Raw genomic sequence first — 57,671 nt, forward strand, 5'->3', positions numbered from 1 at the left:
CAACACGAACTCGAGAATCGAAGCATCGAAACTCGGCGACGCGAACGCCAACACCCGAGACGACGGCCCCACACCGAACCGAACCCGCTCCTCGGCAGCCAAGTTCCCCACACCACGATGAGTGACCACCACACCCTTGGGCACACCAGTGGACCCCGAGGTATAGATCAGATACGCCGCATCATCGAGACGCAACACACCCGAACGCTCGGCATCCAACACCGGAGCAGGCGAAGCGAACGCCAGATCCGCCACCACATCGGCATCGTCGAGCACCACCCACGACACCCCACCCACACCCGCAACCGCATCCAGATGCGCACCCAACGTCACACCCACCACAGCACCGGAATCGACCAACATGTGCTCGATCCGATCCACCGGATAATTCGGATCCACCGGCAAGAACGCACCACCGGCCTTCGCCACCGCCCACACCGCCACCACAGACTCCACCGACCGCGACAACGCCAACGCCACGAACGACCCCGGACCCACACCACACGACATCAACACCCGCGCCACACGCGACGATGCCGCATCCAACTCCCCATACGAGAGCACCCGCGAACCCGACACCACCGCAACACCACCGACACCAGCAACACCGACCGCACCAGCCAACAACTCCGGCAACACCACACCCGCAACAGAACGCGGACCACGAACCGGAGCGAGACGCGCACGTTCGGCGGCAGAGAGCAACTCCACGTCACCGACGGCACGCTGTGGGTCACTCGTCAGTGCGTCGACGATGCGCACCAGACGACGACCGATCTGAGCAACACTGCCGGCATCGAACAGTTCTGTGGCGTAATCGATGACGACATGCGGAGATTCGGACTCGTGAACCGTGACGACGAGATCGAAATCTATTCCGTCGCGCGGAAGCGGAGACTCCCCGAAGCGGAGCGCGACCTGGGCGAGGGGGTTGTGCGAGCCGGTTTCGGCCGAGCCGAGTGCTCGGGCTATCTCGGCGAAGGTGGCATCGGCGTGGGCCGACGCATCGACGAACTCTGCCGCGGTGGTGCCGACGAAGTCCGAGAACGACTGACGGCCGTCGGGGCGGGTGCGCAGAACAACCGTCTCGCCGCGGCCGGAGGGCACTGCGATCGAGACGTCATCGGTGGATGCTAGACGCGAAAGAAGAACGGCCACAGCGGATTCGAGCACGACGAACGGGGTGGTCGAGCTGTCGTCGGCGAGTCGGCTCACGGCATCCCACGCTGCGGACCCCAGGGCGACCTCGTGCGACGCGCGAACATGCCCGATGCGCGAAGGCCGGGGGCGGTCGGTCGGCAGCGCGAGCAGGTCCGGCGCATCGGCCAGTCGATCGACCCAGTGGGCTACGTGCGCCGCGGCGCGACGGCGGCGGCGACCTTCGAGGGCGCTGTCCGGATGAACTTGCAGGACGGGCACGTCCGGGCCGGAGGCGATGAATTCGGTGACCATGTCGACGAAACTGGAGTGATGCGTCGTCAGGTCGTTGTCGTCGTAGCGGTTGGGGTTTGCCCGGAAATCGACGAATGTTCTTGCGGGAGTACCACTCTGGTAAACGTTGACGAGGAGGTCCTCGACCGGGCCGGACGTGACGATGTTGAATTCGCCGACGATCGAGCCGAGCTGAATCTGCTGATGGAACAGCATCATGTTGACCATCGGGCCGGCGAGCTGTTTGTCGCTTCCCGTGGCTGCCAACTCGCGCCGGATATCTTCGATGCTGAACCTCTGGTGCCGCAACGCACCCATCAGCTCGAGTTGTACCTGCTGTACGAGTTCACCGACGGTGGCCTTCTCGGAGACGCGCATCGGAATGGGTGCGACGTTGACCAACATTCCGCCGGATCGACGGAGGAGGGCCGTGGTGCGCGCGGACACGGGGATGTTGACCAGGACGTCTTCGCGCCCGGTCATGCGCGAGAGGTAACAGCCGAATGCAGCGATGAACACCGCGGCGGCCGTCCCGCCCTTCGTCGAGTCCGACGCTTCGAGTTCGGTGACGACGTCATCGGGCAGTGCGACACTGCGCAGCTTGCTGGCCGCGATGGTACGACCGGGTGTGTTGGACAGCGTGGCACCGTCGTGGATGCCCGCGGCCCTCGATGTCCAGTACTCCTTGTCCGTCTCGAAACGAGTGGACGTCCGGTACTCCTGATCGAGGTCGTACAGTCGCCGAAGTTCGGCTGCCTTGTTCGGCTCGGGTTCGACATTCTCGACCGCTGCGGTGTAGAGCGCGGCGGTGCGCTGGACCAGTGTCATGGCACCGTAGCCGTCGAGGGCGACGTGGTGGATCTTGCTGTACCAGAGGTTGCGTTCGTCCTCGACCTGAAGAATCCAGCTGTCGACGAGCGGATCGTTCTCCATGTCGACCGGTTTGACGTAGTTCTCGTCTATCCACGCCAGCGCCGACGCCATCGGATCGTCTTCGCCGCGAAGATCCAGGTAGTGCACCGACTGATCTATGCCGTGGTCGACCGTCTGAACCGGCTCCCCGTCGACCTGGGCCAGGCGCAGGTAGGCCGACTGGAACTCGTGCCCGGCGCGGGCCGACGCCTCCTGGAGAACCGCTATGTCGAGTGGTCCGCGCAGATCGACGTATTGGGCGATACAGACAGCGACGTCAGGCGCGAGTTGTTGCGCAAACCACATTCCGCGCTGCGCCGAGGACAGCGGGAAGGAATTGTCGAACCCTGTTCCGGTCGGCGGGACCTGAGAGCCACCGGTGGTCACTGCGCGCATTCACTTGCCTTTCGGCGGGACGGAGGCACCGGCAAAAGCCGACGTCGAACCCGTGGAATCGGAGCCTTCGGCCTGGTGAGAGATCTCCGGCCGCGGCGGCGTCTGCGCGCGATTGAGCAATTCTGGCGTCCGTTCTGGTCTGCGTTCGTATCGGTCCACACACACTCGATGGCGGTTGTGGGGCTGTTTGGATTCGTCGCCTGGAGCTTGTCGGATTGAAACAGGGAAGAACCCCGTTTTCACCGGGCGGGCTGCATCGCGGGAACCTCACGCGAAGTAGAGCCGATCGACGGTGTCCGTGAACTCAGGAACACGGTTCCCCCTCCCTGTCAGGCGCTCGATCCGGACGCGGCATCGATGCCGATTGTTCGCTCCCCTGACATCGTGACCGAGGCGGCATTCGGGGGTACGACGGCGGCCGCATCCTGGACCTCCAACACCTCCAGCGGCTTACAAAGATACAACATCGGCGAAGTTCTTTTGTGCGGTAGTCCTAGTGGGCATCGATTGTTCGGAGAAGCTTGTTACAGGATCGCTTGTGTGCGCCACCCGACCGCCGTTTTTACATCGAACGAATGATAGTGATTCGGACCGTCGATGCGCCGAATACCGACCCGAACAAACTTGACGATTGTTTCATTCGCGAAGCCGTCGACGTCGGACGTCGACGAGCGTCGCGATCAACCCCACTGCCGCGGCCAGAATCAGCGCCAGCTCCGCGCCGAAACCGATGCGTGTTGCGGGTGTGAGCGAGCTCCGCAGTTCGACCGTCGATACCAGTACATCCGGCTCGAACAGCGGGGTTTGTTGCAGGACGTTCCCCTCGGGTCCGACTACGGCACTGACGCCGCTCGTCGCCGCAACCACGACGGTGCGTCCGTGTTCGACGGCTCGCACCCGCGACATCGCCAGCTGTTGATACGTCATTTCGGTATCGCCGAACGTGGCGTTGTTGGTAGGGATCGCGATGAATTGCGCACCCGAACGAACGGACTCGTCGAGGGCTCGATCGAATGCGACTTCGTAGCACGTGGCTATTCCGGCCGCTATTCCTGCAGCGTGTACGACACCGTTTCCATTTCCAGGAACGAAATAACCCGCTCGATCGGCGTATTCCGAAAACAGTCGAAAAAAACTTCGGTACGGCAAGTATTCACCGAAGGGCTGAATGATCTTCTTGTCGTGCCGCTCCCCTGGTCCTTCCGCACCGTTCCACGCGATGACGGAATTGGTGTTCGTGTTGTTCGCGTTGACCAGGACGGTGCCCACGAGGATCGGCGCACCGACGGCAACCGACGCCTGCGTGATGAGCGTCGCAGCGTCGGAGTTGCGCAGCGGGTCGATATCCGATGCGTTCTCCGGCCACACGACGAGATCCGGCGCGGGTTGCCTGCCCGCGTCGACATCGGCGGCCAGCGCCATCGTCTCGCGCACGTGGTTGTCCAGTACCGCGCGTCGCTGCGCGTTGAAGTCCAGCCCCAGGCGAGGAACACTGCCCTGAATGGCAGCGATCGTCGCCGTGCGATCGCCGTCCCCGGTGTCGTTCGTGTGCAGAGTCGGGATCAGCGACACCGCAGTGATCGATGCGATCGCCGTGGTCACGACCGGTCCGACGAGCGATCGGGCGGTGACGCGACGCGTGAGTGTCAGCACCAGCGCGGCCAGTCCGGTACCGGTGAGCGCGACCCCGAAACTGAGCAGCGGTGCGCCTCCGATGCTCGCCAACGGAAGCAACCAGCCCTCGGGTTGTCCGAACGCCAGCCGGCCCCACGGAAACCCTCCGAAAGGAACGCTCGACCGAAGCCACTCGGCGGCGCTCCACATCAGGGCCATCGACAGCGGCCACCACGCGCTCCGCGCAACCAGCACGGCCGTCATACCGAACAGACCGAGGAACACCGATTCGGCTGCGGCCAGCGCGAGCCACGGCACCGGGCCGACGTAGACGCCGATCCACGGGAGCAGAGGAACGAAGAAGGCGAGGCCGGCCACGTAGCCGTATCCGAATCCGCCTTTCAGCGACACCGATCGGCGGCCGCCGAACCCCGTCAGAACCAGTGCCAGTACTGCGATGCCGATGGGTGCCAGAAACCAGAGCGTTCGCGGCGGAAAACTGGCGAAGACGAGCGCGCCGGCAACGGCAGCCAGGACGGTCGACAGCGCAGGTCCGTACAGCCGGGTCAGTCGCGCGGTCGAGGGGTTCTCACTGCTCATGAACGACCCGTCCACGGTGCACCGTCATCGAGCAGCGGGGACCGACGGACGACGCCTCGAGGCTGGGCAGCGGTGCCACGCCCGCACGGGGGTCGGTCGACCACCGTTGAACGCTGTCCTTCGGTGCTCGCACGACGAGCTCGTCCACGTCCCACACCGCAAAGGACGCGGGGGCTCCCGGCACCAGTGTTCCGGCCAAACCGTCGCGCACTCCCCCCGCCCGCCATGCACCGCGCGTCGCAGCCGAGAACGCAGCACGGGGCGACACCGAGCTCCCCGGAGTGCGGTGGTTCGCCGCAGCGCGGACCGTCGCCCACGGATCGAGGGACGTCACCGGCGCATCGGAGCCGAACGCCAGCGAGACTCCCGCAGACGCCAGGCGTGCGAACGGATGGAGTTCGGCAGCGCGCTCGGCACCCAGACGCGCGGCGTAGAGGCCGTCGGCTCCGCCCCACGCCGCGTCGAACGCCGGCTGCATGCTGGCGATGACGCCCCACGACGCCAACAGGTCGGCTTGCTGCGCGGACACCATTGCCACGTGCTCGAGCCGGTGTCCGCAGGACGCGACGGCGGGCGTGCCCAGATCGGCGACCACCCGGCCGAATGCAGTGACGGCGGCCGACACCGCGGCGTCGCCGATGACGTGGAAGCCGGCCTGAATTCCGGCCGTCGTGCAGGCGGCGATGTGTGCAGCTATCGCGTCGACATCTGCGTACGACACCCCGGTTCCGGGACCATCGGCGTACGGCGAGCTCAACCATGCGGTGTGCGACCCGAGGGATCCGTCGACGAAGATATCGCCTGCCAATCCGTGGGCACCGGTCTCTTCGAGCAATTCGCGGGCGCGTTCGGCGGTATCTGCCAGCTCGCCCCAGTAGCCGCGTACTTCGACGCCGTGCTCGGTGTTCATGAGTTCACGGAAATCGACGATGCCCGACACCACCGGTCCTGCACATTCGTGGACCGCGACGATTCCGTGCGCCGCGGCGTCGTCCAGCGCAGCAGCTCTTGCTCGGCGTCGGGTGTCGGCGGTGAGCAGCGAGCGAGCGGTCTGCCGAGCACGATGGTGCGCTTCTGCGGTCAGTGGAGACTGTTCGGAGTAGCCGGAAGTGGCGTCGGCAGCGGACGCGGCGAACCGCAACCGGGTGGATACGGCGGCAGAATGCGAGTCGACTCGGGTGAGGTACACCGCTCGTCCGGGAGCAGCCGCATCGAGTTCGGCGGTGGTGGGAGGACGTTGTTCGGACCAGGTCGACTCGTCCCAACCGTGACCCCAGAGCAGTTCGTCTTCCGAGGATGCCGCATGTTCTCGCACCATGCGCAGGCACTCTTCGATCGACGTGGACCGGCTCAGGTCCAGGCCGATCAGCGACAGTCCGAGGTCGGTCACGTGAACGTGCGTGTCCACGAACGCCGGAGCAACGAAAGAACCGGCCAGATCGGTGATGGGAACGCCGGGGTGCAAGGCTCTTCCGGTGCGATCCTCACCGATCCAGCTGATGATTCCGTCGGTCACGGCCATGGCGGTGGCATCGGGAGCCGAAGGACTGTAGATCCGTCCGCCGCAGAACAATTCGGTGGTCACGAGCGACCAGTCTGCCCCTACCGGTGGGGCTTGGGGAAATCCCCGGCAGCGGGATCGACGCGGCCCGGGTCGATCACCTCACCCTCGAGAACGAGCGACGGTCCGGTGGTTCGTGGTCCGCGATTCTCGCCGGCCGTACGGTCGTCGAGTACCTCACCGTCGATGACCGTGGGGCGCATGCGTCGAGTGGACGCCGCGACTCGGGGCAGCCACCGCGCGGCCGCCCACAGCACGGCAGGCCGGAGCAGCCAGCGAGTCGGTGGGATCAACAGCAACAGACCTACCACCGTGGTCACCAGGCCGGGCACGAACATGGCCACCGACCCTGCAGCGAAGAGTGCGCCGTCGGCCACGGCTCCCTCGGCCGAGCGTTCACCCTGCGATGCGCGTCGCAGGCCGTCCAGTACCCGCCGGCCTTGCGAACGGACCAGCAACGAACCGACCAACGATCCGGCGATGAGCAGCACCACGGTCCACAGCACACCGAGTGCACTGCCCACAGCGACCAGGGCTGCAACCTCGACCACGACGTAGAGCACGAACAGAGCGAGCATGACGGTCCTTTCTTCGCTTGGTCCGTACAACGTCCGGCACAGTCGTTTTTCTCCCGATGCGTCCTGTTTGCCGGGAGATTCTCAGGATCCGGGTCTGACGAGGCCGGATTCGTAGGCGAGTACGACGGCTTGCACTCGGTCACGTACTCCCAGTTTGGTCAGTATTCGGCCGATGTGGGTCTTGATGGTCGCCTCGGACAGGTGCAACACCGTCGCGATCTCGGCATTGGACAGCCCGGTTGCCAGGTGCGCCATGACCTCTCGCTCACGCCCGGTCAGGCCGTCCAGTACCGATGGGTCGACGGCCGGCTCGGTGCGCTCGACGAACCGCGACAACAGCCTCTTCGTGACTTTCGGTGATACGACGGCGTCACCCGCAGCCACGCTCCGAATCGCGGATACCAGATCCTCGGGCGGTGTGTCCTTGAGCAGAAATCCACTGGCTCCTGCCCTGAGCGCACCGAGTACGTGCTCGTCGAGATCGAACGTCGTCATGACCAGAACCCTGGTGTCCGATCCCGATTCGGTGATCGCTCGAGTGGCGGAGACCCCGTCGATCCCGGGCATGCGGACGTCCATCAACACCACGGCGGGCGCCAGCCGTGCCACGGCTTCGATGGCACCGGAGCCGTCGGACGCTTCACCGATCACCTCGATGTCGTCCTGGGCTTCGAGCACCATGTTCAGGCCCATTCGCATCAGTTCCTGGTCGTCCACGACGACAACGGTGATCGGCACCGACACAACCTAACGCCTACTCGATCGGCAGTCTCGCCCGCACGAGCCATGAGCCCTGGGGTGTTCGACCGACCTGCAACGTGCCCTGCAACACCGCGACTCGCTCCCGCATCCCCACCAGTCCGTGTCCTCCGCCACCGGTCGGTGGCGCCGCACTGCCGGTGCCGTTGTCGGAGATCTCGACGGTGACGGTGTCTGCTTCGCGTGCGACCCGCACGACGGCTCGCGGGGCATGGCCGGCGTGCCGAAGAACGTTCGTCAGCGATTCCTGGACGAGTCGGTGGACGCCGAGACTGATCGCCGGACTGATGTCGTCGAGATTGCCCGTCTGTTCCAACTCGACGTTCAGGCCGGCTCGACTCATCATTTCCACGACGCGGGCCAGACCGGCCGTGCCGTACTCGGGCATGTCGTCCGCGTCGGGGGTCGTTCGCAGCAGCGCGACCGTTCTACGCAGTTCGGCCAGCGCCTGCCGGCCCGTCGCCGAGATGTTGGCCACCGCCTGCTCGGCACGTTCGGGGTTGCGCCGGATGGCATACGACGCCCCGTCGGCCTGGACCACCATCACGCTCACCCCGTGGGCGACGACATCGTGCAGCTCGCGCGCGATGCGTGTTCTTTCCATGAGCACGGCCTCCTCGGCGCGGCGATCCCGGTCGTACTCGGCCACGATCAGTCGGGCCTCCATCGCCTCGTCGTATGCGCGTCGGGCACCGAGGAATTCGGCAGCGACCCACGACAGTGCGTACAGCAGAGCGCTGAACAGCAGCGTCGTGAACAACGGCTGGTGGAAGAGCAACAACGAGGACACCGAGTAGGCGGCCACACCGGCGGCGTAGACGGCCCCCTGCGTGCGGCCGACGTAGGCCACCAGGGTGTAGAGCATGATCGGCAACGCCAGTGCGGCCGGATGGCCGTTGGAGGTATCCCCGACCATGGCTCCCCACACGTCGGCGACGAACGTCGACACGAGCGCCACGGCCGCCACGGACCTGGGGAACCGACGCCGCCACGCGACGGGAACGGTCAGGACCACCGAGAAGGCCAGAAACAACGGCCCGTTCAGGCCGTCGGCCGAACTCACGAAAACGAGAATCTCGATGACGAAAAGCCCACCGGCGAGCAGTGCGTCGGCCACGAACGGTTGGCCACGGAGCCACAGGCTGAATCGACGCATGTGATTGAGTTTGCCGTATGACTGTCGCGGACTGGGGATTGTTGATGGCCGCCGCGACAGCAGCAGGATGGGTCGACGCCGTGGTCGGCGGCGGCGGTCTCATTCTGTTGCCGGCGATCTTGCTCGTGGCACCGCAACTGACACAGCAGGCAGCCCTCGCGACCAACAAGGCGACCGCAGTCTTCGGAACAGTCGCCGCCGTCGTCACGTTCGCCCGCAAGGTCTCGCTCGACTGGAAGGTGCTCGTTCCTGCCGGCGCGATCGCGGCGACGACCTCGGCGGCGGGCGCTGCCGCGGTGTCGTTGATCGACCGCGACCTCTTCGTGCCGATCATCATGGTCGTGCTGGTAGGCGTTGCGGTACTGGTGACCTGTCGACCGACCATCGGTCGTACCGCGGCACCGTCGCCCCCGACGCATCGCAAAGTTCTGATCGTGATCGGCCTCGCCGCAGCCGGCATCGGGTTCTACGACGGTATTCTCGGACCCGGCACCGGCACCTTCCTCATCATCGTCTTCGCGACGATGCTGGGCACCGAATTCGTCCGCAGCGCCGCGATGGCAAAGGTGATCAACGTCGGCTCCAATGTCGGTGCGCTGACCTATTTCGCATTCACCGGCAGTGTGTACTGGCAACTCGGTGCTGCGATGGCCGCCTGCAATGTCGTCGGTGCGGTACTCGGTTCGAGGACGGCGGTCGCCAGGGGCGCAGGCTTCGTCAGGATCGTGTTGCTCGTCGTCGTGATCGGCATGGTCCTACGCCTCGGCTGGCAACAATTCGGCTAGCGTCACAGTCGTGACGACACCATCGGACCGGTCGGTCGACGCCGATTTCCTCGCCCTCCCCCTGCGAGAACTTGCCGACGCGGCCCTGAGCGCGGCGCGCACGGCCGGAGCCTCGCATGCGGACTTCCGGGTGCAGCGGCTGACGACCCAGTCGATTTCACTGCGCGACGGCTCGGTGCAATCCGCCGTCGACGCCGGGGAGATCGGGTTGGCGGTGCGGGTGGTCGTCGACGGCACCTGGGGTTTCGCCTCTCACGCCGAGCTGAGTACCGACGCGGCTGCCACCACGGCGCGGCGTGCGGCCGAGGTGGCGACGGCGTTACGCGTGCTCAACCGCGAACGGGTCGAACTCGCGCCCGAACCGGTGTACTCGGACGCGGTCTGGGTCTCGCAGTACGAGATCGACCCGTTCGACGTTCCCACCACCGACAAAGTGGCGCTGCTGGCCGAGTACTCGGCCAGGTTGTCCGCCTCCGACGGCGTCGACCACGTCACGGCGTCGGTGCTGCAGGTCAAGGAACAGTCGTTCTATGCCGATTCGGCGGGCAGCTCGATCACTCAGCAACGGGTACGACTACACCCGCAGTTCGAGGCCACTGCCGTGGACCGAGCGGCCGGTGCGTTCGATTCGATGCGGACATTGGCACCGCCCGTCGGACGCGGCTGGGAATACCTCGGTGAACACAGCACGTGGGACTGGGCGGACGAACTCGCGCGCATCCCGGAGTGGCTGGCCGAGAAGGTCAAGGCCCCGTCGGTGGTGGCAGGTCCGACGGATCTCGTCATCGATCCCACCAACCTGTGGCTCACCATCCACGAATCCATCGGACACGCAACGGAATACGACCGAGCGATCGGGTACGAGGCCGCCTACGCCGGGACGTCCTTCGCCACACCCGATCAGCTCGGAACCTTGCGTTACGGCTCACCCATCATGCACGTCACCGCAGACCGGACCGAGGTGAACGGTCTCGCCAGTATCGGCTACGACGACGACGGCGTGGCCGCGCAGAAGTGGGATCTGGTTCGCGACGGAACACTCGTCGGCTACCAACTCGATCGGGTCTTCGCCCCGAGGCTCGGACTCGAACGGTCCAATGGATGCTCCTACGCCGACTCCGCACATCACGTTCCGATCCAACGCATGGCGAACGTGTCGTTGCAGCCCGATCCCGACACCGACCGGTCGACCGAGGAGGTCATCGCCGCGGTCGAGGACGGTATCTACGTGGTCGGCGACAAATCGTGGTCGATCGATATGCAGCGGTACAACTTCCAGTTCACCGGACAACGCTTCTACCGGATTCGAAACGGTGTGCTCGACGGCCAGGTGCGCGACGTCGCCTATCAAGCGACGACGACGGATTTCTGGGGTTCCATGGAACTGCTCGGAGGTCGCTCCACCTGGAAACTCGGTGGGGCGTTCAACTGCGGCAAGGCCCAACCCGGTCAGGTCGCCGCGGTCAGTCACGGTTGCCCGGTCGCACTGTTCCGCGGGGTCAACGTCCTCAACACCCGATCGGAGGCAGGTCGATGATCGAGCCGCAGCAGGTGATCGAACGTGCGTTGGCGTGTGCGAGCGTCGACGACACCGTCGTCCTCGTCACCGACTCCAGCGACGCGACGCTTCGGTGGGCGGGCAATTCGATGACCACGAACGGCGTCTCCACTTCGAGGCAGTGGGTGGTGGTGTCCATCGTCCGGAACGGGGACGTGGCGCGGGTGGGCTCGGTGTCGTCCACCAGTGTCGATCCGAGCGAGATCGCGGACGTCGTGCGCGCCAGTGAAGCAGCGGCCCGCGCCGCCGAGCCTGCGGACGACGCGATGCCGCTGCTGACCCCCGATTCCGAGCCGGACGGCTGGGATCGACACGCGCAGGCCACGTCCATCGACGTGTTCGGTTCGCTGGCAACGGAACTGAACGTCGGATTCGACGGCCGAGACACGTTATACGGATTCGCCGAGCATCGCGTCGACAACGTGTGGCTCGGAACCTCGACCGGTGTGCGGCGCACGTTCACACAGCCGACCGGGTCGATCGAGATCAACGGAAAGCGGTCCGGTGCGAGTGCCTGGGTGGGGAAAGGTACAGCCGATTTCCGCGACGTGTCGGCGGCATCGATGCTCGACGAATTGTCCACCAGGCTGGGCTGGGCGCAGAACACCGTGGAGCGTCCCGCCGGTCGGTACGACACGGTGTTGCCGCCCTCCGCCGTGGCCGATCTGATGATCTACCTGATGTGGACCATGGAGGGGCGCGGGGCCCAGGAGGGTCGCACCGCACTCTCGCGGGCCGGTGGCACCCGAGTCGGCGAGAAGCTCACCGAGCTGCCCCTGACGCTGCACTCCGACCCTCGCGAGCCCGGTCTCGGGTACGCGCCGTTCGTCGCGGCGGGCTCCTCCAGTGATGCGGTGTCGGTGTTCGACAACGGTCTCGGCATCGACCGGGTCGATTGGATCCGGGACGGCGCGATCGCAGCACTGGCCTATACCCGCGCCGGAGCCCGGAAGTTCGAGGTACCCGTTACCGTCCCCGGGGAGAATCTGATCCTCACCGGCGGCAGCGACACCGGGATCGACGCGATGGTCGCGTCGACCGAGCGCGGGCTGTTACTGACGACACTGTGGTACATCCGAGAGGTCGATCCGACGTCGTTGCTGCTCACGGGTCTCACCCGCGACGGCGTCTACGCCATCGAGGACGGCCGGATCATCGGAGCCGTCAACAACTTCCGCTTCAACGAGAGTCCTCTGGATCTGTTGCGACGTGTCACCGAGGCCGGACGGACGGAGGCAACACTGCCGCGCGAGTGGAAGGACTGGTTCACTCGCACGGCAATGCCGCCGCTGCGCATTCCGGACTTTCACATGTCCTCGGTCAGCGCCGCGCAATAGGGTCTGCGGGGTCTTTCCCGCAGGCCCTGCGTCCGACCGTTACTTGTCGGGTCCGGACAGCTCGAGCGCGATGTTGTCGGGGTCGCGGAACTCCACGATGGACAGTCCGGGCCCTGCGTCCTTGATGCCCTCGTGCGCGATGCCGAGCTCATCGAGCGTCTTGACTGCATCCTCGAGCGCGGCACGGGTATCGACGGTGAAGCTGAGGTGGTCCAGCCCGCAACGATCTTCGGCGAAGGTGTCGTCGCTCGGCGCGACCGGGCGCAGACCGAGCAAACCCCCGCCGAACTTGTAGATCACGCCGCCGAAGAGGAACCACAGGGCTTGTTTGGTCTCCTCGTCCGCGTCGGGATCCCAGGCGTAGGCCACCTCGAAGCCGAACACCGAGTCGTAGAACGATCGGGATCGGTCGATGTCACTGACGGTGAGTCGGACATGGTTGTAATCGGTCACTGCAATAGGCACGTGGTGCTCCGTTCCGGCAGCAGGGGAAGCCGCCTCATGAAGCATTCGGAACTGCGCATACCAACGATGGTGTCGTCGTGCAGACCGGTTACGCGGGAGTGATCGCGAGCCCGACCGAGCCGCTCTTGCCCCTTCGAAGAACGCTGCCCTTCACGGTGAGCCAGCCCAGGATGCCGTACTTCGACACTATCGCCGCGCGCGCTTTCTCGGTGCCGGCTGCATCGAGGATCTCGGCTGTCGCGTCGACCGCGTCGCCCTGGGGTTTGCCGCGCATGTCGCACGGTGCGAGCAGAACCTTCGAGTTACGGCGAATGCGCTTGACCTTCCACGAATCCGACACCGTCCACACCAGCAGACGATCACCGTCGAGCGCACCCCAGAGCGGGGTCGGTACGGCGGTGCCGTCCTTCTTGAACGTCGTCAGCAGTACGTACTTGCCCTTGGCAATGTCCTCGAAGGTGGCAGTCATACCGAGAAGGGTACGTCGCTACTCCCCCTCGAGCTCACCTTCGGTTTCCAGGTACACCTGGCGCAAGCCGTCGAGAACCTGCTTGTCCGGCTCGGCCCACATCTTGCGCTCCGCGGCCTCGAGCAGTCGTTCGGCAATACCGTGCAGTGCCCAGGGATTGGACTGTTGCATGAACTTCTGGTTCTGCTCGTCGAGCACATAGGTCTCGGCCAACTTCTCGTACATCCAGTCCTGCACCACATCGGTGGTGGCGTCGTAACCGAACAGGTAGTCCACGGTCGCCGCCATCTCGAACGCACCCTTGTAGCCGTGCCTGCGCATGGCTTCGAGCCACCGAGGGTTGACGACCCGAGCGCGGAAGACGCGGGCGGTTTCTTCCGAGAGTGTGCGCGTGCGAACCGATTCCGGCCGCGTGCTGTCACCGATGTATGCCTCGGGCGACTTTCCGGTCAGCGCGCGCACCGTCGCGACCATGCCGCCGTGGTACTGGAAGTAGTCGTCGGAATCGGCGATGTCGTGCTCACGTGTATCGGTGTTCTTGGCGGCCACGGCAATACGCTTGTACGCAGTGCGCATGTCGTCCGACGCGGGTACTCCGTCGAGTCCGCGGCCGTAGGCGAAGCCGCCCCAGGTGGTGTACACCTGAGCAAGGTCGTCGTCGCTGCGCCACGTCTTGCTGTCGATCAGCTGAAGCAACCCGGCACCGTACGTTCCTGGCTTCGACCCGAAAATGCGTGTCGTAGAACGTCGTTCGTCACCGTGTTCGGCCAGATCGGCCTGCGCGTGTGCACGGACGTAGTTCTGCTCGGGCTCCTCGTCCAACGCAGCCACCATCCGAACCGCGTCGTCGAGAAGGGCGAGCACGTGCGGGAACGCGTCACGGAAGAATCCACTGATCCGTACCGTCACATCAATGCGAGGGCGGTCGAGCTCGTCGAGGTCGATCACCTCGAGGCGCGTCACCCGGCGCGAGGCCTCGTCCCACACCGGGGAGACTCCGAGCAGAGCGAACACCTCGGCGATGTCGTCGCCCGAGGTCCGCATGGCCGAGGTGCCCCACACCGAGAGACCGACCGACTTCGGCCACTCTCCGTGATCCTGGCGGTAGCGAGCGAGCAGGGATTCTGCCATCGCCTGACCGGTCTCCCACGCCAGTTTCGACGGCACGGCCTTCGGGTCGACCGAGTAGAAATTGCGGCCGGTAGGAAGCACGTTGATCAGGCCGCGCAGCGGTGAACCGCTCGGACCCGCCGCGATGAACCCGCCGTCGAGAGCGTGCAACACCTGCTCGATCTCGCGGGAAGTTCCGCGTAGACGCGGTACCACCTCGGCGGCGGCGAACCTCAGAATCTCTGCGACCACGTCACCGTGTTCGCCCGCGACCCGCTCGGCCTCGGCCGGATTCCACTGCGTCGCTTGCATTGCCGCGACCAATCCGTGCGCGACGGCCTCGATGCTGTCCACGCGCGTGCGTTCCTCGTCGCCGTCCTCGCTGAGCCCGAGAGCTTCGCGTAGACCGGGCACCGTCTGCTCGCCGCCCCACATCTGCCGAGCGCGCAGCATCGCCAGCACCAACTCGACCTCGGCGTCGCCGACGGGCTCCTGGCCCAGGATGTGCAGCCCGTCGCGGATCTGCACGTCCTTGATCTCGCACAGCCATCCGTCGACGTGCAGCAGCATGTCGTCGAACACTTCCTCGTCGGGACGCTCGTCGAGTCCGAGGTCCTTGTGCATCTGTGCCGCGGTCATCAGCGTCCAGATCTGCTGGCGAATGGCCGGCAGCTTGGCCGGATCGAGAGCCGAAATGTTCGCGTGTTCGTCCAGCAGCTGTTCGAGCCGAGAGATGTCTCCGTAGCTCTCCGCTCGCGCCATCGGCGGGATGAGGTGATCGACGAGAGTGGCGTGGGCTCGCCGCTTGGCCTGTGTGCCCTCCCCCGGATCGTTGACCAGGAAGGGGTAGATCAGCGGCAAGTCGCCCAGTGCAGCGTCGGTGCCGCAGGAGGCGGACATGCCGAGGGTCTTGCCGGGGAGCCATTCCAGGTTTCCGTGCTTACCGAGATGAACCATCGCGTCGGCCCCGAAGCCGCCGTCCTCGCGGGCTGCGGAGATCCACCGGTAGGCGGCCAAATAGTGATGGCTCGGCGGCAGATCCGGGTCGTGATAGATCGCAACGGGCTTCTCACCGAATCCGCGCGGCGGCTGAACCATGATGACCACATTGCCGAATTGCATTGCTGCGATGACGATCTCACCGTCGGGATCAGCGGAACGATCGACGTAGAGATCACCCGGTGCCGGTCCCCAATGTTCGATCACACCCTCGCGAAGGTCGTCGGGAAGCTGCTCGAACCAGGTTCGATACCGGGCCGCCGAAATACGAATGGGATTGCCCTCGAGCTGGGCGTCGGTGAGCCAGTTGGGGTCCTGACCGCCACGGGCGATCAGGGCGTGGATCAGTGCGTCGCCGTCTCGGGCCGCCAGACCGGGCACCGAATCCGGGCCCTCGAGCGGTCCGAGGTCGTAGCCTGCCTCACGCATGTCCGACATCAACGCGATCGCGCTGGCGGGAGTGTCGAGGCCGACGGCATTGCCGATGCGGGCATGTTTGGTGGGATACGCCGAGAACATCAGGGCGATTCGTCGGTCGGCGGCCGGGATGTGTCGGAGCCGCGCATGGCGGACGGCGATGCCGGCGACGCGTGCTGCTCGCTCGTGGTCCGGAACGTACGTGGTCAGGCCGTCGTCGTCGATCTCCTTGAACGAGAACGGAACCGTGATGAGGCGGCCGTCGAATTCCGGGACAGCGACCTGCGTGGCCACGTCGAGGGGCGAGAGTCCGTCGTCGTTCTCGGACCACGTCGCGCGGGAACTCGTCAGGCACAGACCCTGCAGGATCGGAACGTCGAGGGCGGCGAGCTCGGCGACATCCCAGGCTTCGTCGTCGCCGCCGGCCGAAGCGCCGGCGGGTTTGGTGCCGCCCGCAGCCAGCACGGTCACGATCAAGGCATCCGCCGACTTCAGCGTCTCCAGCAGGTCGGCTTCCGCCGTACGCAGTGACGCACAGTAGATGGGCAGTGCGTTCGCCCCGGCGTTCTCGACTGCGGCGGCGAGGGCATCGATGTAGGTGGTATTTCCGGCGAGATGCTGAGCGCGGTAGTACAGAATCGCCACCGTCGGGCCGTCGGAGTGCTGGTCGGAGTTCCGCTCGAGGTGGCCCCACGTCGGCAGGTGTCGAGGGGCATCGAAACCGTGACCGGTGAGGAGCACCGTGTCGGACAGAAAGTTGTACAGCTGCCGCAAATTGCCCGAGCCGCCCTCGGCCAGATAGTTGTGCGCTTGGGCGGCGACGTTGGCGGGCACCGTGGAGATCTCCATCAGATCCGCATCCGGGGCCTGTTCGCCGCCCAGCACGACCACGGGCAAACCGGTGGCCAGGACGGCCTCGATTCCCGACTCCCACGAGCGACGCGATCCGAGAATGCGGACGATGATCAGCTCGGCCGATTCGGCCATCGACGGGATGTCTTCCGCCAGCAGGCGGGACGGGTTGCCCCACGTGAAATCGGCCCCACTGGCGCGGGCACTGAGCAGATCGGTGTCCGATGTGGACAGCAACAGAAACACGGGTAACGCCCTCCTCGGGGTTTCGCGCCCCTGGATCGGTGAATCGTCCTAGCTCGTCGGTGAGAGGGTCCGACTTCCGCCCCGTCCCGAAGGCACGATCCTCGAGAACAGGTCCCGAGAACCATTCCCGACGAGCTGTTCTCGACGAACTACAGGGCGGTCACGGTGGCGCGACCGTACCGGGATTTCACCGGTTTCCTCTCGGCCGGAGCCGTGAACATCGAATGCTACCGGTGCCGGGACGAGATCGGGCCACCCGTCGCACTTGTAGCCTGGTGAACATGAATTCGCCCAGTAGGTCCGTGCCCGACGGCTGCCCCGGAGCTCTGTCGACGCACCGCGCGGCGGACGGTCCGTTGGCCAGAATCCGGCTCCCGGGCGGCCTCGTGCTGCCGGAGCAGATGCAGGTCCTGGCCGAGGCCGCGGCCGAGCTCGGCGACGGCTCGCTCGAACTCACGTCGAGGGGCAACATTCAGGTTCGTGCGGTCTCGGACCCGGACGAGCTCGCGAACAGGTTGGCCGCCGCCGGGTTGCTGCCGTCTCCGACGCACGAGCGCGTGCGCAACATTCTCGCCTCGCCGCTGTCGGGCCGGGTCGGCGGACTCAACGACGTCCGCAGTCTCGTCGGCGAGCTCGACGCTGCCGTGTGCGCTCGCCCCGAGCTCGCCGGACTGCCAGGCCGGACATTGTTCGCCCTGGACGACGGCCGTGGGGATCTGTGCGGACTCGAACCCGACTTCGGGGTGTACGCCCAGGCCGACGGGTCGTTCGCAGTGCTGTTGGCAGGACGCGACAGCGGTGTACGCGTCGACCGCGAGCACGTGGTCTCGACTCTGCTCGACTGCGCGGATGCCTTCGTCCGGTTGCGCCACAAGGAATGGCGACTGGCGGAACTGGACGGCGGTGCCGCGCGCATCGTCGACGTGCTCGGGTTGCAGGCCGGACCGGTACTGGCCATGCCTGCGCCGGTCGAGGTGCCACCGATCGGCTGGCTCGATCAGGACGATGGCCACGTTGCGCTCGGCGCAGGTCTGGCCAACGGCGTCCTCGGCGCGCGGTTGGCCGAATTCCTCGCTGCCGTCGATCGTCCGCTGATCGTGACGCCGTGGCGATCGCTGATCGTGGGTGATCTGGACGAGGAACCGGCCGAACAGGTCGTTCGAGTTCTCGCACCCATGGGCCTGATCTTCGACGCCGCGTCACCGTGGATCCGAGTCAGTGCCTGCACCGGATCGCCCGGTTGCGAGAAGTCCCTCGCCGACGTCCGAGCCGACCTCGCGGCCGCGGTCGATGCGCGGATGACGCCACGGGACGAGCGGCAGCATTGGTCCGGTTGCGAGCGTCGATGCGGCCGACCCAAAGGCGAGGTGACCGACGTCATTGCGACGGGAATCGGCTACCAGGTGTCCTGAGCACCTGGAGACCGGCTTCCGGCTGAGGGGTCCCTCTCCCCTATCGTGACACGCATGCACGACTACATCCGTGACGGCGCGGAGATCTACCGCCAGTCTTTCGCAACCATCCGCGCCGAAGCGGATCTGTCTCGGTTCACCCCGGACGTCGCCCAGGTCGTCGTGCGCATGATTCACGCTGTCGGTGAGATCGACCTGACCGAGACGATCGGCTTCACGCCCGACGTGGTGGAGTCCGCCCGAACTGCCCTGCGCGCAGGGGCACCCGTGTTGTGCGACGCCAACATGGTTGCCGCCGGTATCACTCGTCGCCGTCTGCCGGCCGACAACGAGGTGCTGTGCACCCTGTCCGATCCTCGGGTGCCGGATTTGGCTCGGAGTATGGGCACCACGAGAACCGCTGCCGCGCTGGAGTTGTGGGGTGACAAGCTGGGCGGTGCCGTCGTCGCGATCGGAAACGCGCCGACCGCCCTGTTCCACCTCATGGAAATGCTCGCGGCCGGAGCTCCGAAGCCCGCAGCCATCGTCGGCGGCCCGGTCGGATTCATCGGCGCTGCGGAGTCGAAGGAAGACCTGATAGCCGCCGACCTCGGCGTGGAATATCTGGTCGTCCGGGGCAGACGCGGTGGCAGCCCCATCACCGTCGCCGCGGTCAATGCCATTGCGAGCGAACAAGAATGAGCTCCAGCGGAAAGTTGTGGGGAGTGGGCGTCGGCCCGGGCGACCCGGAGTTGTTGACCGTCAGGGCCGCTCGCGTGATCGGCGAGGCCGATGTCGTCGCGTTCCACAGTGCTCGGCACGGTCGCAGCATCTCGCGCGCCCTCGCGGCCGGTTACATGCGCGACGGGCAGATCGAGGAACACCTGGTGTATCCGGTGACCACCGAGGCGACGGCTCATCCCGGTGGGTATCAGGGGGCCATCGACGAGTTCTACGAGTCCGCTGCCGCACGGCTCGCCGCTCATCTCGACGCCGGCCGATCGGTTGTGCTTCTGGCCGAGGGCGATCCACTGTTCTACAGCTCGTACATGCACATGCACAAACGCCTGGCACACCGGTTCGAGGTCGAGGTGGTTCCCGGCGTGACCTCGGTGAGTGCTGCATCGGCCGCCCTGGCGACTCCATTGGTGGAGCGCGACGAGGTTTTCACCGTCCTCCCCGGCACCTTGCCGGTGAACGAACTCACTCGCCGACTCCGCGGCACCGACGCCGCGGTCATCATGAAACTCGGTCGAACCTATCCGACCGTGCTCGATGCATTGGAACGATCCGGCAGGCTCGACGAAGCGCGGTACGTCGAGCGGGCCAGTACAGCCGAGCAACGCGTCCTCGATGCAGCCGACGCGGACAACGTGCCGTACTTCTCGATGATCGTCGTGCCGAGTCCGTCGAATCGAACCGACATGCCCACCAGCACCGGCGAAGTGGTCGTCGTCGGTCTCGGTCCGGGCGACGACGTGTGGACGACGGACGAAGTGCGAGCCGAACTCGCGGCGGCGACCGATCTGGTCGGATACATCACCTACATCGATCGAGTTCCTCAGCGACCCGGCCAGATTCGGCATGCAAGCGACAACAAGGTCGAATCCGAGCGCGCGGCATTCGCCCTCGACCTCGCCAAACAGGGTCGCCGCGTCGCTGTGGTGTCCTCGGGTGATCCGGGCGTGTTCGCGATGGCGACAGCGGTCATCGAGGTTGCAGCAGAACAGCAGTGGAGTTCGGTACCGGTACGCGTGGTCCCGGGAATGACGGCAGCCAATGCTGTTGCCAGCCGCGTCGGCGCGCCGCTCGGACACGACTACGCCGTCATCTCCCTCTCCGATCGACTCAAGCCCTGGGACGTGGTGGCCCGACGGCTCTCGGCAGTGGCCGAAGCCGACATGGCGATCGCGATCTACAACCCGGCGTCGAAGACCCGCACCTGGCAGGTCGCGGCCATGAAAGATGTTCTGCTCGAACATCGTTCATCGGAGACGCCGGTGGTGATCGGGCGGGCGGTAGGCAGTGCGCAGGAATCGGTGCGCACCGTGACCCTCGGCGAACTCGATCCCGAGTCGATCGACATGCGGTGCCTGCTCATCATCGGCTCCTCGATGACGATGGTGGTGGAGACCGGAAGCGGTCCGAAAGTGTTCACGTCGCGGCGCTACCCGTCAGGGAGTGACGCGTAGGCGTTCGATCAACCACCGAGCGGCGGCATCGACCTCGTCGACCGTCGATGCCGAGATGTCGACGGTGGGTCGCGAGATCATCAGAACGGGAATCGAGGCCGATCGCGCCGCGTCGAGCTTGGCGCGGGTCATCGTGCCGCCGCTGTTCTTGGTGACCAGCAGGTCTATTCGGTTGTCGGCGAGCATTGCCGACTCGTGCGCGAGGTCGAACGGCCCGCGGCCGAGCTCGAGGGTGGCGCGAGGGGGAACGGCACCGGTCGGTGGATCTATCGAACGAATCAGGAACCACGCATCGGCGACTCCGGCGAAATGGTGAACGCCTTGCCTGCCGATGGTGAGGAACACCCGACTACCCGGTTCTATCGATGCGGCCGCCTCGGGTAGGGATGCCACGGTGGTCCACTGGTCGTCCGCCGACGCGATCCACGGTGGCCGGGTCAGCACGAGATGAGCGACACCGGTTGTCCGAGCAGCGTAGTCGGCATGCGCGGTGATGGTGGCGGCAAACGGGTGCGTCGCGTCGACCAGTGCATCGACGGCGTTGTCTCGAATCCACTGTGCCAATGCGTCGGCACCGCCGAAACCGCCGATCCTGGTATGGCCCGACACCGGCGCCGGCTCGGCGACGCGCCCGGCCAGCGAGGTGATCAACTCGATCCCGGGCACGCCGGCCACGGCGGCGGCGAGTTGCCTGGATTCGGACGTGCCGCCCAGGAGTAGGACCTTCACTGCTCGTCCGCATCCGCCCCGTCGGGCGCACCCCAGGGTTTCGTCACGCACCACTGGGTGACCGGCAGTTGTGGTCGCCAGGTGGTGAAGGACCCCAACGGCTCACCCCGGTAGATCTGGAACCGGCGCAGCCTACCGCCGTATCGTGCAGCTGCCGAGAGCAGCAGTGAATCCGATTCTGCGGTCACCGAATTGGCGACCAATCGGCCACCGGGACGCACGGCCGCCCAGCACCGCTCGATCATGCCCGGCTCGGTCGCCCCGCCGCCGACGAACACCGCGTCCGGAACGCCTGCACTGCCGGGGACCTCTTCGAAAGCCCCGGGCGCAGTGCCGAGCACGGCCAGCCCGGGCACCCCGAGCCGTTGTGCGTTGGTCGTGATCTGGTGTCGACGATCCCCGGACGACTCGAATGTCACTGCGCGACACGATGGATCGGTGCGCATCCATTCGATGGCGATCGTCCCCGAGCCTCCGCCGACGTCCCACAGGACCTCGCCGGCTCCGGGCGCCAACGCGCACAGCGTCAGTGCGCGCACTTCCTGCTTGGTCATCTGACCGTCGCCGGTGTACTGCGAATCGGGCAGGCCCGGAACGCGAGTGAGTCTGGTGGCGCCGCGATCTCGAACGCATTCGAGCGCGACAACGTTGAGCGGGTCGGCGTCGGCGAACGTCGAGTCCGTCGCCGTCCCCCGGGTGACGCGTTCGGCCGGGCCGCCGAGTTGTTCGAGCACGCTCACCGTACTGGCACCGAAACCGTTGTCACGCAAGAGCGCACACACGTCACTCGGTGTCGAGCTGCCTCGGCTCAGTACGAGAAGTCGACGACCGTGGCCGAGTTCCGGGAGGACGGTCTCGACCGGGCTGTTCACCAGCGACACCGTCGTGGTGTGCGCGAGCGACCAGCCCAGACGCGCACAGGCAAGCGAAACCGACGACGGTGCGGGATACACCCTCAGACGTTCGGCACCGAATTCGCGAGCCAGGCTCACACCGATACCGTGAAACATCGGGTCGCCACTGGCCAACACACACACGGTCCGGCCGTCACAGGAGTCGATCATCGGCCGCAGGCTCGGCAGCAACGGACTGGGCCACGCACGAGCGTCAGCGCACCTGTCCCCCACGCCGGCAAGCTGCCTCGCCGACCCGAAGACGACATCTGCCTGCTCGACCACGACACGTGCGACAGCAGACAGTCCGTCCCAACCGTCCGCGCCGATTCCCACCACTGCGATGGGGTGAGGGTTGGGCTCCGCCATCAGCGCGGCATCCTGCGCCACAGCCATTGCGGAAGCAGTCTCATCGCGAAGAACACCGGCCGAAGAGTGCAGGGGATCCACACCGTCGACTTCCGGCTGCGCAGCGCAGCCACCACCGCGGCGGCCACCTGATCGGGTGTGCTGGACATCGGTGCCGGGTCCATGCCCTCGGTCATCGAACCGATGACGAACCCTGGGCGCGCGAGCAACAGATGAACGCCGCTGCCGTGCAGGGAATCGCTCAGTCCGCTGGCGAAGCCGTCCAGACCCGCTTTGGCTGAGCCGTAGACGTAGTTGGCCCGCCTCACCCGGACACCCGCGACGGACGAGAAGACCACCAGATCGCCGCTCTTCTGCGCCCGCAGTACCTTCGCGGCGTGGGTGAGGACGGAAACCTGGGCGAGGAAGTCGGTCGTGATCACCTCCAGCGCATGCCCGGCGTCGTCCTCGGCGCGCGTCTGATCCCCCAGAATCCCGAACGCCAACACCACGATTCCGATGGGCCCGTGCCGTTCCACGACGGAGCGCAGGATTTCCTCGTGGGTGTCCATGGCGTTCGCGTCGAACTCGACCGCATCGACGGTCGTCGCGCCTGCCTGCAGCACACGTGACCGTTGCGTCGCCAGGTCGGAACTGCGCCGAGCGGCCAGTACGACGGTTCGTCCCGGTGCCAGCCGAGTGGCGACCTCGAGACCGATCTCGCTTCGGCCGCCGAGCAACAACAACGTTCCCGAGGCGGGTTCAGATCGTCTGCTCACGCCGAACAGTCTCTCCGATCGAGCCCCGCTCATGGCAGTCGGGGCACGTCATTACAGTCGAGTCATGGCCGCTACCCCCGCTGACGCGACTGCCCTCACCGACGAGGCGATCGAATTCCTCACCGAACGGCACCTCGCCACGCTGACGACGTTGCGTCCGGACGGCACGCCCCATGTCGTCGCCGTCGGGTTCACCTACGACGCGGACGCGCACGTCGCCCGTGTCATCACCAACAACGTGTCGCAGAAGGCGATCAACGCCGGCCGCGGTGCCTACGCCGCCGTCACCCAGATCGACGGTGCCCGCTGGCTGACGTTGGAGGGTCCGGCCACCGTTCGTGACGACCACGAGTCGGTCGCCGATGCGGAGAACCGCTATGCCCGACGCTATCGAGTGCCGCGGGAGAATCCGACCCGCGTCGTCGTCGAGATAGCGGTGCGGCGGGTACTGGGCAGCCGCTCGCTGCTGCAACGCTAGTCGTCCGTCGGCCAGGGTAGAACGGTCAGGTTCGGCCATTCGGTGGTCCACCGCGCGGCCTTCGCCTCGTAGACGTGCCGCATCGGTAATCGCGGATTCGGCCGGACGATCCCGGCGAACAGGTCGTCGAAGCCGTGTGGGGCATAGACGCGGTCCGTACCGTGGGAGTCCACGGTGATCCCGAAACAGCACGTGGTCGACACGAAGTGGTCGATGGCATCCTCGGAGCTTCGGTACGGAGCCAACGTCGCTCCGAAATGCTGCTCGTACCACAGGTGTACACGCGCTTGATTACGCACTTCGACGTCGACCCCGAGGTCGGCGAACACGTCGGCCGCGGTCTCGATCACGTCGTTCTCCGCGGCGTACGACAGATCCGTGTCGTCGAAATAGAAGAAGTCGTAGTCGCGAATTCCGGCCCCGAGATCTCGGTCGGCGAGGTGATTCCACACGGTTTGGAACAGACCGCCCGCCGTCAGGTACCAATTCGAAAGCCCGAGCTGCGGCGCACGCCGAAGTACCTCGGCCACAATCGGATTCGTCCTGACGACGGAGACGAACTCGGCTCGGCGGCCGTCGGTCACACCGGCAGCACGGCGAGACCGTGGGGGCGGAGGTTGACCGATTCGCACCCGTCCGCCGTCACGACGACAATGTCCTCGATCCTGGCACCCCACTGCCCCCGGAAATAGATGCCCGGTTCGATGCTGAACGCCATTCCCTCGGTGAGAGTGATGTCGTTGCCCGCCACGATGTACGGCTCCTCGTGCACCGACAGGCCGATACCGTGTCCGGTGCGGTGCAGGAACGCCTCTCCCAGACCGGCTTCGACCAACACCTCGCGTGCGGCTGCGTCGATGGACTCCGCGCTGACTCCCGGCGACACAGCGTCGACTGCGGCCTGCTGAGCTCGCTCCAGTACCGCGTACCGGGTAGCGACCTCGGCCGAAGGCTCTCCGAGACTGTAGGTGCGAGTGGAGTCCGAGTTGTATCCCGGCGCAACGGGTCCACCGATGTCGACGACGACCACGTCGCCGGCCTCGACGACACGATCGGAGACCTCGTGGTGCGGATCGGCACCGTGCGGACCGGAGCCGACGATGATGAATTCCGGTGCGGTGTGGCCTTCCTCGACGATCGCCGTTGCGATGTCTGCCGCGATCTGGGCTTCGGTTCGGCCCACTCGGAGCCACTCGCCCATCCGGGCGTGAACCCGGTCGATGGCATGACCGGCTCGACGAAGAGCATCGATCTCGGCGTCGTCCTTGATCATCCGCAGCTGGCGCAGAACGTCTGTCGCCAGCACCGGCACGGTCCCGAAAATCGTTGCCAGCGGCACGAAGTGCAGGGCGGGCATCGCGTCGGCGACAGCGGTCTTGCTACCGGCCGGCACGGCCGCAGCCACGAGCGCGTACGGATCGACGCCGTCCACCCAATCGACGAGCGTCAGTGACAGGTCCTCGGCGGCGGAGTCACCCAGCGCGGCGAGTTCGAGCCGCGGCACGACGATGCTGGGAGTGCTGCCGTCGGCCGGCACCACCAACGCGATGAGACGCTCGAACGAGCTGGCCGTGGACCCGATCAGATACTGCAGATCCGGGCCCGGAGTGATCAGCAGGGCGTCCAAGCCTGCGTCCGACGTCAGGCGGGCCGCGCGCGCGAGCCTGGAGGCGTAGACATCGCTGGGAAAACGAGAAGAATCGACACTCATACCTCCAGGCTAGTGCCGTACGGCAAGATGAGCCCCATGACCACCCCCGGAAAGTCGCCGTTGCTGCTCCTCGACGGCGCGAGCCTGTGGTTCAGGGCCTACTACGCTCTGCCCGAGTCGATTACGGCGCCCGACGGCCGTCCCGTCAATGCCGTGCGAGGTTTCCTCGACATGATCTCGGCCCTGATCACGCGAACCGAACCGAGCCGATTGGCTGTGTGCCTCGACCTCGACTGGCGTCCACAGTTCCGAGTGGACCTCGTTCCTTCGTACAAGGCGCACCGGGTTGCCGACGCCGCGCCGGATGTGGCCGAGAGTGAAGAGGTTCCCGAGACCCTGACGCCACAGGTGGACATGATCATGGACGTCCTGGCGGCGTTGGGAATTGCCACCGCGGGGGCCGACGGCCTCGAGGCCGACGACGTGCTCGGAACCTTGGCTGCACAGGAACGACGCGATCCCGTCGTCGTGGTCAGCGGCGACCGAGATCTGTTGCAGGTGGCGGCGGACGAACCGAACGAGGTACGGGTGCTGTACGTGGGTCGTGGCTTGGCCAAGGCAGAACTCTTCGGCCCGGTCGAGGTGGCCGAGCGGTGCGGCGTCCCGCTGCACCGCGCGGGAGCGGCCTACGCGGAGTTGGCGCTTCTGCGCGGCGATGCGTCGGACGGGCTACCGGGTGTCAAGGGTGTCGGTGAGAAGACGGCCTCCACACTCATGCTGCAGTACGAGTCCGTCGCGGGCCTGCGTGCAGCGGCACTCGATCCGGAGTCGGACATGGCCAAGGGAATTCGGGCGAAGCTGGCCAACGCCGGCGACTACCTCGATGCGGCACTGCCGGTGGTGCGGGTCGTCACCGATGCCGACGTCGTTCTGTCGAGGTCGGACGAGATTCCGGCCGAACCGGCAGATCTCGAGGCACTCGACAAGCTCGCGGAGACCCTTGGAATCAGAAACGCCGTGGACCGCCTCGTCTCGGCGATGGCGGCCACGGCGTCCCGGAATTGACCAGGGCTATTTCGGGAGTGAGACCTCGTAGTCGGCGTCGTCGTTGAGGAAGGTCAACGTCACCTTCTTGAACGCCCCGTCGACCGTAAGCGTGCAATCGACGCTGGTGCCGGCCTTGACTTCGATGTTCTGCGGGCACGACACCCCCGAGACGTTCGTGGCACCGTAGGACTCGGTCAACACCGTGCGAATACCGTCCTGAGCGGCCGTCGTATCGAGGGTGGTCGTGCGCCCGAACGCGAAGTACAGCACTGCCGCGACCACGGCCACGGCCACGACGGCGATGACGGAGCCCGCGATGATCAGCGGCTTCTTGGACTGTGTGCCACTGCGACCGGGACCTGGCTGCTGGCCCGGGTACTGCCCGGGGTACTGGCCCGGATACTGCTGTCCGGGATAGTGCTGACCGGGATACTGCTGATTCGGATTCTGCCCGCCCGCGAAGGGAGGCTGCTGACCGTACTGGCCGGCACCGTACTGCCCACTGCCGCCGAATTGTTGTGGTGCGTAGGGGTTTTGGTAGGCGGCGTCACCGGCAGGCTGCTGTCCGGCCCCCGGATACGGTGCCCCGTACGGCTGTCCCGCCGGGTATTGCGCGGTCGGATTCTGTGCGGTGGGATTCTGTGCGGTCGGATTCTGCGGGTTGTAGCCCTGCGGGTACTGCCCCTGCGGACCCTGAACCTGAGGATTCTGACCCTGCTGCGGGTAGGGCCCGGCCGGATACGCGCCCTGGGGGTATTGCCCCTGGGGATACGCGCCCTGAGGGTATTGCCCCTGGGGAGTTTGCCCCTGGGGAGACTGGCCGTACGCGCCTCCGGAAGGTTCGCCGTACTGCGTGGTCGGGGTGCCGGTGGGCGGCGCGTACTGTCCCCACGCCGACGGAGTCGGAGTCTGCGATTCGGATGTCGCCGCAGCTTCGCCGGTGGAAGCTTCCTGCCCGTCCTTCGCGGCACCGTCCTGGTCCGGCGTTCGTGACCAACTGTTGTCGGGGTCGGTCGGACCGTATGGGCCGCTCATCTCGCCTCCACTGAAATCTCGAATCCGTCGGGGGTACAGTATCCCGCTTGTCGGTGCGTCCGCTGTACCGACCCGGCAGTCCGGTTTCGGCCCGTCACGCAGCGCCGGTCACGCAGCATCGGTCACGCGGCATCGACGGCCACCACTCCTTGTCGCAGCGCGGCGACGGCACGGGCGGCGGTTCGCGACAGCTCGGGTTCGGGAGCGGCGAGCCGGACCTGGTCGAGCAGGTCGATGACCTGCCGACACCAACGGACGAAGTCGCCACCGGACAGCGCCTTGCCGTTGTCGCCTGCCGCGACCAGTGCGTCGACGAGCGAATGGTCGGAAGCCCACTTGTAGATCGCTTTGACGAAGCCCATGTCCGGCTCTCTGGTCGGTGGCAGTTTGTGCCGAACCTCGTCGGCCCGCAGCTCGTGCCACACCCGCACGGTCTCGGTCAACGCGTGCCTGATGGGTCCGGTCGGGCCGTGTGGGGTGATGTCTCCCTCGGAGCGGGACTCGTAGACCACGGCCGAGACCACTGCGGCCAACTCTGCGGCCGACAATCCCTGCCACAGTCCGCCTCGCAGGCATTCCGCGACCAGAAGATCGGATTCGGAATAGATCCGGCTCAATCGAGCACCGTCGTCGGTCACCTTGGGATCCTTGCCCGGGGTCACGTAGCCGCGGTCCGCCAGCAAGGCCAGAATGCGGTCGAACGTTCGGGCCAACGAGTTCGTCGTGGCCGACACCTTCTGCCGCATCGACTCGGTTTCCCGGGCCAGCCGGTTGTAGCGTTCGCCGGTTCGAGAGAGTTCCTCACGATCCGGCCGGCTGTGCACCGGATGTGAGCGGATGGCCCGACGCAGGGTTGCCAACTCCTTGTCGTCGGCAGCGGTCGACTTTCGTCCCACTCGATCCGAGGGCTGGGATATGCCGCGGGTGACCAACGCCGCCGCCAGATCCCGACGGGTCTTGGCGGTGCGGTGATCGACGAACCGTGGCAATCGCATGGAGCCGAGAGGTGTTGCCGGCGTAGGGAAATCGGCAGCGGACAGACGGCCTGCCCATTTGTCCTCGGTCAGCACGAGCGGCCGCGGATCGCCGCGATCGTCGTCCGGTTCGAGTACCACTGCCAGTCCGCTGCGCCGTCCGGACGGCACCGAGATCACGTCGCCGCGGCGCAACGCACGCAACGAGTCGACGGCTTTGTCCCGCCGATCGGACCTGTTCTGACGCTCGAGGGTCTTCTCTCGATCCTTCAGACGCTCGCGCAGTCGCGCGTACTCGAAGTACTCCCCGTCGGGGCCACCGAGCGTTGCGCCGAGCGCCTCCAACGTCTTCATGTTCTTCTCGATACCGCGGACCATGCCGACGACGGACCGGTCGGCCTGGAACTGAGCGAAGGACCGCTCGAGCAACTGCCGTGAATCCGCTGCCCCGAACTGTTCGATCAGATTGATCGACATGTTGTAGGCGGGCGCGAAAGAGCTCCGGAGGGGAAACGTTCGCGTCGACGCGAGTCCGGCCACCTCGGTCGGTTCGGTACCGGGCTGCCACAGCACAACCGCGTGACCCTCGACGTCGATGCCGCGTCGCCCGGCCCGGCCGGTCAGCTGGGTGTACTCCCCCGGTGTCAGCTCCGCGTGCGTCTCACCGTTGAACTTGACCAGTTTTTCGAGCACCACGGTTCGGGCAGGCATATTGATTCCGAGGGCCAGAGTTTCGGTGGCGAACACCGCTCTGACCAATCCCTTGACGAACAGCTCCTCGACGGTGTGGCGGAAGACCGGCAGCATTCCGGCGTGGTGCGCGGCGAACCCGCGTTCGAGCGCATCTCGCCATTCCCAGAAGCCGAGCACTTCCAGATCCTCGCGCGGAAGTTCGGAGGTGTGCTTCTCGACGATGTACCTGATCTCCTCGGCCTGCTCAGGCGTCGTCAGAACCAGCCGCGAACGCATGCACTGAGTCAGGGCCCCGTCGCAGCCTGCACGACTGAAGATGAACGTGATGGCCGGGAGCAGACCTTCCTCGTCCAGCTTGGCGATCACGTCGGGACGAGCCAGCGGACGGTTGGCACCTCCGCCTCCCTGGTGGCCGCCGCGTCCGCCGCCCCCGCTTCGACCTCCGCGTCCTCGACTGTGCGGTGCGTGCCACCGATCCATGGAGTCCAGCGACTGACGCTGCTTGACGTGCCGCACCAGGTCTCGGTCCACGACGACCTTCTGGTGGCCGTCCGGTGACTGTGGTCGGGTGTCGAAAAGATCGAACAACCGACGGCCCACCATGATGTGCTGCGAGAGCGGAACGGGACGGTTCTCGTCCACGACCACCGAGGTGTCGCCGCGAACGGTACTCATCCACGCGCCGAACTCCTCGGCGTTGCTGACCGTTGCGGACAGGCTCACCAGACGCACGTCGTCGGACAGGTGCAGGATCACTTCTTCCCAGACCGCACCTCGGAACCGATCCGCCAGGTAGTGCACCTCGTCCATCACCACGTGCGAGAGCCCGCGCAGTGCGTCGGAGGATGCGTAGAGCATGTTGCGCAGCACCTCGGTCGTCATGATGACGATGGGTGCATCCGGATTGATGGACGAATCACCGGTCAACAGGCCGACCGTCTCGCGTCCGTATCGCGCGGTCAACTCGGCGAACTTCTGGTTGCTGAGCGCCTTGATGGGGGTGGTGTAGAAGCATTTGCGACCGGCAGCGAGGGCCAGGTGCACCGCGAACTCGCCGATCACGGTCTTGCCCGCGCCGGTCGGGGCGCAGACCAACACCCCGTGACCGTTCTCCAATGCAGTGCACGCATCCACTTGGAAGCGGTCCAACGGAAAACTCAACTCCGCGGAAAACCGTTGCAGTTCCGTGGGTTCTGGCCTGGACCGGGTGTCGACAACAGCCTCGCTCATGGTCGCGCCCCGTCGCTGGGACTCACATCAGATCGTGTCGTCGTACTGTGCCTGTGTTCGGGTCGCAGTGCCGATACCGCCCACCGGCGGTGTCGGTGCGACAGCGTGTGGGGCCTGGATAGAACTTGCGCCTTCGATGCGTGTTGCTTCGTCATCTGACACATCACCCCATTCGTCTCTTCTCTTGCGCAACTTACGCTTGTCGTGAATCCGCGCAATCTGCACTGCCATCTCGAAGAGCACCGTCAGAGCCAACGCCAAGGCCAGCATCGAGAAAGGATCCTGTCCGGGCGTTGCGATCGCCGCGAACACGAACAGTCCGAAGATCAACCCGCGACGCCACGCCTTCAGGCGTTCGTAGGTGAGAACACCGACGAAGTTCAGCCCGACGACCAGCAGCGGTATTTCGAAGCTGACACCGAAGATGATCAGAAGATTGATCAGAAAACCGAAGTACTGATCGCCGCTCAGTGCCGTGATCTGGACGTTGTCACCGATCGACAGCAGAAAGTGCAAGCCCTTGGCGACGACGAAGTACGCCAGAATCGCTCCGGTCACGAACAGCGCAGCGGCACCGGTGACGAAGGAGACTGCGTAACGGCGTTCGTTGGCGTACAGGCCGGGAGTGATGAACGCCCAGATCTGGTACAGCCAGATGGGGCAGGCGAGCACGACGCCTGCGGTGAACGCCACCTTGAACCGCAGCAGGAACTGGTCGAACGGGCCGGTGGCGAGCAGGCGGCACTGATCGTCGTTGCTCAAATCCGCACGCAGGCTCGGGTCCAGGGTGCAGTACGGGCCTCGAAGCAGATCGCCGAGGCTTTCGACGCCGAAGATCGTGTGTGAGTACCAGAAGAATCCGAATGCAGTGGTCACCGCGATGGCCAGCAGCGACCAGAGCAGCCGGGTTCGCAGCTCGTACAGGTGATCGACCAACGACATCGTGCCGTCGGGATTGACTCGACGCTTACTGCGCCGTGGATCGAACGGAATGCGCATGGTGTTCTACGGTCAGCCTTCTTCGGTCGGCAGGCGGCACGAGGCCGTCACCGACAGCAGTGAACCTTCGGTGCCGACGCGGCACCGAAGGTGTGCTGAGCGGCGTCGCTCAGGCAGACTTCGCGTCGTGCTGGGGTGTGGTCTCGGTCTGCGCCACGGGTGCCGGCGATGGCAGCTGAGCGGGTGCGGCCGGCTGCTGTGCAGTCGCGGTATCGGTGTCGGATTTGCCGTCGTTCTGCATCTCCTTGACCTCGCTCTTGAAGATACGCAACGAGCGTCCGAGTCCACGCGCAGCCTCGGGCAGCTTCTTGGAACCGAACAGAATGATGACGACCACCGCAACGATGGCCCAGTGCCAGGGACTGGTGAATCCCATGTGAACCTCCTGAGATCAGATGAATCGAGCGTACCCGACGGCGGGCGATGCGCTCGGCAACGGAGCGCACCGCTTCACCTCACGTTCATGTTGTGAGGCCGCCGCCGGTGTCGGTGGCGTCGAGCTCCGCGTAGGCATTCAGGGCGGACCGCGCACGATCGCGGACGGAATTCACCAAGGATTCAGGTCCCAGTACGGTGACGCCACCGCCGAACCCGAGGGTCAGCCGGGTCATCCACTGCAGCGTCGCGAAACGCATGGTCACCTCGATGGACCCGTCCGAATCGGCGGCTACCTGCGTCATCGGGTAGTAGTCCAGAATCCAGGTGAACGCAGGTGAGACGCGTAACCGCGCTTGGGACAGAGAGGGGTCGTCGTTGAAGATCTCGAACGCGTCCTCGTCCTGCACCGACTCCGGCGGAGACGACGGTTCGTCGAGTTCGGTGGCCGAATCGATGCGATCGAATCTGAACAGCCGAACGCCCTCGGCGCCGCGACACCATGCCTGCAGATAGCTGTTGTCGTCGACCACCACGGTCCTGATCGGATCAACGATGCGCTCGGTGAGCACGTCTCGCGACGCCGAGTAGTAGGTGAGTTCGAGTGCGTGCCGGGCTCGGAGCGCAGACCGTACGGTGCTCGACACCGGACCCTCCTCCGCGTCGGCCGTGTCGTGGTCGGACGAGAGCGGCACATTCGCCGCCGCCGACCCGGCCGCGGTCTCGATCTTCGCGATCGCTCGCTGAGCGGCCGACGGATCGACCATCCCCGGCATCGAGGTCAACGACCGAAGTGCGACCAACAGTGCGGTGGCCTCGGTGGACGTCAACCGCAGCGGCCGGTCGATCCCGGCGGAGAAGGTGACGTCGATGCTCTCCTCGGAGAACGACAGATCGATGAGGTCACCCGGTCCGTATCCGGGCAGACCGCACATCCAGAGCTGATTGAGATCGGCCATCAGCGTCGCGGTGGTCACGCCCAGTTCCCGAGCGGCCTCCTCGGCGCTCAACCCCGGATTGGCCATGAAGAAGGGCACCATGTTGAGCAGGCGGGCCAACCGCACCGACAGACGCGCGCTCATCGTTCGTTCTCCAGTTCGGCTGCAGTCTGCAAGGTCGAGATGACATCGGCCCGCAGCTCTGCCGGGGCCAACACCATCGCGTCGGGACCGTGACCGGCGATGAGCCGCGAAATCCAATCCCAGGACCGTACCGGAACCTCGACGACCGTTCCGGTACGCGAGCCCACCGTCTGCTCCCCCACCACGGTGCCCATCCTCCGCAGCTCCGTCGCCCGACCGTCCTGAAGCCACACTCGCGCGGTACCCGATACCGAGGACGTGCCCGCGACGCGGCGGACGATGTCCTGGAGATCGATACCGTCGGGCTTGCGGACACTCTGAGGTGATCCGAAGGCTTTGACGTCGTCGCCGATCCGGGACAGTCGGAAGGTTCGGGTGTCGTCTCGGTCCACGTCGTGTCCCACGAGGTACCACCGTCCCCGGAACGTCACAACGCCCCACGGCTGGACGGTTCGGGTGACGAACGGCTCGGTCAACGAGGGTCGATGCTCGAACCGCACCGACTTACCCTCGTCGATCGCCGCGAGCAGGGCACCCAGTGCGGGCTCGGACCCTCGGGTTCGCGCCGGAACGGCCGTGACGGCAGCGGCCGACTCGTTCTGGTCGACCTGAATACCTGCGGCGCGGAGCTTCAGCAGCGCACTCTGGGCCGCAGACGTCAGTTCCGGCGATTCCCACAATTTGACGGCCACCGCGACCGCAGCCGATTCCTCGCTGGTGAGATCGATGTCCGGCAGCTCGTAGGCATCTCGGTTGATGCGATAACCCTCGACACCACCGAACCGCGTGGCGATGCCGGTCTCGAGGGGCACCCCGAGATCGCGCAGTTCGTTCTTGTCACGCTCGAACATCCTGCTGAACGCTTCGAGGCTCGTCGAGTCGTCGTACCCGGCAACGCTCTCGCGGATCCACTCCGCGGTCAGGAACTGACGCGTCGACAACAGACAGATGACCAGGTTCATCAGGCGTTCGACTTTGGTGGTGGCCACGACAGTCGAGCCTAGTTGTTCACCGCCCGCCGGAGCTGTAGCGACCCGAGTTGCCTGGATCGCTACCCGACCTCCAGCCGAGTCGCGTTCGGACTACATCGATGCGATGAGTCGCTCGACGCGCTCGTCGACCGAACGGAACGGGTCCTTGCACAACACCGTTCGCTGCGCCTGATCGTTGAGTTTCAGGTGTACCCAGTCGACGGTGAAGTCGCGTCCGGCTTCCTGGGCCGCGGTGATGAACTCACCGCGCAGCTTCGCGCGTGTCGTCTGCGGCGGCAAATTCACCGCTTCGTCGATCTGCTCGTCCTCGGTGACTCGCTTGACCAGACCCTTGCGCTGCAGCACGTCGAACACTCCCCGTCCACGCTTGATGTCGTGGTACGCAAGATCGAGCTGAGCGATCTTGGGATCGGAAAGTTCCATCGAGTAGCGGTCCTGATACCGCTCGAACAGCTTGCGTTTGATGACCCAGTCGATTTCGGTGTCGACCTTGGCGAAGTCCTGCGACTCGATGGCATCGAGTGTGCGTCCCCACAGGTCCACCACCTGTGTCACCTGAGCATTCGGCTCCCGCGTCTGGAGATGCTCGACGGCCCGGGAGTAGTACTCACGCTGGATTTCGAGTGCACTGGCCTGGCGACCACCGGCGAGGCGGACCGGCCTGCGACCGGTCAGATCGTGGCTGACCTCGCGAATGGCCCGAATCGGATTGTCCAGCGCGAAGTCTCGGAACGAGACGCCTGCCTCGATCATCTCGAGTACGAGTGCGGCCGTCCCCACCTTGAGCATGGTCGAGGTCTCGGCCATGTTGGAATCGCCGACGATGACGTGGAGCCGGCGATACTTCTCGGCATCGGCGTGCGGTTCGTCGCGAGTGTTGATGATCGGCCGCGAACGAGTGGTGGCCGACGACACGCCTTCCCAGATGTGCTCGGCGCGCTGCGAGAGGCAGAACGTCGCGGCCTTGGGTGTCTGCAGCACCTTGCCTGCGCCACAGATCAATTGGCGGGTGACCAGGAAAGGTAGGAGCACATCCGAGATGCGCGAGAATTCGCCCGCTCGCTGGACGAGGAAATTCTCGTGGCAACCGTAGGAGTTGCCCGCCGAATCGGTGTTGTTCTTGAACAGGTAGATGTCTCCGCCGATGCCCTCCTCGGCGAGACGCTGTTCGGCGTCGATCAGCAAATCCTCGAGTACTCGCTCGCCTGCGCGATCATGGGTGACCAATTGCAGCAGGCTGTCGCATTCGGCAGTGGCGTACTCGGGATGCGAACCGACGTCGAGATAGAGGCGAGCGCCGTTGCGGAGGAACACATTCGAGCTGCGGCCCCACGAGACCACGCGACGGAAGAGGTAGCGGGCCACCTCGTCCGGACTCAGGCGTCGGTGTCCGTGAAAGGTACATGTGACACCGAACTCGGTCTCGATGCCCATAATTCGTCGCTGCACACTTCGACACTACAACGCAAGCCACCGATGGATGTGTCGGAGCGCCTCGATGGCGTCCATGCCTAGGCTGGGCCCTATGACTTCCACGCCAACGTCTGTTGCCGCCTCGGTTCACGCGTGGGACCTGTCCCTGGTTGCGCGAAGCGCGGCATTGCGCTCGAGCAGGGCCGACGCGGGTCTTCGCGCGTTGAGCACGGCCGCCGATCACAGTCGCCTGTGGCTCGGAGCTGCCGCACTTCTCGGCGCGGCCGGTGGCTCGGCCCGACGCGGCGGCGTGCGGGGGCTGATCGCCGTGGCGGGTGCGAGCGCCGTGGCGAACGGTCTGCTCAAGCCGGTGTTCCCGAGGTCGAGGCCGGGTACCGAGCTGGTTCCCGTACTGCGCCGCGTGCTCGCCCCGCCGGTGTCCTCGTCGTTTCCCTCCGGTCACTCGGCGTCCGCGGCCGCCTTCGTCACCGCGGTCGCCATCGAATCACCGAAGGCAGGATTGCTGCTGGCTCCGGTCGCCGCCGCAGTCTGCTATTCCCGGGTTCACGTCGGAGTCCACTGGCCCACCGATGTCGTCGCCGGAGCTGCACTCGGCTCGGCGATCGCGTTGTCGACCCGCCGCTGGTGGGCCGTACGGTCGGCGAAGCCCGCCGCTCTCGGCTCGCCGGTCGAGGTCGAGGCACTGCCGGGCGGACGGGGACTGTTGGTGCTCGTCAATCCCGCATCCGGTGACGGTTCGGAGGCGGTACCGGACGCCATCCGCCGCGAGCTCCCCGACGCCGACCTGTTCGTACCCGATCCCGAGAAGGACTTCAACGAGCAACTCGAAGAGAGAATTCGGGACACGACGCCGCGTGCTCTCGGAGTGTGCGGAGGCGACGGCACGGTCGTCAGCGTCGCTGCCTCGGCTGCGCGCAACGGCCTGCCGCTCGCCGCGTTTCCGGGTGGCACTCTCAACCACTTCGCTCGCGACACCGGTCTGACCGCAGTCGAAGATACCGCTGCCGCCGTCGAGGCGGGCACCGCGGAACTGGTCGACCTCGCCGAGGTGGACGTCGACGGCCGCAGGGTGTCGTTCGTCAACACCGCGACGTTCGGGGGCTACCCCGACTCGGTGCGGTTACGGCAGAAGCTGCAGAAGCGAATCGGTAAGTGGCCGGCCGCTGCGGTTGCGATGACACGAGTGCTCGCGGCTGCAGAGCCACTGAACATTCGACTCGACGGGGTGCCGCACTCGGTGTGGATGCTCTTCGTCGGCAACGGTACCTACGATCCGATCGATCAAGTTCCCATGTCGCGCAGCAGCATTCATACCGGCACCCTCGATGTTCGCTTTCTCCCGTCGGAACCCAAGGCATCGAGAACACGACTGCTGTGGGCGACGATCACCGGAACGCTCGGCTCGTCGCCTGCCTACGTGCGCAGTGTGGCGCAACGCTTGACCGTCGAGGTGGACGGTGCCCCGGTTGCCCTCGCGGCTGACGGCGAGGTCGTCGGAGACGGCACGACATTCCAGTTCAGCAGCGACAAGAACGGCCTCGTGCTCTACCGGAAGCGATAGAGCACGAGGCCGTCGACCTCGATCCGAAGTGTGGGGACTACTGCGGAGTCTCCGGCTCCGAGGAGCCGTCGCCGGTCGCGGACGGTGCCGATGCGGGCAACATGTCCGCCAGAGCAGCTCCAGCGATACGCCGGAACGCTCGACGCGGTCGCCCCTGATCCAGGACGGCTACCTCCAGGGCCGACACCTCGAGAACCTTCTTCTCGGGCTCGGCACCGGCAGTCGCAGGCGACGTCGGACCGGCGGTGAGCGCGTCGACGGCGATACGAACTGCGTCCGCCAACCCGAGGCCGGACCGGTACGTATCCTTCAGCGCGGCCACGATGGGCTCGGTGGTGCCGCCCATGACGACGAAATCCTGTTCGTCGACGATGGAGCCGTCGTACGTGATGCGGTAGAGCTGCGTGGCCATCGGCTCGTCCTGATGGGACACCTCGGCGACGCAGATCTCGACCTCGTACGGCTTGAGCTGCTCGGTGAAGATGGTGCCCAGTGCCTGGGCGTAGGTCTTCGCCAACGACCGGCCGGTGACATCGCGTCGATCGTAGGTGTATCCCTTGATGTCTGCGTGCTGGATGCCGGCCTTGCGTAGGTTCTCGAACTCGTTGTACTTGCCGACGGCAGCGAAACCGATGCGGTCGTAGAGCTCACTGACCTTGTGCAGCGCGGTCGAGCGATTCTCGGCGACGAACAGGACCCCGTCGGCATACGCCAGCACGATGACGCTGCGGCCGCGGCCGATTCCCTTGCGCGCCAATTCCGAACGATCGCGCATGATCTGTTCGGCAGATGCGTAATACGGCATCGTCATAGCGCGCTACCCCCTTCGCTGACTTCCTGGCCTGCTCGGGTGTGGTGGTCCGTGCCGCCGGTGTGTGCTGCGCTCTCGGTTCGTTCTGCCAGAACCGATCGGGCCGCAGCCGATATGCGATCGTGCGCGACGTCGTCCGCACCGACGCTCGTGATGGCAACTGCCGTCGGGTAGATGCCGCGGGTGACATCGGGACCACCGGTGGCCGAGTCGTCGTCGGCGGCGTCGTACAGCGACTCGACTGCAGCCCGAAGCGCCTCGTCCTCGGACATTCCGGGGCGGTACAACTTCTTGAGCGCGGATTTGGCGAACAACGAGCCCGAACCCACTGCGTGATAGCCCGACCGCTCCTCGTAACGCCCGCCGACCACGTCGTACGACACGATGCGTCCGGCTCTGTCGGGATCGGAGATGTCGATGTCGAATCCGACCAGCAACGGCACCGCAGCCAGTCCCTGCATCGCCGCACCCAGATTGCTCCGAACCATCGACGACAACTTGTTGGCCTTGCCGTTGAAGGTGAGCGGCACGCCCTCGATCTTCTCGTAGTGCTCGAGTTCGACAGCGAACAGACGAACCAATTCGATTGCGATACCCGCAGTTCCGGCAATGCCCGCAGCGGAGTACTCGTCGGTGACGTAGACCTTCTGCATGTCACGGTTGGCGATCAGATTGCCCTGAGTGGCGCGCCGATCACCGGCGATCAGCACCCCGCCCGCGTAGGTGAGGGCGACGATCGTCGTACCGTGCGGAGCGATGCCGGACTTGTCGGTGGTGCCGTTGGCGGCGTGGGACGCCAGGTCCGCGGCGAGGCCGCTCTCCGGCAGCAGGTGCGGGGCGTGCTGCCGGAGGTAGTCGGAGAAGGACGAGCTACTGGACCCCAGCGGAATCGCCGGTCCGTCGCCTGCCGACCGTGGGTCCGAACGATCCACCGTCACTGGCCGCCCTTCTGAACGTAGGCGCGGACGAAGTCCTCGGCATTCTCCTCGAGAACGTCGTCGATCTCGTCGAGAAGATCGTCGGTCTCCTCGGCCAACTTCTCGCGCCGTTCCTGGCCACCGGCCCCCGTGTCGCCTGGGACCTCGTCGTCGCCGCCGCCGCCCGAGCGCCGTGTCTGCTCCTGAGCCATAGTCGCCGACCTCCTCTGTGTATCGAGAAAACAGATCTACTGCACGGTCGCCGGGTCATCCGAGGCGCACCGGCGTGGATGTGCAAGTGCTACCGAACGTTCCGCCGAAAGTGCACGGACCTTTACCCTACCGACAGTCCGACCTCGCCGGTTGGCAAGACACCGCCGAACGACCCATTCGAATGCCCTGGACGATCAGGTGGTGAGCTGGTCGACCAGTTCCGCTGCACTGTCCACGGACTCCAGCAGGGCACCGACGTGGGATTTCGTTCCCCGCAACGGCTCGAGCGTCGGAATCCGTACCAACGAATCGCCACCGAGATCGAAGATGACCGAGTCCCAGCTCGCCGCGGCGATGTCGGCACCGAATTTGCGCAGGCATTCGCCGCGGAAGTATGCCCTCGTGTCGTCGGGCGGTGTGCCGACCGCATCGAGAACTTGCTGCTCGGTCACGAGACGATCCATCGAACCGCGGGCGACCAACCTGTTGTATAGCCCCTTGTCGAGGCGAACATCGGAATACTGCAGGTCCACCAGGTGCAGCCGCGGAGCGGACCAGCCGAGGCCCTCACGCTGTCGGAACCCTTCGAGCAGTCGCAATTTCGCCGGCCAGTCCAGCAGATGCGCGCACTCCATGGGATCGCGCTCGAGCAGGTCCAGCACCATCGCCCACTTGTCGAGCACGTCCAGTGCTCGTGCGTCGTCGCTGCCCTCGGCAGCCACGAACTTCGCCGCCCGCTGGTGGTAGATCCGCTGCAGCGCAAGGCCCGTCAGTTCGCGGCCGTCGGCGAGTGCCACGGCCTTGCGCAGGGTGGGATCGTGGCTGATCTGATGGACAGCCGTGACCGGCCTGGCCAGCTGCAGATCCGACAGGTCGACGCCCGCCTCGATGAGGTCGAGCACGAGGGCCGTGGTTCCCACCTTGAGGTAGGTCGACATCTCCGCCAGGTTGGCGTCGCCGATGATGCAGTGCAGACGTCGGTACTTGTCTGCGTCTGCGTGCGGTTCGTCCCGGGTGTTGATGATGCCGCGCTTGAGGGTGGTCTCCAGTCCGACCTCCACCTCGATGTAGTCCGCTCGCTGCGAGAGCTGGAACCCGGCCTCGTCGCCCGACTGGCCGATACCGACTCGACCGGAGCCGGTGATGACCTGCCTGGAGGCGAAGAACGGCGAGAGCCCCGCGATCACCGCCGAGAACGGCGTCTCACGCGACATCAGGTAGTTCTCGTGCGTGCCGTACGACGCGCCCTTGCCGTCGACGTTGTTCTTGTACAGCTGCAGGCGCGGAGCCCCCGGGACGCTCGACGCGTGCCGTGCGGCCGCTTCCATGACGCGTTCGCCTGCCTTGTCCCAGATCACCGCGTCCAATGGGTCCCGCACCTCCGGGGCCGAGTACTCGGGGTGCGCGTGATCGACGTACAGGCGGGCACCGTTGGTGAGAATCATGTTCGCAGCACCGATCTCGTCGGCATCGATGACCGGAGCCGGTCCGCTGAACCGTCCGAGATCGAAGCCTCGTGCATCGCGCAGCGGTGATTCCACCTCGTAGTCCCAGCGGGTGCGCTTGGCGCGCGGCACTCCTGCGGCTGCCGCGTACGCCAACACCGCCTGGGTGGACGTCAGGATCGGGTTGGCGGTGGGTTCGGTCGGTGAAGAAATGCCGTACTCGACCTCGATACCGATGATGCGCTGCATAAGTCAAGCCTAGACGGCCGACGGATGCAGTTCGGGGCGCGCCCTGTGCGGACGCGCCCCGAATACTGCCCAGCGGTGGATCTACAGGTACTGACCGGTATTGGCCTCGGTGTCGATCGCCCGGCTCGCGCTGGCGTTCTTGCCGGTGACCAACGTGCGAATGTAGACGATTCGCTCGCCCTTCTTGCCCGAGATCCGAGCCCAGTCGTCCGGATTCGTGGTGTTCGGCAGATCTTCGTTCTCCGCGAACTCGTCGACGATGGAATCGAAAAGGTGCTGAATCCGCAGTCCGGCGTTTCCGGTTTCGAGAACCGACTTGATGGCGTACTTCTTCGCCCGGTCGACGATGTTCTGGATCATGGCCCCGGAGTTGAAGTCCTTGAAGTACAGAACTTCCTTGTCCCCGTTGGCGTAGGTGACCTCGAGGAACCGATTGTCGTCACTCTCGGCGTACATGCGCTCGACGACGCGATCGATCATGCCCCGGATGCACGCCGCGCGATCGCCGCCGAACTCGGCGACGTCGTCGGCGTTGACCGGAAGCGAATCGGTCAGGTACTTCGAGAAGATGTCCTGTGCCGATTCGGCGTCGGGACGCTCGATCTTGATCTTCACGTCGAGTCGGCCGGGTCGCAGGATCGCCGGGTCGATCATGTCCTCGCGATTGGACGCACCGATCACGATGACGTTCTCGAGGCCCTCGACACCGTCGATCTCGGCGAGCAACTGCGGAACGACCGTCGTCTCCACGTCGGACGAGACGCCGGAGCCGCGGGTACGGAAGATCGAGTCCATCTCGTCGAAGAACACGATGACCGGCGTGCCCTCGGACGCCTTCTCTCGTGCCCGCTGGAAGATCATGCGGATGTGACGCTCGGTCTCACCGACGAACTTGTTGAGCAGCTCGGGGCCCTTGATGTTGAGGAAGAACGACTTCGCCTCCCGCGCATCCTGGCCACGTGCCTCGGCGATCTTCTTGGCCAACGAGTTGGCAACGGCCTTGGCGATCAACGTCTTTCCACACCCGGGAGGGCCGTACAGCAGCACGCCCTTCGGTGGACGCAGTGAGTACTCCCGGAACAGGTCCTTGTGCAGGAACGGCAGCTCGACGGCGTCCCGAATCTGCTCGATCTGTCGCCCGAGACCGCCGATGTCCTCGTATCCGACGTCCGGAACCTCCTCGAGGACGAGATCCTCCACCTCGGCCTTGGGAACTCGCTCGAACGCGTAGCCGGCCTTGGTGTCGACCAGCAGCGAATCTCCGGGACGGAGCTTCCGCGACGGCTCGTCCGGGTCGACCGGTCCGTCGTCGTTGACCATGTCGATCAACGGTTTGGCCAGCCAGACCACCCGTTCCTCGTCGGCATGCCCGACGACGAGAGCGCGCGATCCATCCCCCAGAAGCTCTCGGAGAGTGCTGATCTCGCCGACCTGATCGAAGGTGCACGCCTCGACGATGGTCAACGCCTCGTTCAACCGCACGGTCTGCCCCGGAGCGAGCGTGTCGGCCTCGATGTTGGGTGAGCACGTCAGCCGCATCTTCCGACCGGACGTGAACACGTCGACGGTGCCGTCCTCGAACACGCTCAGCAGGACGCCGTATCCGCTCGGCGGTTGGCCGAGACGGTCCACCTCCTCGCGCAGCGCGATGAGCTGTTGCCGGGCCTCCTTGAGAGTGTCGAGCAACTTCGTGTTGCGCAGCGACAAGGAATCGACCCGGCCCTCGAGCTCGCGTACCTGCTCGGGGGACTCCCCCAGTTGGCGCCGTAGCGACGCGACTTCGGCTCGCACGGCGTCCAGTTCGGCTCTGGCCGCGGCCACATCCGGATTGTCTGTTGAGCTCATGAGCGACTCCTCCCAGTGACGATCTATCAACGCTACCGGCAGCGGCGCGGAGATGCGGACCGACACCTCGAACGGGGTCGGCATCCACTCTGCTCGGCGGCCCCGAAAGGCCATCCCAGTTCATGTTAGCCTCACCTGACCAAACGATCGACAGACGACGGAATCAGGGGCCTCACCAGTGAAAATGCGTATTCTCTCGGCAAGCGTCGCAGTAGCCGCGGTGGCTCTGGTGGGTGCAGGATGCAGTTCGAGCGATGAATCCGATCACGCCGATCACAATTCCGCGTCGACCAGCGACTCCATGCCGACGACCACCGCCGGACCGGCTGTCACAGCACCTACCGTCGCCGAGCTGCAGACCTCGCTGCAGCAGCTGGTGGCACCGGACGTGGACCCAGCGACCAAGGCTGCGGCAGTGGAGAACGGTCAGGCGCGCCTGACGAACCTGGAGACGATGACCGCCGCACTGGCGAACTACGGAGCGATCACCTTCGAGGTGTCGGAGCCGACCGTCGCAGGCGAGACGTCCACCGCGGACGTCGCCATCGCCACTCCACGCGGGACCGCGGCTCCGGCACCGCAGACCTGGGTGCTGATCGATGGCACCTGGAAGCTGTCGGACGCCAGCACGTGTCAGATCCTGGCCATGGGCCAGGCACCCTGCGTCTGAGTCGACAGCCGAGCCTGCAGCGTCAGCCCTTACCGGAACGACGCTGCGGTTTCGGGGTCACGGTGCCCTCGGCGAGGCGTCGAACGCTGACGAGGAATGCCGTGTGGCCCTGCATGCGGTGCTCGGGGCGAACCGCGAGACCCACCACGTGCCAGCCGCGAACCATCGACTCCCACGATCGAGGTTCGGTCCAGCACTCCTGCGCGCGCAGCGCCTCGACGACCTTGGACAGCTGCGTCACCGTGGCCACGTAGACCAGCAGCACCCCACCGGGGACCAGGGCCTTGGACACCGCGGGCAACGCGTCCCACGGCGCGAGCATGTCCAGAACCACCCGATCGACCTGCTCACCCGGACGATCGACACCGAACTGGTCGACGTCTGCCACGGTCAAGTGCCAGTTCGACGGGCGCTCGCCGAAGAACGTCTCGACGTTCTTCACGGCGTAGTCGGCGTGGTCCTGCCGGATCTCGTAGGAGATGACCGTTCCTTCTGTACCGACTGCACGCAGCAGCGAGCACGTCAGAGCGCCGGATCCTGCACCGGCCTCGAGCACCCGTGCGCCGGGGAACATGTCACCCTCGTGCACGATCTGCGCCGCGTCCTTGGGGTAGATCACCTGGGCACCGCGGGGCATCGAGAGCACGTAGTCGGTCAGCAGCGGCCGCAGCGCGAGGTAGGGGGTGCCGTTGACGGAGGTGACGACGCTGCCCTCGTCGGCACCGAGCAGTTTGTCGTGAGTAATGCCGCCGCGGTGAGTATGGAATTCCTTACCGGCTTCCAGTACCACCGTGTAGTGACGACCCTTGCCGTCGGTGAGCTGAACTCGATCGCCCACTCGAAACGGCCCACTGCGGGCGGGACCGGTCTCCGCGGTTGCTGTTGCATCGGTAGTCGGAGTGTCGGCAGCGGGAGTGACCTCCGCGCCGGACGTGACATTCGGGTCGAGTTCGATCTCGTCGGTCGTGGCAGTGACCACGTCGTCCGCACTGGGCAGCGATGCGTCGACCGTGGCGTCGAACGCGGCGTCGGCCTCGAATCCGTCGGTCGACGCGGATGTGGAATCACCGGAGGACACAGCGGACCTGCTTTCGTTGCGATGTGACGCTCGGCCTCGATCGGCAGGCGTCGGGGGACGACTCGACGTGCCAGACTACGGCCTTCACCGAAGATGTCGGACCAGCGGCATAGTCTCGCAGTCGTGAGTATTTCCGTGTCGAGCCCCATCGACTTACCTCTTCTCGTTGTCGATGACAGCGCCGGCGTACCGCGTTCGAGGTCCGGCAACCGCAGTACCCCGGCTCTGTCTCCTTCTCGCGCAGGTGATTTCAAGCAGTGCCCACTGTTGTATCGCTTCCGTGCCGTGGACCGGCTTCCCGAGGTCTCCACCGAGGCACAGGTGAAGGGAACTGTGGTGCATGCCGCACTCGAGGCCCTGTACGCACTCCCTGCCCGCGATCGAGTGCCCACCACTGCGCGCGACCTGGTGGACCCGGCCTGGGATCGGGTCGTGGCCGAGTCACCCGACATCGCGTCGCTGGTTCCGGCGGACGACCGTCCGGCGTTTCTCGACCGGGCTCGTGCCCTGGTGGACGGGTACTACGAACTCGAAGATCCCACGCACTTCGATCCCGAGTCCTGCGAACAGCGCGTCGAGATCGCGTTGGACGACGGAACGCCGCTGCGCGGATTCATCGACCGGATCGACGTCGCACCCAACGGAATGATTCGCGTCGTCGATTACAAGACCGGACGTGCGCCGCGTGAGTTCACCGAATCCAAGGCTCTGTTCCAGATGAAATTCTATGCGCTGATGATCATGCGCATGCGCGGAGTCGTTCCCGCGCAACTGAAGTTGATGTACCTCGCCGACAAGCAGGAGCTGACATACGCACCGGACGAGGGTGAGCTGCTGCGCTTCGAGCGCATGCTCTCGGCCATCTGGAAGGCGATTCTGGCGGCCGGTGAGACCGGCGACTTCCGCGCCAAGAAAGGCGCACTGTGCAAGTGGTGCGATCACCGGGCACTGTGCCCCGAGTTCGGCGGCACTCCCCCGCCGTACCCCGGTTGGCCGCAGGCGGCTGCGGAGCAGGAGGAGACGGAGCTGTGACGAGTCCGGACGCCTTCTTCGTTCCTGCCGGTGTCGACGACGACGGTTACGAGATCGTCACCGCGACCGAGCACACCGTCAGCCTGTGGGCACCGACGATGCAGCACGGCGCTCCGCCGTCCGCGTTGTTGGTCCGCGCACTCGAGCGGGTCGACGCCAGACCCGATACTCGAATCAGCCGGGTGGTCGTCGACATTCTCGGACCTGTTCCGGTGTCGGACATCACGATTCGCGCATGGACGGCGCGGCCGGGCGCTAATGTCGAACTCGTCGTCGCCGAACTGTGGGCTCGAGGATCAGCGGGGCCGGCGCGAGCGGTGGCGCGGGGCAGCGCATGGCGTATGCGTACCGAGCCCACCGACGACGTCGTGCACGTGGGAGATTCGGTGATGCGACCGGTGAGCGCCGGCGTCGACAGCACCTTCGGCGGACTCTGGACCTCCGGATACCTCGACGCGGTCGAGTTCAAGTTTCTCACCGAGCTCGGCGCAGCGGGGCCCGGTGAAGTGTGGGCGAAGCCGACTCCCGTTCTGGTGCAGGGTGAGTCGATGACGCCACTGGAACGGCTGTTCTCGATTGCCGACATCGCCAACGGTGTGGGTGCGAAATTGCCGATCGAGCAGTGGACGTTCCTGAACACCGATCTGACGGTGCACGTCTTCCGCGAACCCCAGGGTGACTGGATCGGAGTGTCGGCCGAGACGTCGACGGGTCCGGACGGCATCGCCATGTGCGCAGGCACCCTCAGTGACGAACTGGGGCCGGTCGGGCGCATCGCGCAAACAGTGCTGGTTCGCCGACGCGCGTGATCGTGGCGGAACGACGGGCGTTCCGCCACGCACTCAGAACGCTCGGCAGGACCTGATGTCGGAGGCGAGAATGGCTTTCGCGCCCAGTTCCGCGAGCTCGTCCATCACGTTGTTGTGGACCTTGCGAGAGACCATGGCGCGCACGGCAACCCAGTTGTCGTCGACCATCGGTGCGAGCGTAGGTGATTCGATGCCGGGGGTGATCTTGACGGCTTCGTCGAGGATCGACTTGGGGCAGTCGTAATCGAGCATCAGGTACTGCTGGGCGAAGACGACGCCCTGTACGCGAGCGATCAACTGCTTGCGTGCGGAGTCGGTGCCCGGCGTGCCTGCGCGCTCGATGAGAACACCCTCGGAATCGCACAAAGATTCGCCGAACGCGACGAGATTGTTCTGACGCAGTGAGCGACCCGACTCGACCACGTCCGCGATGGCGTCGGCGACACCGAGTTGAATGGAAATCTCCACGGCCCCGTCGAGACGGATCACCGTGGCCTCCAAGCCGCGCTCGGCCAGGTCCTTACGCACGAGATTGGGGTACGAGGTGGCGATGCGCAGTCCGCCCAAGTCCTCGGGTGCCCATTCCTTGCCCGCGGGTGCCGCGTAGCGGAACGTCGACCGGCCGAATCCGAGCGCCAGGCGCTCTTCGACCGCTGCCCCGGAATCGAGAGCCAGGTCTCGTCCGGTGATGCCCAGATCGAGCTGGCCCGACCCGACGTAGATGGCAATGTCCTTGGGACGGAGAAAGAAGAATTCGACCCCGTTGGCCGGGTCGAGGACGGTCAGATCCTTGGAGTCGCTCCGACGCCGGTAGCCGGCCTCGCTGAGGATCTCGGCGGCGGATTCGGACAACGCGCCCTTGTTGGGTACGGCTACACGCAGCATGGAGTTTTCCTTCATCGGTGAGTTCACAGGAGACGTTCGGGCCTTGCCTCACAGATGTCGGTAGACGTCCTCGAGCTCGATTCCCCTACCCACCATCATGACCTGAACCCAGTACAGCAGCTGCGAAATTTCTTCGGCGAGTGCAGCGTCGCTCTCGTGTTCGGCGGCGATCCACACCTCGCCGGCCTCTTCGAGGACCTTCTTTCCCTGGAAATGAACACCTGCGTCCAACGCAGCGACGGTGCCCGAGCCCTCGGGGCGGGTCTTCGCGCGGTCGGTGAGCTCGGCGAACAGGGAATCGAAAGTCTTCACGGATTCGTATTCTTTCACGTCGGTATCCAGCGGAATCAATTCGGTCGAGATTCGAGGAGTCAGGCCGCCCAGGCCCGCCGGACGTCGTCGGCGGTCAGTCCGACCAGACCGTCGAGGATGGTGTATCCCGGCGCTGCCGGAACAGCCACCTCAGACGGGACGACCAGTACCGGGCAGCCTGCAGTATGTGCGGACAGGGAGCCTGTCGGAGAATCCTCCACTGCAAGGCACGCACCGACGTCGACGCCGAGCAGTGCGGCACCCCGCAGGTACGGCGCCGGGTGCGGTTTCCCGAACTCGACCTCGTCGCCGCTGACGGTGATGTCGAAATAGTCGCGCCCGAGTGTCTCCAGTGCACGCTCGACGAGCCCGCGTTCGGTGTTGGTGACCAATCCGGTCGCCAGGCCCATGTCGCGTACGAGTGCAAGAGCATCCTTGGCACCGGGCCGCCACGGAATACCCTCGGCGAACATGTCGCCGACGCGCGTGGTCAACCACTCGCGGCCCTCGGCCAGGTTGTCGTCGGTGACCGCAACCGATGCATTGGCGAGCACTTTGCGCAAGGCGTCTCGCATCGAATTGCCGAGGGTGCTCTCGCGTACTTCCGCGCTGAGTTCGGTTCCCAGTGTGCGGGAGTACTCACCGATGGCCACGTCCCAGATCTTCTCCGAGTCGAGCAGGGTGCCGTCCATGTCCCACAGGACACCGTGCAGGTGGGTTCTAGACATTGAAGTACTTGGCCTCCGGGTGGTGAAGTACGAACGCATCGGTCGACTGTTCGGGGTGCAGCTGCAGTTCCTCGGAGAGCTTGACGCCGATTCGCTCGGGTTCGAGGAGTGCGGCGAGCTTGATCCGGTCCTCGAGATCGGGGCATGCCCCGTAGCCGAACGAGTAACGAGCTCCGCGGTATTCGAGTTTGAAGTACCCCTCGGCCTCGGTGGGGTCCTCCGCGGCGACCGATTTGCCGTCGGACAGTTTCAGTTCCTCGCGCACTCGGCGATGCCAGTATTCGGCCAACGCCTCGGTGAGCTGAACTCCGATTCCGTGCACCTCGAGGTAGTCGCGGTACGAGTCGGCAGCGAACAGCTCGTTCGCGAAGTCGGCAATGGGCTGGCCCATTGTCACCAGGTTCATCGGCAGAACATCGACCTGGCCGGATTCTCGTGCAGCCGAACGCGACCGAACGAAATCCGAGATGCAGAGGAATCGGTCACGGTGCTGACGGGGGAACGTGAATCGAAAGCGTTCGGGCGCATCGGGTTCGGGCTCGGTGAGCACGACGACGTCGTCGCCCTCCGAAACGGCCGGGAAGTATCCGTACACCAATGCGGCGTGCGCGAGAATGCCGTCCGTGCTCAGCCGATCCAGCCAATACCGAAGGCGCGGTTTGCCTTCCGACTCCACCAGATCCTCGTAGGTCGCGCCCTCGCCCTTGCGGGCTCCTCGCAGCCCCCACTGCCCCAGGAACAGGGCACGTTCGTCGAGCAGGCCCGAGTAGTCGGCGAGGGACACGCCTCGGACGATGCGGGTGCCCCAGAACGGCGGTACCGGAATGTCGGTCTCCGCGGCGACGTCGGATCGCTCGGGTACCACGACCGGAGCCTCGGCGGCCTTGCGCTTCTCCGCGATGCGCTTCGACCGTTCGTGGCGCTCTTTGCGTTCGGCAGCCTTGGCTTTCGCGGCGAGCGCCTCGGGGCTGTCGGGGGCCGGACCGCCGCCGCGCTTGGTGGTCATGATGGTGTCCATCAAACGCAGGCCTTCGAACGCGTCCCGCGCATAGTGCACGTCGCCTTCGTACACGTCCTGCAGATCGTTCTCGACGTACGACCGCGTCAAAGCAGCGCCGCCGAGGAGCACCGGAAATTGCTCCGCCACGCCGCGGGAGTTGAGCTCGATCAGGTTGTCCTTCATGACCACCGTCGACTTCACCAGCAACCCGGACATGCCGATCACGTCTGCGCGTTTGTCCAACGCGGCTTCGAGAATGGTCGAAATCGGCTGCTTGATACCGAGATTGACCACCTCGTAGCCGTTGTTGCTCAGGATGATGTCGACGAGGTTCTTGCCGATGTCGTGCACATCGCCCTTGACGGTACCGAGCACGATTCGACCCTTGCCGTCGTCGTCGGTGGCCTCCATGTGTGGCTCCAAGTACGCCACGGCAGCCTTCATCACCTCGGCGGACGCGAGCACGAACGGCAACTGCATCTGGCCGGAACCGAACAGCTCGCCGACGGTCTTCATGCCCGACAGCAACGTCTCGTTGATGATCTCGAGAGGCGGCTTCTCGGCCATCGCGGCGTCCAGATCTGTGTCGAGGCCGTTGCGTTCGCCGTCGACGATGCGGCGTTCGAGCCGCTCGAACAACGGCAGCCGACCCAGTTCCTCGGCGCGCGATTCCCGGGCCGATGCTGCCGAGACGCCCTCGAACAGCTGCATGAGCTTCTGCAACGGGTCGTAGCCTTCACGGCGGCGGTCGTACACCAGATCCAGAGCGGTCTCGCGTTGCTCGTCGGGAATCTTGTTCATCGGCAGGATCTTCGACGCGTGCACGATGGCGGTGTCGAGGCCGGCCTGGGTGCACTCGTGCAGAAAGACCGAGTTGAGCACCTGCCGGGCAGCAGGATTGAGGCCGAACGAGATGTTCGACAACCCGAGGGTGGTGTGCACCTTCGGATACTTCTCCTTGAGCTGCCGGATCGCCTCGATGGTCTCGATGCCGTCGCGTCGAACCTCTTCCTGGCCGGTGGAGATCGGGAAGGTGAGGGTGTCGACGATGATGTCCTCGTGGCGCAGGCCCCAGTTCTCGGTGATGTCGGTGATCAGGCGATCGGCGACACGCACCTTCCATTCGGCAGTACGCGCCTGCCCCTCCTCGTCGATGGTCAGAGCGACGACGGCGGCACCGTGTTCCTTGACCAGACGCATGATCTTCTGGAACCGCGAGTCGGGCCCGTCGCCGTCCTCGTAGTTGACCGAGTTGACGGCGCTACGTCCGCCGAGGTGCTCGAGGCCGGCCTCGAGCACGGCCGGTTCGGTGGAGTCGAGCATGATCGGCAGCGTCGACGCAGTCGCCAATCTGCTGGCGAGTGCGGCCATGTCGGCGGCACCGTCGCGGCCGACGTAGTCGACGTTGAGGTCCAACATGTGCGCGCCGTCGCGGGTCTGATCCTTGGCGATGTCGAGGCACTTCTCGTAGTCCTCGGCGAGCATCGCGTCACGAAATGCCTTGGAGCCGTTGGAGTTGGTGCGCTCACCGATCATCAGGATGCTGGCGTCCTGCTCGAACGGCACGGCGGTGTAGAGCGAGGAGACGCCTGGCTCCGGGGCCGGCTGCCGTTCCAGCTTCGTCGCCCCGTGCACCATGTCGGCAACCTGACGAATGTGCTCGGGGGTGGTGCCGCAGCATCCGCCGACGAGTGCCAGCCCGTACTCGCGGACGAAACCGCTCAGAGCGTCGGCCAATTCGGGGGCGGTCAGTGGGTATTCGGCACCCTTCGCGCCCAACGTCGGCAGTCCGGCATTGGGCATCACCGATACCGGAAGACGGGAATGCTTGGACAGGTGGCGCAGGTGTTCGCTCATCTCGGCGGGGCCGGTGGCGCAGTTCAGTCCGATCATGTCGATGCCCAGCGGTTCGAGCGCGGTGAGGGCTGCACCGATCTCGCTGCCGACCAGCATTGCGCCCGTCGTCTCGACCGTCACATGGGTGATGATCGGGATTCGGACGCCGAGCTTGTCCATGGCGTGCTGACTACCGATGATCGCGGCCTTGACCTGCAGTAGGTCCTGGCACGTCTCGACCAGAATGGCGTCGGCACCGCCGTCGATCATTCCGAGCGCAGCCTCCGTATACGCATCGCGCAGCCGTGCGAACGGGGCGTGGCCGAGTGTGGGGAGCTTGGTTCCGGGGCCCATGGAACCCAGGACGTACCGATCCATCCCGTCGCGGCCGGGTCCCATTTCGTCCGCAGTCTCGCGGGCGAGCCGGGTGCCTTTCTCGGCCAACTCGCGGATTCGATCCTCGATGTCGTAATCGGCCAGGTTGGGCAGGTTGCATCCGAACGTGTTCGTTTCCACGGCGTCTGCGCCGGCCGCGAAGTACTCGCGATGAATCTCGCGCAGCACGTCGGGCCTGGTGTGGTTCAGAATCTCGTTGCATCCCTCGAGGCCGAGAAAGTCGTCGAGAGTGAGGTCGGCGTCCTGGAGCATCGTGCCCATTGCTCCGTCGCCGATGACAACGCGACGTGAAATCGCATCGAGCAGACCGGGCTTGTGTTGATCGGGCATCACTACAGAGTAGTGGGCACCACGGTTACCTCGAGTCGTAGGCTGTCGTGGTGAGTCCCCGAAACCTCGATGATCAGTCCCCGCCCGACGACGGTACCGACAAAATGGACAAATCAGGTGCCGACGCGGACATCCCCTTGGACGCCGCGCTGATCGAGGCCGTGCAGGATGCTGTGGCGAACGCCACAGACGCCGACGCCGACTACGACGAGGACGATCTGAACGACGACATTCCCGAGCTGCGCTCCCCCATACTGGTCGCCGCTTTCGAGGGCTGGAACGACGCAGGCGATGCGGCGAGCGGCGCGGTCGAACATCTGGAGCTGATCTGGGACGCCAGCCCACTGGCCGAGCTGGACTCCGAGGACTACTACGACTACCAGGTCAATCGGCCGACCGTTCGTCAGGTCGACGGGGTCACCCGCGAGATCGAGTGGCCGTCGACTCGATTGTCGGTGTGTTCACCGCCCGGCAGCGACCGTGACGTGGTCCTGTTGCGCGGTATCGAGCCCAACATGCGGTGGCGCAGCTTCTGCGACGACCTGCTCGAGTTCGTCGAGCAGCTGGGCGTCGAAACCGTCGTCATTCTCGGCGCGCTGCTGGCGGACACCCCGCACACCAGGCCCGTCCCGGTCACCGGCACTGCCTACAGCACCGAGTCGGCCGAACAGTTCAACCTCGAGCAGACCCGCTACGAGGGGCCCACCGGTATCACCGGCGTTCTGCAGGACGAATGTGTCAAGGCAGGTGTGCCGGCCGTGTCGTTCTGGGCTGCTGTCCCCCATTACGTGTCGCAGCCACCGAATCCGAAGGCCACCGTGGCGTTGCTGCAGCGGGTCGAAGACGTACTCGACGTCGAGGTGCCGCTCGGAGAGCTGCCCACGCAGGCCGAGGAGTGGGAGGAGGCGGTCAACGAGATGACCAAAGAGGACGAGGAGATCAGCGAATACGTGCGCAGCCTCGAGGAGCGCGGTGACGCCGAGGTGGACATGTCCGATGCGATCGCCAAGATCGACGGCGACGCCATCGCCGCCGAGTTCGAGAAGTACCTCCGGCGGCGCGGCCCGGGCAACTTCGGGCTCTGACCCGAACGCACACGAGGAGCCGGGAGCCGGTGAGGTCTTTCTGATGCCGACGTAACGTCACCGCAGCGGTGGCGTCACCCCGACACCGGAGCCTCGTGGGTATGGCCAGCACACCGCGATTTCTGCAAGGCGTCTTCTCCTTCACCGGCAACGGTCTGGACAAGCCCGAGTTGATCGATCCCAGCCTGAGTTTCGTCGTCCCCGAGGGGGTGACGGCTCAGCCGCTGTACTTCCGGGGCGGTAATTCGAGCGATGAACTGGTGGTCGTGACCTTGCTGCGCGACGGCAGCCCGATGCGTATGTTCCCGATGGGGGCCAAGAGCGGCGTCAACATTCCGTTGCGGGTCGTCGAGGACGTCGATCCCGATACCGTGCTCGAGCTGGTGATCGCGGCCCCCGCCGGAACCAACGGAGAGGTCGTCGTCGACTTCGGTCTGGTGCTGGTCTGATGACTGCGGGAAGACAGCGATTGCTGGTGATCGGCAACGGAATGGCCGGTGCCCGGACGGTCGAACAGATCCTCGAGCGAGACGGCAGCTCGCTGTTCGAGATCACGATGATCGGCGACGAACCGTACGGCAATTACAACCGCATCATGCTCTCCCACGTGCTGTCCGGTGAGGCCACCGTCGACGACGAGGATCTCGTTCTCAACCCCATGAGTTGGTACAGCGAGAACGGCGTGACGTTGCACGTGGGCGATCGAGCGGTGTCGCTCGACCGGTTCTCCAAAACGGTTGTCTGCGAAAGCGGTCGGTCCGTCGACTACGACGTACTGATCATTGCCACCGGTAGCAACACGTTCTTCCCGAACATGGACGGTCTGCGCGAGTCCGACGGCAGACTGGCACGTGGGGTGTTCGGATTCCGCACGATCGCCGACACCAACGGCATGTTGCAGATGGCGCAGTCGCGCGACGACGTGTCGGCGGTGGTGATCGGCGGCGGACTGCTCGGTCTCGAAGCAGCGTACGGACTGCGGACGCAGGGGCTGGACGTGAACGTGGTGCACTCCCCCGGGCACCTGATGAACCAGCAGCTCGACGAGCGCGGTGGACGGGTGTTGCGCAACAAGATCGAGTCGCTCGGCGTCGGTGTCCACACCTCGAAGAGAACCACCTCGGTGTTGCGGTCGGACGACGGTACCGTCATCGGCGTCGGTTTCAACGACGGCACCTCGCTGGACGCCGACATGGTCGTCGTGACCGCCGGAATTCGGCCCAGTGTCGATTTCGCCCGCGCCGGCGGCCTGGTCATCGAACGCGGAATCGTCGTCGACGACCAATTACGTTGCGAGGACGAGGGTTCCATCTATGCCGTCGGCGAATGCTGTCAGCACCGCGGTGAGGTGTACGGCCTCGTCGCGCCCCTCTGGGAGCAGGCCGCTGTCCTGGCCGATGTACTCACCGGTGCCGATCCCGCTGCCGCGTATCACGGTTCGCGTCTGACGACCAAGCTCAAGGTGGCCGGCGTCGACGTCGCGTCGATGGGGATCACCGCGCCCGAGCGCGACGACGACGAATTCGTTCAGTTCTACGAACCACGCAGTGGCACGTACAAATCGGTCATCGTGCGGAACAACAAGCTCGTCGGCGCCACTCTGCTGGGCGACATCTCCAAGGCCAACTTTCTCACCCAGGCGTTCGACGAGAAGGTGCCGCTGCCCGACGAGCGCATCAGCATGCTCTTCGACATGGGAACGCCCTCTGCGGCAACAGGAGCCGCGGAGCTGGCAGACGACGTTCAGGTGTGCAACTGCAACGGCGTCACCAAGGGTGCCATCGTGGCCTGCGTGCACGCCGGTGCCAAGAATCTGAGCGATGTGACCGCGAAGACCCGAGCAGGCAAGGGATGTGGGTCCTGCAAGGGGTTGGTGAAAGACATCATCGCGTGCGCATCCGGTGGCGCGGTCGAAGCGGACCCCACCGCAGACCGGTACGTGCCGAGTATCCCGATGACGAAGCCGGAACTGATCGAAGCAATCAGATCGCGGGACCTCCGGGCAGTCTCGCAGGTGTTCACGGCGCTTGCGACCGACGGCGTCGAGGACGCCGCCGCCAAGATGCCGCTGGCGTCACTGCTGCGCACCGTCTGGGGTCCGGATTGGGTGGACGAGCGCGGCGCACTGTTCATCAACGACCGGGTGCACGCCAACATTCAGCGGGACGGCACGTTCTCGGTGGTACCGCAGATGAAGGGTGGCGTCACTACCCCGGATCAACTGCGCAAGATCGCCGACGTCGCCGACAAGTACAACGTGCCGCTGGTCAAGGTCACCGGCGGACAGCGCATCGACCTCCTCGGGATCAAGAAGGAAGACCTACCCAAGGTGTGGGGCGATCTGGACATGCCCTCCGGCTTCGCCTACGGCAAGAGCATGCGCACTGTGAAAACCTGTGTGGGCAGCGACTTCTGCCGCTTCGGTCTCGGCGACTCGACGGCTCTCGGCATCGCGCTCGAAGAGCGGTTCCAAGGCTTGGAGACTCCCGCGAAACTCAAACTCGCGGTCGCCGGCTGCCCGCGCAACTGCTCGGAGGCGCTGTGCAAGGACTTCGGCGTGGTCTCGGTCGGCGAGGACAGGTGGGAGATCTACGTCGGCGGCGCGGCCGGGGCTCACATCCGCAAGGGAGATCTGTTGGCCACCGTGACGGGAGCCGAGGAGGTGATGACAGTGGCAGGCAGATTCATCCAGCACTATCGGGAGAACGCGCAGTGGCTCGAACGGACGTACGCCTGGGTTCCGCGCGTCGGCTTGGAGGAACTGCAGAGCGTTCTGATCGACGACCGTGACGGCATCGTCGCCGGACTCGACGAGCGACTGCAAACATCGGTCGACGGCTACGTGGACCCATGGCAGGACCGCACGGCACCCAAATCGCCTGCGCAGTTCGCACCCTCGCTGCCACTGCTCCCGCTGCCACAGGTGCCGGTCCGATGAGCGTCCCGGTGGGAGCGTTGGAAGACCTGACTCCCGGCGAGGGACGGGCCTACGTCGTGGATGGCAAACAGGTCGCGGTGTTCCTGCTAAGTGACGGCTCGGTGCGGGCGATGGACGCCGTCTGTCCGCACCGGGGCGGACCACTGGCCGACGGCCAGATCGACGGGTCCGTAGTCGTCTGCCCACTTCATCAATACGCCTTCTCTCTCGACGACGGCACCTGCCCGAGCGGCATCGACCCGGTGCGCACCTACCCCGCGGCCGTGGTGGACGGAAAAGTGACCGTGGAGCTGTAACCGGCACGGTCGAACAATTGGCACTCCTACCCACCAGGGTCATTCCGCAGGCTCCACTCCTCCCACCAGGGTCATTCCGCAGGCTCCACTCCTCCCACCAGGGTCATTCCGCAGGCTCCACTCCTACCCCCTACCCTGTTCCAGTGACCGAATCAGGCGAGGACGCACGGCTGGGTGCCGCGAATGCGTTCGTGGAGGAAGACCGTCTCGGTCTCTTCTCGTTCGCCGTCGCCGAGAAAAGATCCGAATACCTGGCAGTACTGCGGGCGTTCGACACCGCTCGCGCGAACTACGTGGTGTTGCTGCACTCGGGCGACGTCGCCGACCTCATCGCTCGTAGCCCCGGGCGTCACGACGCGCTGACCACACTGGACATCGCACCCCTGCTCGATCAACTCCACGCCTGGGGTCTGCTCGAACGCAGCTACGACGGCACCCGCGCCGCGACCCTCGCCGAATACCGCAACCGGCACTTCGTCTACCAGTTCGGTCAGGCCGGCTACAAGGCCTACCGCGCGGTCGAGGACGTGCTCGGTGCGCGCCTGGACGACGCCTCGCTGTCCCGGCTGGTGTTGCCCGAGCTGCTGGCCGACATGCACGAGCTGGCCGAGGCGAACCGTCAGGCCGACGGCGACCGCATCTACCGCAAGCTCAGCAGACTCGATTCGACGTTGTCGGAGATGGCGACCCGCGCCGCCCACTTCTATCTGGTGCTGGGCGACCTGGTGCGCACCACCGAGATCACGCCCGAATCGTTCTTGGCGCACAAGGATGCACTGCTCACGCACATGCGTGAGTTCAGCTCCGATCTCACCCGCTATGCCCCCAAGTTGGCGGAAGCGATCGCACTCGTCGAGAGCACCGGCATCGAGGAACTCGTCGACCGTGCCGCGATCAGCGACGAACGAGTCTTTCTCTCCGTCGACGAGCGGCGAGCGGACTGGACCGACCGATGGGCCGGGTTGTCGCACTGGTTCGTCGCGGCCGAATCCGAGCTCAGCGAATCCGAGCGCCTCCGCGAGGGCACCATGAGCGCGATCGCTGCTGTGCTGTCACTGCTGCGGCGCGTCACCGAAACTCGTAAGGGTGGTGTGAGTCGCGAAAGCCAACTGCGTCACCTGGCCGGCTGGTTCGCTGCTGCCCCCACCGAGGACAGCGCACATGCTCTGTTTCACGCCGTGTTCGGCCTCGGCCGGCCCCGGCACCTGTCGATGGTCCATCCCGACGCCGACATCATCCCCATGTCCCGATCATGGTGGGAGGCACCGCCGGTCGAGATCTCGCGCACGCTGGCCGAGACCGGACGCACTCCGACTCCCGGCGTTCCAGGGCGGGTACAGCGCAACGACGGCGGCATCAGACGACTGCGCGAGCAGCAACTCGAGTCGCAGCGATCACGCAGTGCCGCGGCGCAGTCGCTCGCCTCGGCCGGAATCCACGACCGCATTCTGAACGAGCAGGAAACCGAAGTGTTGCTGAGCCTGCTCAACGCCGCGTTGACTGCCCGGGTACGCGTGAGCGGACGCACCTCGGACTCGTCCGGATCGGACAGTGGCGTGCGCCTGACGCTGAGCGACAGCGACCGTTCGACGATCGTGCGCACCAGCCGTGGCCGATTGCATCTGGACCGCCTCGCCCTCGACGTCAGTGAGGTGGCCCGCCGGTGAG

General features: G+C 65.5%; 49 protein-coding genes and 1 riboswitch (2 of these 50 only partly in view). Of the genes, 18 read left to right on the forward strand and 31 right to left on the reverse strand.

Features of this window, described 5'->3' with window-relative positions; all coding sequences use genetic code 11:
- The 6 genes from J2X62_RS14495 to J2X62_RS14520 all read right to left on the reverse strand — a co-directional run.
- Positions 1 to 2,739: the 5' end (the start) of a non-ribosomal peptide synthase/polyketide synthase gene (locus tag J2X62_RS14495; RefSeq protein ID WP_310181421.1), read on the reverse strand. It extends 24,015 nt beyond the left edge of the window; only the first 2,739 of its 26,754 coding nucleotides appear in the window; it begins with the start codon at positions 2,737 to 2,739; the stop codon falls past the left edge of the window.
- A gap of 636 nt (positions 2,740 to 3,375) precedes the next feature.
- Positions 3,376 to 4,953, reverse strand: coding sequence for an apolipoprotein N-acyltransferase (gene lnt, locus J2X62_RS14500; RefSeq protein ID WP_032365823.1), 1,578 nt, complete (start codon positions 4,951 to 4,953; stop codon positions 3,376 to 3,378).
- Positions 4,943 to 6,538 (reverse strand): amidohydrolase, encoded by a 1,596-nt coding sequence (locus J2X62_RS14505; RefSeq protein ID WP_283549069.1) that lies wholly within the window; start codon positions 6,536 to 6,538, stop codon positions 4,943 to 4,945. The genes lnt and J2X62_RS14505 overlap by 11 nt, the downstream gene beginning before the upstream one ends.
- Before the next feature lie 17 nt (positions 6,539 to 6,555).
- Positions 6,556 to 7,092: an FxsA family protein gene (locus J2X62_RS14510; protein ID WP_057474729.1), complete on the reverse strand. Its 537-nt coding sequence runs from the start codon at positions 7,090 to 7,092 to the stop codon at positions 6,556 to 6,558.
- An 81-nt stretch (positions 7,093 to 7,173) separates the two neighbouring features.
- Complete coding sequence (locus J2X62_RS14515) at positions 7,174 to 7,830, reverse strand: response regulator transcription factor (protein WP_027497113.1); 657 nt, start codon at positions 7,828 to 7,830, stop codon at positions 7,174 to 7,176.
- Between the two features lie 16 nt (positions 7,831 to 7,846).
- Complete coding sequence (locus tag J2X62_RS14520) at positions 7,847 to 9,007, reverse strand: histidine kinase (RefSeq protein WP_310181424.1); 1,161 nt, start codon at positions 9,005 to 9,007, stop codon at positions 7,847 to 7,849.
- A gap of 17 nt (positions 9,008 to 9,024) precedes the next feature.
- Here J2X62_RS14520 and J2X62_RS14525 point away from each other — a divergent pair, with 17 nt between their 5' ends.
- From J2X62_RS14525 to J2X62_RS14535, 3 genes are read left to right on the forward strand one after another with little or no spacing between them, the layout of a single operon-like run.
- On the forward strand, positions 9,025 to 9,792 hold the full coding sequence (locus tag J2X62_RS14525; protein WP_032370548.1) for a TSUP family transporter: 768 nt from the start codon (positions 9,025 to 9,027) through the stop codon (positions 9,790 to 9,792).
- A 10-nt stretch (positions 9,793 to 9,802) separates the two neighbouring features.
- Entirely contained in the window at positions 9,803 to 11,329 is a 1,527-nt protein-coding gene (locus J2X62_RS14530) for a TldD/PmbA family protein (protein WP_032382028.1), read from the forward strand.
- A complete protein-coding gene (locus tag J2X62_RS14535; RefSeq protein ID WP_204856563.1) occupies positions 11,326 to 12,687 on the forward strand; it encodes a metallopeptidase TldD-related protein in 1,362 nt (453 codons plus the stop codon). The genes J2X62_RS14530 and J2X62_RS14535 overlap by 4 nt, the downstream gene beginning before the upstream one ends.
- A 39-nt stretch (positions 12,688 to 12,726) precedes the next feature.
- Here J2X62_RS14535 and J2X62_RS14540 read toward each other — a convergent pair whose 3' ends face one another.
- The 3 genes from J2X62_RS14540 to cobN form a co-directional block, all read right to left on the reverse strand.
- Positions 12,727 to 13,152 carry a VOC family protein gene (locus tag J2X62_RS14540; protein WP_032365857.1) on the reverse strand — a complete coding sequence of 142 codons (426 nt, stop codon included), beginning with the start codon at positions 13,150 to 13,152 and terminating at the stop codon, positions 12,727 to 12,729.
- An 88-nt stretch (positions 13,153 to 13,240) separates the two neighbouring features.
- Positions 13,241 to 13,621 (reverse strand): PPOX class F420-dependent oxidoreductase, encoded by a 381-nt coding sequence (locus J2X62_RS14545; RefSeq protein ID WP_027497107.1) that lies wholly within the window; start codon positions 13,619 to 13,621, stop codon positions 13,241 to 13,243.
- Between the two features lie 18 nt (positions 13,622 to 13,639).
- On the reverse strand, positions 13,640 to 17,245 hold the full coding sequence (gene cobN / locus J2X62_RS14550) for a cobaltochelatase subunit CobN (RefSeq protein ID WP_032365815.1): 3,606 nt from the start codon (positions 17,243 to 17,245) through the stop codon (positions 13,640 to 13,642).
- A 67-nt stretch (positions 17,246 to 17,312) separates the two neighbouring features.
- Positions 17,313 to 17,444, reverse strand: a riboswitch (cobalamin riboswitch).
- An 82-nt stretch (positions 17,445 to 17,526) separates the two neighbouring features.
- On the opposite strand from cobN, the gene cobG reads away from it, so the two are divergent.
- Genes cobG through J2X62_RS14565 form a run of 3 tightly spaced genes read left to right on the forward strand, consistent with a single transcriptional unit; the run spans position 17,527 to position 20,828 of the window.
- Positions 17,527 to 18,657, forward strand: a complete 1,131-nt coding sequence (cobG, locus tag J2X62_RS14555; protein WP_310181430.1) for a precorrin-3B synthase — start codon at positions 17,527 to 17,529, stop codon at positions 18,655 to 18,657.
- A gap of 54 nt (positions 18,658 to 18,711) precedes the next feature.
- The gene (locus tag J2X62_RS14560; protein ID WP_027497104.1) at positions 18,712 to 19,338 is read left to right on the forward strand and encodes a precorrin-8X methylmutase; all 627 of its coding nucleotides are present in this window, start codon (positions 18,712 to 18,714) and stop codon (positions 19,336 to 19,338) included.
- Positions 19,335 to 20,828: a precorrin-2 C(20)-methyltransferase gene (locus J2X62_RS14565; protein WP_032365813.1), complete on the forward strand. Its 1,494-nt coding sequence runs from the start codon at positions 19,335 to 19,337 to the stop codon at positions 20,826 to 20,828. Before J2X62_RS14560 ends, J2X62_RS14565 begins: the two co-directional genes overlap by 4 nt.
- Here J2X62_RS14565 and J2X62_RS14570 read toward each other — a convergent pair.
- Genes J2X62_RS14570 through J2X62_RS14580 form a run of 3 tightly spaced genes read right to left on the reverse strand, consistent with a single transcriptional unit; the run spans position 20,811 to position 23,577 of the window.
- The gene (locus J2X62_RS14570; RefSeq protein WP_032365812.1) at positions 20,811 to 21,557 is read right to left on the reverse strand and encodes a cobalt-precorrin-6A reductase; all 747 of its coding nucleotides are present in this window, start codon (positions 21,555 to 21,557) and stop codon (positions 20,811 to 20,813) included. The two genes, J2X62_RS14565 and J2X62_RS14570, sit on opposite strands and share 18 nt — an antisense overlap.
- Positions 21,554 to 22,846 carry a precorrin-6y C5,15-methyltransferase (decarboxylating) subunit CbiE gene (gene cbiE, locus J2X62_RS14575; protein WP_230591942.1) on the reverse strand — a complete coding sequence of 431 codons (1,293 nt, stop codon included), beginning with the start codon at positions 22,844 to 22,846 and terminating at the stop codon, positions 21,554 to 21,556. Before cbiE ends, J2X62_RS14570 begins: the two co-directional genes overlap by 4 nt.
- Positions 22,819 to 23,577 (reverse strand): SDR family NAD(P)-dependent oxidoreductase, encoded by a 759-nt coding sequence (locus J2X62_RS14580; RefSeq protein ID WP_032365811.1) that lies wholly within the window; start codon positions 23,575 to 23,577, stop codon positions 22,819 to 22,821. Before J2X62_RS14580 ends, cbiE begins: the two co-directional genes overlap by 28 nt.
- 64 nt (positions 23,578 to 23,641) lie before the next feature.
- Here J2X62_RS14580 and J2X62_RS14585 point away from each other — a divergent pair, with 64 nt between their 5' ends.
- Positions 23,642 to 24,055, forward strand: coding sequence for a TIGR03618 family F420-dependent PPOX class oxidoreductase (locus J2X62_RS14585; RefSeq protein WP_222063130.1), 414 nt, complete (start codon positions 23,642 to 23,644; stop codon positions 24,053 to 24,055).
- On the opposite strand, the gene J2X62_RS14590 is transcribed toward J2X62_RS14585, so the two are convergent.
- On the reverse strand, positions 24,052 to 24,639 hold the full coding sequence (locus J2X62_RS14590; RefSeq protein ID WP_222063129.1) for a nucleotidyltransferase family protein: 588 nt from the start codon (positions 24,637 to 24,639) through the stop codon (positions 24,052 to 24,054). The genes J2X62_RS14585 and J2X62_RS14590 overlap by 4 nt on opposite strands.
- Positions 24,636 to 25,766, reverse strand: coding sequence for a Xaa-Pro peptidase family protein (locus tag J2X62_RS14595; RefSeq protein WP_032382036.1), 1,131 nt, complete (start codon positions 25,764 to 25,766; stop codon positions 24,636 to 24,638). The genes J2X62_RS14590 and J2X62_RS14595 overlap by 4 nt, the downstream gene beginning before the upstream one ends.
- Positions 25,767 to 25,793: 27 nt before the next feature.
- Here J2X62_RS14595 and J2X62_RS14600 point away from each other — a divergent pair, with 27 nt between their 5' ends.
- Positions 25,794 to 26,771: a 5'-3' exonuclease gene (locus J2X62_RS14600; protein ID WP_310181436.1), complete on the forward strand. Its 978-nt coding sequence runs from the start codon at positions 25,794 to 25,796 to the stop codon at positions 26,769 to 26,771.
- A 6-nt stretch (positions 26,772 to 26,777) separates the two neighbouring features.
- On the opposite strand, the gene J2X62_RS14605 is transcribed toward J2X62_RS14600, so the two are convergent.
- The 7 genes from J2X62_RS14605 to pafA all read right to left on the reverse strand — a co-directional run bounded on the left by J2X62_RS14605 (position 26,778) and on the right by pafA (position 35,582).
- Positions 26,778 to 27,788 carry a DUF4333 domain-containing protein gene (locus J2X62_RS14605; protein ID WP_310181437.1) on the reverse strand — a complete coding sequence of 337 codons (1,011 nt, stop codon included), beginning with the start codon at positions 27,786 to 27,788 and terminating at the stop codon, positions 26,778 to 26,780.
- Between the two features lie 122 nt (positions 27,789 to 27,910).
- Complete coding sequence (locus tag J2X62_RS14610; protein WP_310181438.1) at positions 27,911 to 30,685, reverse strand: DEAD/DEAH box helicase; 2,775 nt, start codon at positions 30,683 to 30,685, stop codon at positions 27,911 to 27,913.
- A gap of 27 nt (positions 30,686 to 30,712) precedes the next feature.
- A complete protein-coding gene (gene tatC / locus J2X62_RS14615; RefSeq protein WP_027497094.1) occupies positions 30,713 to 31,684 on the reverse strand; it encodes a twin-arginine translocase subunit TatC in 972 nt (323 codons plus the stop codon).
- A 109-nt stretch (positions 31,685 to 31,793) separates the two neighbouring features.
- Complete coding sequence (gene tatA / locus J2X62_RS14620; RefSeq protein WP_027497093.1) at positions 31,794 to 32,060, reverse strand: Sec-independent protein translocase subunit TatA; 267 nt, start codon at positions 32,058 to 32,060, stop codon at positions 31,794 to 31,796.
- Between the two features lie 85 nt (positions 32,061 to 32,145).
- On the reverse strand, positions 32,146 to 33,141 hold the full coding sequence (locus J2X62_RS14625; protein ID WP_094622158.1) for a YafY family protein: 996 nt from the start codon (positions 33,139 to 33,141) through the stop codon (positions 32,146 to 32,148).
- A complete protein-coding gene (locus tag J2X62_RS14630) occupies positions 33,138 to 34,130 on the reverse strand; it encodes a YafY family protein (protein ID WP_027497091.1) in 993 nt (330 codons plus the stop codon). Before J2X62_RS14630 ends, J2X62_RS14625 begins: the two co-directional genes overlap by 4 nt.
- A 93-nt stretch (positions 34,131 to 34,223) precedes the next feature.
- Positions 34,224 to 35,582 carry a Pup--protein ligase gene (gene pafA / locus J2X62_RS14635; protein WP_174557245.1) on the reverse strand — a complete coding sequence of 453 codons (1,359 nt, stop codon included), beginning with the start codon at positions 35,580 to 35,582 and terminating at the stop codon, positions 34,224 to 34,226.
- A 76-nt stretch (positions 35,583 to 35,658) separates the two neighbouring features.
- Between pafA and J2X62_RS14640 the strand changes: the two genes are divergently transcribed.
- Positions 35,659 to 37,128 carry a phosphatase PAP2 family protein gene (locus J2X62_RS14640; RefSeq protein WP_310181441.1) on the forward strand — a complete coding sequence of 490 codons (1,470 nt, stop codon included), beginning with the start codon at positions 35,659 to 35,661 and terminating at the stop codon, positions 37,126 to 37,128.
- 37 nt (positions 37,129 to 37,165) lie between these two features.
- Here the strand turns inward: J2X62_RS14640 and prcA are convergent, their stop codons facing one another.
- The 5 genes from prcA to arc form a co-directional block, all read right to left on the reverse strand.
- The gene (gene prcA / locus J2X62_RS14645) at positions 37,166 to 37,939 is read right to left on the reverse strand and encodes a proteasome subunit alpha (protein ID WP_027497088.1); all 774 of its coding nucleotides are present in this window, start codon (positions 37,937 to 37,939) and stop codon (positions 37,166 to 37,168) included.
- Positions 37,936 to 38,877, reverse strand: a complete 942-nt coding sequence (prcB, locus tag J2X62_RS14650) for a proteasome subunit beta (protein ID WP_027497087.1) — start codon at positions 38,875 to 38,877, stop codon at positions 37,936 to 37,938. The genes prcA and prcB overlap by 4 nt, the downstream gene beginning before the upstream one ends.
- On the reverse strand, positions 38,874 to 39,068 hold the full coding sequence (locus J2X62_RS14655; RefSeq protein ID WP_027497086.1) for a ubiquitin-like protein Pup: 195 nt from the start codon (positions 39,066 to 39,068) through the stop codon (positions 38,874 to 38,876). Before J2X62_RS14655 ends, prcB begins: the two co-directional genes overlap by 4 nt.
- A gap of 195 nt (positions 39,069 to 39,263) precedes the next feature.
- The gene (gene dop / locus J2X62_RS14660) at positions 39,264 to 40,763 is read right to left on the reverse strand and encodes a depupylase/deamidase Dop (protein ID WP_027497085.1); all 1,500 of its coding nucleotides are present in this window, start codon (positions 40,761 to 40,763) and stop codon (positions 39,264 to 39,266) included.
- Positions 40,764 to 40,844: 81 nt separating this feature from the next.
- A complete protein-coding gene (gene arc, locus J2X62_RS14665; RefSeq protein ID WP_032365854.1) occupies positions 40,845 to 42,608 on the reverse strand; it encodes a proteasome ATPase in 1,764 nt (587 codons plus the stop codon).
- Positions 42,609 to 42,792: 184 nt separating this feature from the next.
- Here arc and J2X62_RS14670 point away from each other — a divergent pair, with 184 nt between their 5' ends.
- Positions 42,793 to 43,278: a hypothetical protein gene (locus J2X62_RS14670; RefSeq protein ID WP_032387438.1), complete on the forward strand. Its 486-nt coding sequence runs from the start codon at positions 42,793 to 42,795 to the stop codon at positions 43,276 to 43,278.
- A gap of 22 nt (positions 43,279 to 43,300) precedes the next feature.
- Here the strand turns inward: J2X62_RS14670 and J2X62_RS14675 are convergent, their stop codons facing one another.
- Positions 43,301 to 44,116: a tRNA (adenine-N1)-methyltransferase gene (locus J2X62_RS14675; protein ID WP_048318521.1), complete on the reverse strand. Its 816-nt coding sequence runs from the start codon at positions 44,114 to 44,116 to the stop codon at positions 43,301 to 43,303.
- A 465-nt stretch (positions 44,117 to 44,581) separates the two neighbouring features.
- Between J2X62_RS14675 and J2X62_RS14680 the strand changes: the two genes are divergently transcribed.
- Both J2X62_RS14680 and J2X62_RS14685 read left to right on the forward strand, forming a co-directional pair.
- On the forward strand, positions 44,582 to 45,388 hold the full coding sequence (locus tag J2X62_RS14680; RefSeq protein ID WP_045841904.1) for a RecB family exonuclease: 807 nt from the start codon (positions 44,582 to 44,584) through the stop codon (positions 45,386 to 45,388).
- Positions 45,385 to 46,197, forward strand: a complete 813-nt coding sequence (locus tag J2X62_RS14685; protein ID WP_032365804.1) for a thioesterase family protein — start codon at positions 45,385 to 45,387, stop codon at positions 46,195 to 46,197. Before J2X62_RS14680 ends, J2X62_RS14685 begins: the two co-directional genes overlap by 4 nt.
- A gap of 33 nt (positions 46,198 to 46,230) precedes the next feature.
- Here the strand turns inward: J2X62_RS14685 and hisG are convergent, their stop codons facing one another.
- Genes hisG through metH form a run of 4 tightly spaced genes read right to left on the reverse strand, consistent with a single transcriptional unit; the run spans position 46,231 to position 51,684 of the window.
- Positions 46,231 to 47,082 (reverse strand): ATP phosphoribosyltransferase, encoded by an 852-nt coding sequence (gene hisG / locus J2X62_RS14690; RefSeq protein WP_032372777.1) that lies wholly within the window; start codon positions 47,080 to 47,082, stop codon positions 46,231 to 46,233.
- 48 nt (positions 47,083 to 47,130) lie between these two features.
- Positions 47,131 to 47,394 carry a phosphoribosyl-ATP diphosphatase gene (locus J2X62_RS14695; RefSeq protein WP_027497080.1) on the reverse strand — a complete coding sequence of 88 codons (264 nt, stop codon included), beginning with the start codon at positions 47,392 to 47,394 and terminating at the stop codon, positions 47,131 to 47,133.
- Between the two features lie 59 nt (positions 47,395 to 47,453).
- Positions 47,454 to 48,122, reverse strand: coding sequence for an HAD family phosphatase (locus tag J2X62_RS14700; protein WP_310181446.1), 669 nt, complete (start codon positions 48,120 to 48,122; stop codon positions 47,454 to 47,456).
- Positions 48,115 to 51,684 (reverse strand): methionine synthase, encoded by a 3,570-nt coding sequence (metH, locus tag J2X62_RS14705; RefSeq protein ID WP_310181448.1) that lies wholly within the window; start codon positions 51,682 to 51,684, stop codon positions 48,115 to 48,117. Before metH ends, J2X62_RS14700 begins: the two co-directional genes overlap by 8 nt.
- A gap of 104 nt (positions 51,685 to 51,788) precedes the next feature.
- Between metH and J2X62_RS14710 the strand changes: the two genes are divergently transcribed.
- From J2X62_RS14710 to J2X62_RS14735, 6 genes are all read left to right on the forward strand, one after another.
- Positions 51,789 to 52,769: a PAC2 family protein gene (locus tag J2X62_RS14710; RefSeq protein ID WP_310181777.1), complete on the forward strand. Its 981-nt coding sequence runs from the start codon at positions 51,789 to 51,791 to the stop codon at positions 52,767 to 52,769.
- 101 nt (positions 52,770 to 52,870) lie between these two features.
- Positions 52,871 to 53,218, forward strand: a complete 348-nt coding sequence (locus J2X62_RS14715; RefSeq protein ID WP_032365800.1) for a hypothetical protein — start codon at positions 52,871 to 52,873, stop codon at positions 53,216 to 53,218.
- Positions 53,218 to 55,707 (forward strand): nitrite reductase large subunit NirB, encoded by a 2,490-nt coding sequence (gene nirB, locus J2X62_RS14720; RefSeq protein WP_310181451.1) that lies wholly within the window; start codon positions 53,218 to 53,220, stop codon positions 55,705 to 55,707. The genes J2X62_RS14715 and nirB overlap by 1 nt, the downstream gene beginning before the upstream one ends.
- Positions 55,704 to 56,003, forward strand: a complete 300-nt coding sequence (locus tag J2X62_RS14725) for a Rieske 2Fe-2S domain-containing protein (RefSeq protein WP_032365798.1) — start codon at positions 55,704 to 55,706, stop codon at positions 56,001 to 56,003. The genes nirB and J2X62_RS14725 overlap by 4 nt, the downstream gene beginning before the upstream one ends.
- A gap of 191 nt (positions 56,004 to 56,194) precedes the next feature.
- Positions 56,195 to 57,670: a TIGR02677 family protein gene (locus tag J2X62_RS14730; protein ID WP_310181780.1), complete on the forward strand. Its 1,476-nt coding sequence runs from the start codon at positions 56,195 to 56,197 to the stop codon at positions 57,668 to 57,670.
- A protein-coding gene (locus tag J2X62_RS14735; protein ID WP_310181456.1) for a DUF2398 family protein crosses the window boundary here: on the forward strand, positions 57,667 to 57,671 show its 5' portion. It continues 1,411 nt past the right edge of the window; 5 of the gene's 1,416 nt are visible here — the first part of the coding sequence; it begins with the start codon at positions 57,667 to 57,669; its stop codon lies off the right edge, out of view. Before J2X62_RS14730 ends, J2X62_RS14735 begins: the two co-directional genes overlap by 4 nt.

The organism is Rhodococcus sp. 3258 (genome assembly GCF_031456475.1).
Taxonomy (GTDB): Bacteria; Actinomycetota; Actinomycetes; order Mycobacteriales; family Mycobacteriaceae; genus Rhodococcoides; species Rhodococcoides fascians.

What these genes read in the sequence shown, in the direction of transcription:
- lnt (WP_032365823.1), bottom strand. Translation starts at nt 4,953, where the DNA reads ATGAGCAGTGAGAACCCCTCGACCGCGCGACTGACCCGGCTGTACGGA.
- J2X62_RS14510 (WP_057474729.1), bottom strand. Translation starts at nt 7,092, where the DNA reads ATGCTCGCTCTGTTCGTGCTCTACGTCGTGGTCGAGGTTGCAGCCCTG.
- J2X62_RS14520 (WP_310181424.1), bottom strand. Translation starts at nt 9,007, where the DNA reads ATGCGTCGATTCAGCCTGTGGCTCCGTGGCCAACCGTTCGTGGCCGAC.
- J2X62_RS14525 (WP_032370548.1), top strand. Translation starts at nt 9,025, where the DNA reads ATGACTGTCGCGGACTGGGGATTGTTGATGGCCGCCGCGACAGCAGCA.
- J2X62_RS14535 (WP_204856563.1), top strand. Translation starts at nt 11,326, where the DNA reads ATGATCGAGCCGCAGCAGGTGATCGAACGTGCGTTGGCGTGTGCGAGC.
- J2X62_RS14545 (WP_027497107.1), bottom strand. Translation starts at nt 13,621, where the DNA reads ATGACTGCCACCTTCGAGGACATTGCCAAGGGCAAGTACGTACTGCTG.
- cobG (WP_310181430.1), top strand. Translation starts at nt 17,527, where the DNA reads ATGAATTCGCCCAGTAGGTCCGTGCCCGACGGCTGCCCCGGAGCTCTG.
- J2X62_RS14560 (WP_027497104.1), top strand. Translation starts at nt 18,712, where the DNA reads ATGCACGACTACATCCGTGACGGCGCGGAGATCTACCGCCAGTCTTTC.
- J2X62_RS14565 (WP_032365813.1), top strand. Translation starts at nt 19,335, where the DNA reads ATGAGCTCCAGCGGAAAGTTGTGGGGAGTGGGCGTCGGCCCGGGCGAC.
- cbiE (WP_230591942.1), bottom strand. Translation starts at nt 22,846, where the DNA reads ATGGCTGTGGCGCAGGATGCCGCGCTGATGGCGGAGCCCAACCCTCAC.
- J2X62_RS14585 (WP_222063130.1), top strand. Translation starts at nt 23,642, where the DNA reads ATGGCCGCTACCCCCGCTGACGCGACTGCCCTCACCGACGAGGCGATC.
- J2X62_RS14595 (WP_032382036.1), bottom strand. Translation starts at nt 25,766, where the DNA reads ATGAGTGTCGATTCTTCTCGTTTTCCCAGCGATGTCTACGCCTCCAGG.
- J2X62_RS14600 (WP_310181436.1), top strand. Translation starts at nt 25,794, where the DNA reads ATGAGCCCCATGACCACCCCCGGAAAGTCGCCGTTGCTGCTCCTCGAC.
- J2X62_RS14605 (WP_310181437.1), bottom strand. Translation starts at nt 27,788, where the DNA reads ATGAGCGGCCCATACGGTCCGACCGACCCCGACAACAGTTGGTCACGA.
- J2X62_RS14610 (WP_310181438.1), bottom strand. Translation starts at nt 30,685, where the DNA reads ATGAGCGAGGCTGTTGTCGACACCCGGTCCAGGCCAGAACCCACGGAA.
- tatC (WP_027497094.1), bottom strand. Translation starts at nt 31,684, where the DNA reads ATGCGCATTCCGTTCGATCCACGGCGCAGTAAGCGTCGAGTCAATCCC.
- tatA (WP_027497093.1), bottom strand. Translation starts at nt 32,060, where the DNA reads ATGGGATTCACCAGTCCCTGGCACTGGGCCATCGTTGCGGTGGTCGTC.
- J2X62_RS14625 (WP_094622158.1), bottom strand. Translation starts at nt 33,141, where the DNA reads ATGAGCGCGCGTCTGTCGGTGCGGTTGGCCCGCCTGCTCAACATGGTG.
- J2X62_RS14640 (WP_310181441.1), top strand. Translation starts at nt 35,659, where the DNA reads ATGACTTCCACGCCAACGTCTGTTGCCGCCTCGGTTCACGCGTGGGAC.
- prcA (WP_027497088.1), bottom strand. Translation starts at nt 37,939, where the DNA reads ATGACGATGCCGTATTACGCATCTGCCGAACAGATCATGCGCGATCGT.
- J2X62_RS14655 (WP_027497086.1), bottom strand. Translation starts at nt 39,068, where the DNA reads ATGGCTCAGGAGCAGACACGGCGCTCGGGCGGCGGCGGCGACGACGAG.
- dop (WP_027497085.1), bottom strand. Translation starts at nt 40,763, where the DNA reads ATGCAGCGCATCATCGGTATCGAGGTCGAGTACGGCATTTCTTCACCG.
- arc (WP_032365854.1), bottom strand. Translation starts at nt 42,608, where the DNA reads ATGAGCTCAACAGACAATCCGGATGTGGCCGCGGCCAGAGCCGAACTG.
- J2X62_RS14670 (WP_032387438.1), top strand. Translation starts at nt 42,793, where the DNA reads ATGCGTATTCTCTCGGCAAGCGTCGCAGTAGCCGCGGTGGCTCTGGTG.
- hisG (WP_032372777.1), bottom strand. Translation starts at nt 47,082, where the DNA reads ATGCTGCGTGTAGCCGTACCCAACAAGGGCGCGTTGTCCGAATCCGCC.
- J2X62_RS14700 (WP_310181446.1), bottom strand. Translation starts at nt 48,122, where the DNA reads ATGTCTAGAACCCACCTGCACGGTGTCCTGTGGGACATGGACGGCACC.
- metH (WP_310181448.1), bottom strand. Translation starts at nt 51,684, where the DNA reads ATGCCCGATCAACACAAGCCCGGTCTGCTCGATGCGATTTCACGTCGC.
- J2X62_RS14710 (WP_310181777.1), top strand. Translation starts at nt 51,789, where the DNA reads ATGGACAAATCAGGTGCCGACGCGGACATCCCCTTGGACGCCGCGCTG.
- J2X62_RS14715 (WP_032365800.1), top strand. Translation starts at nt 52,871, where the DNA reads ATGGCCAGCACACCGCGATTTCTGCAAGGCGTCTTCTCCTTCACCGGC.
- nirB (WP_310181451.1), top strand. Translation starts at nt 53,218, where the DNA reads ATGACTGCGGGAAGACAGCGATTGCTGGTGATCGGCAACGGAATGGCC.
- J2X62_RS14725 (WP_032365798.1), top strand. Translation starts at nt 55,704, where the DNA reads ATGAGCGTCCCGGTGGGAGCGTTGGAAGACCTGACTCCCGGCGAGGGA.